Origin of the sequence: Caldimonas manganoxidans ATCC BAA-369, assembly GCF_000381125.1 — a bacterium.
GTDB lineage: Bacteria > Pseudomonadota > Gammaproteobacteria > Burkholderiales > Burkholderiaceae_C > Caldimonas > Caldimonas manganoxidans.
Genome location: NZ_KB905930.1, coordinates 113,609 through 170,753 on the forward strand (window position 1 = coordinate 113,609; position 57,145 = coordinate 170,753).

The following is a 57,145-nucleotide window of genomic DNA, read 5'->3' on the forward strand; positions in this document are numbered from 1 at the left end:
CGGCAGGGTAGATGTGTTCATCCATGAAGGCCAGCAGCTTCTCGCGCAGGGCCTGGGTTTTGGGGGTGTATGCGAAGTCCATGGTGTCTCCGTCGGTGGATGTCGATGCTCAGCCGCGCATGGCGAAGCGCCAGCCCATTTCGGCCAAGGGGCGAGCGCCCGCGGCGGCCTGCCGGGCTTGCGCGCTCGAAGCCGTGCCATCGACCACCCGCTTGGCGATGCCTTGCAGGATGGCGGCGATGCGGAACAGGTTGTAGGCCAGGTAGAAGTTCCAGTCGGCCATCACGGCGTCGGGGTCGGTGCGGCCGGTACGCTCGCAGTAGCGGCGCACGTAGTCTTTTTCGCTGGGCAGGCCCAAGGCCGCCAGATCCAGGCCGCCGATGCCTCGAAACGCCCCCGGCGGGATGTGCCAGGACATGCAGTGGTAACTGAAATCGGCCAGCGGATGGCCGATGGTGGACAGCTCCCAGTCCAGCACGGCCAGCACGCGGGGCTCGCTGGGATGGAAGATGAGGTTGTCCAGGCGGTAGTCGCCGTGCACGATCGACATCTGGGCGTCGTCGCGGGCGCTGTGCGGGATATGGGCCGGCAGCCATTCGATGAGCCGGTCCATCGCCTCGATCGGCTCGGTGATGGAGGCTTGATATTGCTTGGTCCAGCGAGCGATCTGACGCTCGAAGTAGTTGCCGGGCTTGCCGTAATCGGCCAAGCCGAGCCGTTGAAAGTCCACGCAGTGCAGCGCGGCGATCACGCGGTTCATCTCATCGTAGATGGCCCCCCGTTCGGCAGCGGACAGCGCCGGCAGCGATTGGTCCCAGAAGACACGGCCTTCCACGTACTCCATGATGTAGAAGGCCCGGCCGATGACGGATTCATCGTCGCACAGCACGTGCATGCGTGCCACGGGCACGTCGGTGCCATACAAGGCGCGCATCACGGTGAACTCGCGTTCGATCGCATGGGCCGAGGGCAGCAATTTGGCCACCGGCCCCGGTTTGGCGCGCATGACATAGTGGCGCGTGGGCGTGGTGAGTTTGTAGGTGGGATTCGACTGTCCCCCCTTGAACTGCTCGACGCTCAGGGGGCCGGAAAAGTCTGGCAGATGGGCGCGGAGGTAGGCTTCGAGGGCAGCGACGTCGAAACGATGCTGCTCGGCCACGGGTCGGGTTCCGGTGTTGGCTTCCATCAGGCGTTCCTGTCGAGGTCCGATTCGAGCCGGCCGCCAGATGGGGCTCGGCCGGCTGCTAGCGTTCGGCGATGGCCATCAGCTTTTCGCGCGACAGCACGATCAATCGCGTGGGCTCGATGCGAACGGCGCCCTCGCGTTCCAGGGCTTTGAGCTCTTGGTTGACCCGTTGCCGCGAGGCACCAAGCAGTTGGGCCAGATCCTCTTGGGCGAGCTGCAAGCCGATGCGAATCTCGTGCTCGCCCTGGGGGACGCCATAGGTGCGCACCAGCAGCAGGAGCTGCTTGGCCAGACGCGCGGCCAGCGGCAGGGTGTTGAGGTCTTCGACGATATTGAACATCAGGCGCAGGCGCCGACAGTTCAGTCGCAGCAAGGCGTCGTACAACTCCACATGCTGCGACAGCAGTTCCTTGAAGTCGGGCTTGCGCACCACGAGCAAGGTCGTGTCGCCATGCGCGTGGGCATCGTGCGTGCGTGGCAGTCCATCGAAGAGCGCGATGTCGCCGAACCATACACCGGGCTCCACATAGGTGAGGGTGACCTGCTTGCCCGACAGCGATACCGAACTCACGCGCACCGCTCCCTTGGCCACGCCAATCCATTCGCTGGCCGGTTCGCCGCGTGAGGACAGCAAGGTCCCATCGCTCAAGCGGCGCACCGAGGCGCGGGACAAGATGGCCTGGCGCAGAGCGGGAGAAAGCTTGGAGAACCAAGGGCCGGACTCGATGGTGTTGCGTTCGGCGATTGTAAGAATGGGGCTGTGCATGTTTTGTCGCTGACGTGACAGAACGGCGGTCGATGCTGCCCCTATTGTCCATGCACCGATGCCCGAGGAGACAAACCATGGTTGAGAGCCCCATGAAGACCCCATCGATCGACGACCTGCCCTCGCTCAGGGATCGCGTGAGTGAAGCCGAGTGGCGCACCCGCGTGGACCTGGCTGCGGCCTACCGCCTGGTGGCCCTGTTCGGCTGGGACGATCTCGTCTTTACTCATATCACGGCGCGCGTGCCGGGAGCCGACGATCAGTTCCTGATCAACCCTTATGGCTTGCTGTTCGAGGAGATCACGGCATCCAGCCTGGTGCGGGTCGATCTGTCTGGTCGCAAACTCGATGACACGCCGTCCGAGATCAACCCGGCAGGTTTCACCATCCACAGTGCCATTCACGCGGCCCGCCATGACGCGCATTGTGTGCTGCATACCCATTCCCTCAACGGGATTGCCGTCTCCGCTCAGAAGCAGGGGATATTGCCGCTGTCGCAACAGTCGATCTTCGTGCTCGGCAGTTTGGGCTATCACGACTACGAGGGCGTGGCCTTGCGCGAGGAGGAAAAGCCGCGGCTCGTGCGGGACTTGGGCGACAACACCTATTTGATGCTGCGCAACCACGGCCTCTTGACGGTCGGGCCGACGGTGGCCGACGCGTTCTTGGCGATGTACCTGTTCGAGACGGTGTGCACGATCCAGGTTCGTGCACTGGCCGGTGGGGGCGAATTGGTGACGGTCGATCCGCAGATCATTCGCACGTCGGCGCAGCAAGCGCGGCAAGTCACGCGGGGGCAGGGCGCCGGGGCGCTGGCTTGGCCCGGCTTGTTGCGGCGGCTGGATCGGCGCAACCCCGGTTATGCGCGCTGAGCGTCGGCGTCCAGACGCAGGTACTGAGCAAGCAGCTTTTCCATCGTGGTCAGTCGCTCGTCTGCGTGCAGCCAGCGCGTGGGGGCCAAATTGATGGCGCGCACGACCAGGTCGTCTTCCCCCACGTCCAGGATATTGATGCAGGCCGGGGCTTGCTCCAGGCGGCCCAGAAAGCAGCGTCGCCCCGCCAGGGCATACGACAGCAGCCCGCGGTTGACGGCACCGTGCAAGACCAACAGAGCTTGGTCCCAGCTTGGGTCGTCCAGGATGGCCTGGAAGGCGGGCAGGATGCGGTCGAGCATTTCGCCGACCGACTCGCCACCGAGAAAGCGTGCGGACTCGTCGGTCACGCCTTGAAAGGCGCCCAGGAAGGCGTCGCGCACGCGCTCGCGCGGGATGTCGGCCAAGCGGCCTGGGCGGATCTCTTGCAACGCCTCGTCGATGGCGATGGGCAGCTGCTGTCCGCCTGCTCGCAGGACACGCTCGGCCGTCTCCACGGTGCGCGGCAACCCGCTGGCCCAGACGCGATCGAAGCGCACGCCGGTTTGGCCAAACAGCGTGCCGGCCGCATCGGCCTGCATACGGCCTGCGGCATTGAGCGCCACGGTGTCTGGCGGCACCGGGGTGCCGTCGGGCAGGAAGTAGTCGACCGACCCATGGCGCATGAGATACAGGCGCCTGCGGCGGGGCAGGCGCGACGTCATGGCCGGCTCCAGACCGTCCATGCGCACGGCTCAGCCGAAGCGCGCAGGGCGCTTGTCGAAGAAGGCGGCAATGCCCTCTCGGGCGTTGGGGTGCAGCAGGTTGTCGACAAAGTTGTCCCGTTCGGCGTCGAGTTGCTGGGGCAGGGTGCGTGAGGGCCAGAGGTTCAGCAGTTCCTTGCTGCTGGCCAGTGCATTGGGCGCCATCTCGGCCAGGCGTCCTGCCAGGGCCAGAGCTTCGGACAATGCGCGGCCCTTGTCTGTCACCCGGTTGACAAGGCCCAGGCCATGCAGGCGTTCGGCCGTCACCGGCTCACACAGCCACAGCAGCTCGGTGACCATGGGCCGCGGCAGCATTTGCATCAAGTGCCAGGTTGCTCCGCCGTCCGGCGAGAGGCCGATGCGGTTGTAGGCCAAGGTGAAGCGGGCCTCGCGTGAGGCGACGATCAGGTCGCAGGCCAAGGCCAGGGAGCATCCGCCGCCGGCGGCCACGCCTTCGACGGCGGCGATCACCGGTTTGGGAAACGTGCGGATCGCCTCGATCCAGCGATGAAACCGTTCGAGTCGCGCGGTCTGAACCTCGGGGCCGAGCTGGGCATTGCGCTGCAACTGTTGCAGATTGCCCCCGGCGCAGAACGTCCCGGCTGCACCGGTGATCACGACGTTACGCACCTCGTCGGACGACTCGGCCACGTTCAGAGCCTCGACGCCAGCGGCGGTGATTTCCTCCGACAGCGCATTGCGTGTCTGCGGGTCGCTGAGGGTGAGCACCAAGGTGCGGTCGATGCGTTCGGTGAGAAGTTCGCTGGCCATGGGCGGTCTCGCACTGCGTCTGTAGATCGGTGGGATTCATTGTGCACGAGCCTGTCATGCAGCGTCTGGGCGGCTTGCGGGCCCAGGCAAGCCGTTGGAGAGCGATCCACGTCAGGCCAACCACGGCAAGCACCGGTGGGCAGCGGCGCACGGCCAATGTCGATGGCCATGGCCGGCATGCTAGAGTTTGTGCACTTGCGTGATGACCGCCGCATGCACGATCGCTCCATCCGTCACCGACGCCCCTTTTGGTATGCCTGGTGCTTGGCCCTGCTGGCCACGCACGGCGGTGTTCACGCCCTGGGCTTCGGGCAAGCCAGCCACCAGGTGGTGCTGGGGCAAGCGCTCGATTTCACGGCCGAGGTGCGTATCGAACCCGAGGAGGTGGCCGAAGCCGATTGTCTGCGCGCCGAGGTGTCGTTTGGGGAGGTGCGTCTGGGTGGCAGCCAGGTGCGCACGCAATGGGACTCGGCAAAGGATGCAGTCGGCTCGCCTTCGCGCCGCATCGTGCGAGTGAGCACGCAATCGCCGGTCAGCGAGCCCATCGTCACCGTGGACATCACGGTGGGCTGTAAGACCAGGTTGTCTCGGCAGTTCGTGGTTTTCGCCGATCCTCCGGCCGTGCAGTCCTCACCCCAGGCCGCTGCGGCACCGGCGGTCACTCGCCCATCGACGGGGCCGGCGACGGCAGCGCCGCCGGCGGCCGCCGCGCCGTCTTCGGTCGGCAGGATGTCGGCGCAGTCTTCCGCTGCGGCCGATGCCAGACCGCAAGGGCGCAGGTCTCGCGATCGGGCAGACGCGCGCGGAGCCTCGCGCTCCCGAAGTGCGCCTGCGGTGACCGCGCCAGCCCCGCGGTCGGCCGCGCGGTCGGCTCCAGCGCGGGGCGCTGCGGTCGAACAGCCGCGACTCAGGCTGGACCCGATCGATGCCGAGCTGTTCAGCACGCCCAAGTTGCAGCTGTCGACCGTCTTGGGTCAGGCCGATGCGGTCCGCGACGAAGACCGGCAAGCCGCCGCTGCATTGTGGCGGGCGCTGAGCACCACGCCGGAGCAGGCTGCGCAGGAAGCGCAGCGGCTGCGCCAGCTGGAGCAGAGTCTGGAGGCCTTGCGCCAGGAATCTGCGGCCACACGGCAGGCGCTGGAGGGCTTGCAAGCCAGCCTGCGGCAAGCGCAGGCCGAGCGGTATGCCAACCCTCTGGTGTATGCCTTGCTGGTGTTGTGCGTGGCGCTGGCCGCAGGGATGGTGTGGATGGCGCGACGACGCAGCCCAGCTCCTGGCGCTTGGTGGCGCCCTTCGGCCTTGGGCAGCCTGCAGGCCGATCCGGGGGGCGGTGCGTCGGTTGGTGCAGCGCTCGGTGAGCCGTCCAGCCGCGCGACGGCGGCCGTCGGGGAGGCGCCTCCTGGGGCCACACCGTCGCAGGCGATCACGAGCCCGCCCTTGGTGGTTGCCGAGCCGTCGGGGCCTGCGTCGCCACAGGCGGTCGTGCGTGAGCCGGCGGCCGCGGCGGTGGCGACGGCACCGGTGCCGCCGTCCGTGCATGGGGATGCCGACCCAGGGAAAGTGGCGGTGGAAGAACTCATCGACCTGGAGCAGCAGGCCGAGTTTTTCATCGTCCTTGGCCAGGACGAGTCGGCCATCGAGTTGCTGCGCGGCCACCTGCGCGAGCACCGCGATCCCAGTCCCATGCCTTACATGAAGCTGCTGGAAATCTACAAGCGTCGCGGTGAGCGCCAGGCCTATGACGAGGTTCGCGAGGAGTTCAACCGACGGTTCAATGCCTACGCCCCTGCTTGGGAGGAGGGCTTGGGGGCGGGGCGCTCGCTGGAAGAGTACCCGACGGTGATCGACCGGCTGCAAGCCCTGTGGGAAACGCCGGTCAGGGCGATCGAGGTTTTGCAGGCCTCCTTGCTTCGAGGCGACGCGGGTTCGAAAGGCTTCGATTTGCCGGCGTACCGCGAGTTGTTGATGCTCTACGGCATCGCACGCGAGCGTGTGCAACTCGAGTCCACCGGAGAGCTCGTGGACGTGCTGCTGCCTCTGGATGAGCCGCAAGAGCCCTACGGGAGCCGATTGGAGCCCAGCGCCAACGGACACACGGGGGGGCGCTCACCTGCCCAGGCCGCGCAGGAGGCGGCCGTCGACCTGCATCTGGACCTTGCAGAGGCGGCGGCGCCAGCGAGCGCAGACAGGGGCCAGGAGACGGACGCCCCGGCCGATTCACGGCTCATCGAGTTCGAGCCCATCGACGTTCCAGCGCCCGATCCTGAGGACCGGGGGCGTTCCGGCTGAGCCGCGCGGCAGGCGCCGCGGCTCTTTGGTGTTCACAGCTTGGCCAGCCGCTCCAGGGCTTGTTGCAGCGTGTCGTCGCGCTTGGCAAAGCAAAAGCGTGCGAGCTTGCGGTCCGTGCCATCATGGTAGAACACCGACAGCGGGATCGCCGCCACGCCCACCTCGGTGGTGAGCCAGCGACAAAAGGCGGGCTCCGCGAGGTCACTGACGGCGCTGTAGTCCACGCATTGGAAATAGCTGCCCTCGGAGGGCAACAACCGCAGGCGGGTTCCAGCCAGCCCATCGCGGAACAGATCGCGCTTGCGCTGGTAGAACGCGGGCAGTTCGAGGTAGGGGGCGGGGTCGGCCATGTAGGCGGCCAGCGCGTGCTGCATCGGGGTGTTCACGGTGAACACGTTGAACTGATGCACTTTGCGGAACTCGGCCATCAAAGGCGCTGGGGCGACCACGTAACCCACCTTCCAGCCGGTCACATGGTAGGTCTTGCCGAAGCTGGAGACGATGAAGCTGCGCTCGGCCAGGCCCGGGTGGCGCGCGACGCTTTCGTGTTGCCGCCCGTCGAACACCATGTGCTCGTAAACCTCGTCGCTGATGACCACGATCGGGGTTGGGCGCAGCAGCTCGGCCAGCGCCTGCATGTCCTCGGCCGCCCAGACCGTGGCGCTGGGATTGTGGGGGGTGTTGAGGATGAGCGCGCGTGTGCGTGGCGTGATGGCTGCGGCGATGCGCTCGATGTCGGGTCGGAAATCGCCGACCTGCCCGCAGCGACCCAAGGGGACGAAGACGGCTTTGCCGCCGGCCAGCTCGATGTTGGGCTCGTAGCTGTCATAACAGGGTTCGAGCACGATCACTTCGTCGCCCGGATGTACCACGGCCAGGATGGCCGTCAGGATGGCCTGCGTGGCGCCGGCCGTCACGGTGATTTCGCTGCCCGGATCGTACGTGCGACCGTAGAGGGTCTGGATCTTGGTGGCGATGGCCTCGCGCAGCGCAGGCACCCCAGCCATCGGCGGATACTGGTTGTGGCCGGCACGCATGGCGGCATTGACCGCATCGAGCAGCCGTGGGTCGCAATCAAAATCGGGGAATCCTTGGCCGAGATTGACGGCGCCATGCTCCTGAGCGAGGGCCGACATCACGGTGAAAATGGTGGTGCCGACTTTGGGCAGCCGACTCGTGAGTTGGGCAATGGCGTTCATGGGCGGGTTCAAAGCTCGTACGAACTGGACTCGCCGCCCATGGCCCGCATGATGAGGTTGCGGTTCAGGCGCTCGGAGATCAGCTCGGCAAAGGCATAGACGAAGTTGCGCAGGTAGGCCCCGCGCTTGAAGGCGATACGGGCGAGGTTGTGTCCAAAGAGATGGCCTGCTGGGCGCCACACCAAATCGCCCCCCGGGCTGTTGAACGTCGGGTCGTCACGCACGGCCATCTCGGCCACGATACCCACGCCCAGTCCCAGGCGGACGTAGGTTTTGATCACGTCGGAGTCGATCGCTTCCAGCACGATATTGGGCTTGAGCCGGCGCTGCGCGAAGGCCTGGTCGATCTTGGTGCGTCCGGTGAAGGATGGGTGATAGGAAATCAGCGGCTCGCTGGCCAAGTCGTCGAGCGACAGCCGCTGCGAAGCGGCCAGCCGGTGCTGCGATGGCAATACCACCACGTGCGTCCATTCATAGCAGGGCAGGGTCACCAGATCCTCGAAGTTGGCCAACGATTCGGTGGCCAGCCCCACTTCGGCGGTTTCCTCGAGCAGCATCTGTGCCACCTGTTCCGGCGTGCCTTGGTGCAAGCTGACGCTGACCTTGGGAAAGCGTTTGCGCAACTGGGCCACCGGCGTGGGCAGGACGTAGCGCGCCTGGGTGTGGGTGGTGGCAATCGACAGGGTCCCGGCGTCTTGCTTGGAGAACTCCTCACCGATGCGCTTGAGGTTGCCGACCTCGCGCATGATGATCTCGATGGATTTCAGCACGGCCTGCCCTGGCTCGGTGATGCGTTTCAGACGCTTGCCGTGCCGGGCAAAAATGTCCACACCGAGCTCCTCCTCCAGTTCGAGAATGGCCTTGGACACGCCGGGTTGGGAGGTGTAAAGCGCCTTGGCGGTCTCGGTGAGATTGAGATTGCGCCGAACGGCTTCCTGGACGAAGCGGAACTGGTGCAAGTTCATATTTCGAGACCGTATTTGGGAAGCTCGAATTATGACATTGAAGAATGAAGCTCGCCGAGCTCAGGGCTCGGAGGATTCGGCTGCCACGCGAGCCATCGTCTCGACCATGGCCGGGTGCTCACTGATGGCCGGCGCAAGGACCCATCGCACGTCTGGATGGCGCTGGCGCAATTGCTCGATGAGCTGCGGCAGGTCTTTGCGGACATGGCCTCCCGTGCCAAGGAACAGCGGCACCACGCGCACCGCGGTGCATCCCTGGGCTGCCAGCGCCTGACCGGCTTGAAGCAGGTCGGGGCTCATGAACTCGAGGTAAGCCAAGGCCACGGCGGCTTGCGGCTGCAGCTCGGCCAAGCGCGCACGCACGGCCTCGAACGGGCGAGCCCAAGCCGGGTCGCGTGCGCCATGAGCCAGTAACACAATGCCGGGCCGGGTCATGGTCGATCGTTCATCGATAGCGCACCAGCCAGTTGAAGGCCAGCAGCGACAACAAGAAGTACACCGCACTGGGGGTGGCCGCCGCCAGCCATGGCGTCCAGTCTTGCAGCAACCCGATGTGGGTGAAGACGTTATTGAGCAGGACGAAACTGATCCCCAGCATGATGCCGCCGAACACCTTGAGGCTGATACCGCCGGCGCGGCTGTGCAGATAGGCAAAGGGCAGGGCCAGCATCACCATCACCAGGCAGGCCAAGGGGTAGAGCACTTTCTTCCAGAACTGGATTTCGTAGCGTTGCGCGGCTTGCTCATTGTCGGTCAGGTGGGTCATGTAGCGAAACAGGTCCAACGCCGACATTTCGCTGGGCGGCCGTACGGCGGCCACCACCACGTTGCGCGTGAGCGTGCTGCGCCACTGAAGCCGGTCGAGCCGCTCCTCGATGACCTGCAAATCCCCCGAATCGGGCTCGGGCTGCCAGCGGCTGCGTTGCACGTCGGACATCGTCCAGACCCCTTCGTCATCGACGGTGGCCGACTGGGCCTGCAATTGCCCCACCAGGCGTCCCCGGGTGTCGAATTCGTACAGCCGCACCTGCCTAAGGCGCCCATCGGGGCCCGCGGCGGTGACTTGCACCGAGTAGCTGCGTTCACCCTCGGGGGTGAGCAGCCGGTCCTTCAACCATGTGCCGGCTTGGCCGTACACCGTTTGTCCGCGCGCCATCGTCCGCACTGCATGCGCTTGGCGGTCGCTGTAAGGGGCGAGGTAATCCCCCAGCACGAAGGTCAGGGCGGCGAACATCAGCCCGAGCCCCAGCAAAAGGCTCAGCGCACGCCGTGGGCCGAGGCCGCTGACGCGCAAGATGGTGTATTCCGAGGACTGTGCCATGCGGGCCATCGAATAGATGGTGCCAATCAGCACCGCAATCGGCATCAGCACATAAAGGTGGCCGGGCAAGAGCAGGGCGCAGTACCACAGGGCCTGGTGCAGTCGGTAGCCTCCGCGGCCCACCCGCTCCAGTTCATCGACCACGTCGATGAAATAAAACAGTGCGAGGAAGGCCACCGCGACGAAGGCAATCGATGTCAGGATGTCCTTGTAGAGCAGGCGGCGCACGGTCTTCATGCCCGGCCCTCCGATGCAGCGGCTGGACGCAGCCCGGGCAGCAAACCGCGCCACCCATGCTCGCGCCAGCGCAACAGGGCCAGCGCCAACACGGCCGCGCTGCCATGCACGGCCAGCAGCGCGGCCATCGGGCTCAAACGACCGATGGACACCCATGCCTGCGTGAGGTTGAGCAAGTTGTAATACACGACGAACGTCAACAACGCGAACATCAGATTCCAGCTCGTTCCTCGGCGAGGCGAGGTGGCCGACAGGCCCACGCCCAGCAGGATCAGATTGAAGGCCGTCAGCGGCAAACCCAAGCGCCAGGTCAGCTCGCCGAGATGGCGCGGCTGCGGGTCCAACCACAGTGACAGGCTCGAGCGGGCTCGCGGCGCCAGCACCGGTTCTTGCGGACGGACTTTGTCGTCTACCAGGATGCGATAGGTTTCGAATTGCGCGACCCGACGCTTGCCGGTGCGCAGGTCGTGGTCGGTTTGCTGTCCGGCCTCCAGCACGAGATAGCGATCCTCGCCGTCGAGCTCGATGCGCCCCTGGCTGGCGGTGGTCACGGTCTCGCGGCCTTCATCGCGCGTGAGGACGAACACGTTGCGTCCGACACGACCTTCGTCCGTGTTGCGTTCGATGAAAAACACCCGTCGACCATCGCTGGAGCTCTGGAACTGCCCTGGGGCGACCCGGGACAGATCCGAGCGACGTTCATAAAGTGCGCGCAGCTCCGAGATGCTCTGGTTGGCCCAGGGCCATACCAGCAGCGCCAGCACGGCGATGACGGCCAGCACCGGGGCGGCCAGTCTCAACACCGGTCGGGTGAAGCGGCTCAGCGGCACCCCACTGGCGAACCACACGGCCATTTCACTGTCTCGGTACATGCGTGACAGCGTGCTCACCGTGGCGACGAACAGCGACAGCGCGAGGATCGAAGGCAGGTAGCCCAACACCGTGTAGCCCAGCAGCAGCACCACGTGTTGCGGGGAGACGGCGCCACTGGCCGCTTGACCGAGGGTGCGGATCAACATCATCGTCAGCACGATGGTCAGCAGCACCACCAGGGTCGCGCCAAAACTGCGGCTCAGCTCTTTACGGACGGAGGAATCGAATAACATCGGCGCACCGAATGAATGGTCGCATTATGGACTTTCGAGCGCTTCCCTCCTCACCGGCCCTGTGGGCTGAAACCCCTTGCGACGCCATGGTGGTCGTCTTGAACGCGGCCTTGTCGTCGCAGGACTTGCCCGCCCCACTGGCCGGTCTGCTGGCCGATGCTTTGAAAACCCAAGATCTCGCCCTCAAGGCAGGCCGTAGCCTCTACCTGCACCGCCCAGCCGGACTGCGTGCGCCCCGTCTGGTGTTCACGGTGGCTGCCGATGGCTCGGCCAAGGCGTATCGCCACGCGCTGAGCGCAGCGATGCCAGCGCTCAAGCACAGCGCAGCGCGTCACCTGGCGGTGACCCTGCCGCCTCAGGCGAGCTGGTCGTGCGCACACGCACACGCCTTGGTCAGCGCGCTGGAGGAGGCCGTCTACGTCTATCGTCACACCAAACCCAGCGCTCCCCCGGCGCCTGCGGTGTCCAAGGTGAGCCTGCTGGTGGGCAAGGACGGGCTCAAGGCCGTGCAGCACGATTTGGCGCAGGCCCGTGCCATTGGCCTGGGGGTGGCCGTGGCGCGCGAATGGGCCAACCGACCCGGCAATCACTGCACGCCGACCCATCTGGCCGACGAGGCGCGTCGCTTGGGCCGGGCCCACGGACTGAAGGTCGAGGTGCTCGACCGCAAGGCGGTCGAAAAGCTGGGCATGGGGGCTTTCTTGGCCGTGGCCCAAGGCTCGGAGCAGCCCTTGCGGTTCATCGTGATGCGTTACGACGGGGGGCGTCGGGGCGAGCCCCCCCATGTGCTGGTGGGCAAGGGCATCACCTTCGATACCGGGGGCATCTCGATCAAGCCTGCCGCCGAGATGGACGAAATGAAGTTCGACATGAGTGGCGCAGCCAGCGTGCTGGGCACCATGCGCGCTCTGGCCGAGCTCAAGCCTCGAGTCAATGTCGTGGGGCTGATTCCGGCCTGCGAAAACATGCCCGACGGCCGCTCGGTCAAGCCCGGTGACGTGGTCACCAGCCTGTCGGGCCAGACGATCGAGATCCTCAACACCGATGCGGAAGGCCGCCTCATCCTGTGTGATGCGCTGACCTACGCGGAGCGCTTCAAGCCGGCCTCGGTGGTGGACATCGCCACCCTCACCGGTGCTTGCGTGATTGCCTTGGGGCACCACCACAGCGGCCTGTTCACGGCCGACGATGCATTGGCCGAGGCCTTGCAGACGGCCGGTCGAGAGGCTTTGGACACCTGCTGGCGCATGCCGCTGGACGAGGAATACGACGAGGCCCTCAAGAGCAACTTCGCCGACATGGCCAATGTCGGCGGTCGGGCCGGCGGGGCGATCACGGCGGCCATGTTTCTGCGGCGCTTTGCCGGGAAGTACCGGTGGGCCCATTTGGACATTGCCGGCACGGCCTGGAAGAGCGGAGCGGCCAAAGGGGCCACGGGCCGCCCGGTGGCTTTGCTGACGCGATATCTGCTGAACCAGGCGCGCTGAGCGCCGCGGGTGCCGTGACGGACATCGCCTTTCATTTCAACCTGTCCGACAAGCTGGCTTATGCCTGTCGGCTGCTGCGCAAGGCCATCCGTTCCGGGGTCCGTGTCGCCGTGGCGGGGCGCGAGGCCGAGGTGGCCGAGCTCGACCGGGCCTTGTGGGTGTTCGACTCGGTCGAATTCCTCCCCCATGTTCGATGGCCCTTGCCCGAGGGGCCGGTGGGCCGACGGCTGGCCGCTCACACCCCCGTGTGGCTGGCGCCCAATCCCAGCGATGTGCCTCACCGTGAGGTGTTGGTGAACCTGGGCGGTGGGGTGCCGGCCGCCTACGATACCTTCGCGCGCTTGATCGAGCTGGTCGGCCTCGAGGAGGAAGACCGCCGGGATGCCCGACGGCGCTGGATGCACTACCGGTCGTGTGGGCACGCCGTCGAGTCCATCGACGCGGGCCAACGCGCCAAGCAGCCCTGATCGCCACGCCGGTTCATGCCCCGGCTCGACCGCGCACCATCATGACGCGCCAGGGGTCGTTTCGAAGCGTGACGCAGACGCAACAGCAATCAGGGGCAATGCCAAGGCGATTTCAGCGCAAACTGTTATACATTGCTTTTTTTCAACCTCAGGCGCGCTGAGGTCGCGCCCGACTCAAGTTCACAGCTCATTTTTCAAGGACATCTATGAAGAAGCTGACTCTCTTGGCAACAGCGGTTGCCTTGGCTGGCCTGGCCGCATGTGGGAAGAAGGAGGAGGCGCCTGCAGCGGCTGCGCCCGCGGCGGCTCCCGTCAGTGAGGAGGTGGTTCGCTTGGGCCATGTGGGCCCGACCAGCGGTGCGATCGCGCACTTGGGCAAGGACAACGAGTTGGGCGCGCGTCTGGCGATCGACGAACTCAACGCCCAAGGGCTAGTCATCGGCGGCAAGAAGATCAAGTTCGAGCTGCTGGCCGAAGACGATGCCGCCGACCCCAAGCAGGGCACGGCAGCCGCCCAGAAGCTCGTCGACTCGGGCGTCAAGGGCGTGATCGGCCACCTCAACTCCGGCACCACCATTCCCGCCTCGAAGATCTACAGCGACGCGGGCATTCCCCAAATCTCGCCCTCGGCCACCAACCCCCGTTACACCCGCCAGGGCTTCAAGACCACCTTCCGTGTCGTGGCTGACGACGTTCACCTGGGTGGTACGCTGGGCCGTTATGCCGTCAATACCCTGAAAGGCAAGTCCATCGCGGTGATCGATGACCGTACCGCGTACGGCCAGGGCGTGGCCGACGAGTTCGAGAAGGGGGTCAAGGAAGCCGGCGGCAACGTCGTGGCGCGCGAGTTCACCCATGACAAGGCCACGGACTTCACCGCCATCTTGACCACCATCAAGGGCAAGAACCCCGACATCGTCTTCTACGGTGGCATGGACGCCGTGGCCGGCCCGATGCTGCGCCAGATGAAGTCGCTGGGCATCAACGCCAAGTTCATGGGCGGTGACGGCATCTGCACGGGCGAACTGCCCAAGCTGGCTGCCGGCAGCATGGCCGATGAGCAGGTCTACTGCGCCGAGGCCGGTGGTGTCGAAGGCGAGCAGAAGGCCGGTCTCGATGCGTTCAAGGAGAAATTCAAGCAGAAGTTTGGTGTGGACGTGCAGATCTACGCTCCGTACGTGTACGACGCCACCATGGTCATGGTCGAGGCCATGAAGAAGGCCGACTCGACCGATCCGGCCAAGTACCTGCCTGAGTTGGCCAAGATCGAGTACAAGGGCGTGACCGGCACCATCACCTTCGACGAAAAGGGCGACATCAAGAACGGTGCTCTGACTCTGTACACCTACAAGGGCGGTCAGCGCGAGCAGTTGGCCGTGATTCGCTGATCTCTGAGCCGCCGATCCTCTAAACGGGGGGCGTCCAGCAGGACGCCCCCTTCTTTTTTCTTGCCCCCTCCATTCATTGTTCTTGTCCTTCCCTCGCCGTTTTGCTTGGGCTGGGGCGCCTGGCGGCAAGGCCGACTTCTGCCGCCATGGGAGCAGCAGTGCTGCGATCGACGGGCCCATGAAACGCAAAACCCCGCAGAGCAAAGGCTACATGCGGGGTTCTGGCGGAGAGGGCGGGATTCGAACCCGCGGTGGGCTATTCACCCACACACGCTTTCCAGGCGTGCGACTTAAACCACTCATCCACCTCTCCGGGCTGTTCGTGGCGGCCCAACGGCCGAAGCCCAACATTGTAGCAAGTTTGATCCGACTTGCGTTGGCCTGCCGGGCTGGCTGCGGCCGGGTCAGCGGTTGGCGTTGGCCGTGCTCTTCATGAGCGTCATGGCCGTGCCGATCAAGGCCGAGACTTCGCTCATGTTGCCAGGCACGATCATCGTGTTGTTCTTCTGGGCCAGCTGGGCGTAGGCCTCCACGGCCTTCTCTGCGACCTTCAGGTTGACGGCCTCGGCGCCGCCGGGTTGTTGGATGGCCGCAGCGATCTTGCGGATCGCCTCGGCCGTGGCTTCGGCCACGGCGACGATGGCCGCTGCCTGCCCTTGGGCGATGTTGATTTCGGCTTGCCGCTGGCCTTCGGACTTGTGAATGAAGGCCTGACGCTCGCCTTCGGCGATGTTGATCTGTTCCTGCTTGCGCCCCTCGGAGGCAGCGATCAGGGCACGTTTCTCGCGCTCGGCCGTGATCTGAGCCTGCATGGCGCGCAGGATCTCGTTGGGCGGCGTCAGGTCCTTGATCTCATAGCGCAGCACCTTCACGCCCCAGTTCAGTGCAGCCTCGTCCAAGGCATTGACCACGGCGACGTTGATCGCCTCGCGTTCTTCGAACGTCTTGTCCAGTTCCATCTTGCCGATCACCGAACGCAGCGTGGTCTGGGCCAGCTGAGTGATGGCGATGATGTAGTTCGACGAGCCGTAGCTGGCGCGCATCGGGTCGGTGACCTGGAAGTACAGGATGCCGTCGACGGCCAGCTGGGTGTTGTCCTTGGTGATGCACACCTGGCTTGGCACATCCAGCGGGATTTCTTTGAGCGAATGCTTGTAGGCCACGCGGTCGATGAAGGGGACGAGGATGTTCAGGCCTGGGCTGAGCACGGCATGAAAGCGCCCCAGACGCTCGACCACCCAGGCGTGCTGCTGGGGCACGACTTTGATCGATTGGGCGATGAAGATCACCGCGATGAACAGCAAGACGATGGCGACGATTTCCATGGTTCCTCCAGAGCTGTCGTTGGATTCAGCGGTCGACGAGCAAGTGATGGCCCTCGACGGCGCGGATGGTGTAGATGCCAGGTTCGGGCGTGCCAGTGCCGGCGTAGCGAGCCGTCCAGAGGGTGCCGCGGTAATGCACTCGGGCCGTCTGATCCGGCCGCCATTGCTCAATGCTGACGCGCTCGCCGATGTCCAGCAGGTGATGCTCAGACTCGGCTTGGGCGTTGCGCCGTGGATGGCGGCCGCGCAGCCCGCGCCACAGGGCCACGGCGCCACCGCCGACGACGGCTGCGGCCACGAGCTGGCCGCTCCCGCCCAGGCCGGCGTGAGCGGCCACGGCCCCAGCGGCCAACCCCAGGGCCATCATCAGCAGATAAAACGTTCCGGTCAGCAGTTCGAAGACGACGGCCAGTCCGGCCAGCAACCACCACCAGGTGGCGTCTTGAAATCCCATGGCAGATGTCCTTTGGCTTGGATGACACGCGCTGGCAGTGTACGAGCTCGACTGCCGATGGTGGCCTCCCCGTCGTGGGGGTGTGGCAATGACAGGACAGCATGCCAGCCCCCTGGTCCAGGGTCAGGCGAAGGCCCTACACTTCGCGCTTTCCGTTTCCGATTTGCGCCCTGGGGGGGCTGCCATGCTGCGCTTTCACTTTCCCATCGTGATCATCGACGAGGATTTCCGCTCGGAGAACGCCTCGGGTCTGGGCATTCGGGCCTTGGCCGATGCGATCGTCAAGGAAGGCTTCGAGGTGCTGGGCGTCACCAGTTACGGTGACTTGTCTCAGTTTGCGCAGCAGCAAAGCCGCGCCAGTGCCTTCATCTTGTCGATCGATGACGAGGAGTTTGGCTCCGGGTCGAGCGAGGAAGTGGACGCGGCCCTGAAGAACCTGCGCGCCTTCGTCAGCGAGATCCGCTTCAAGAACGCCGAGATTCCCATCTACCTGTACGGCGAGACGCGCACCTCGCAGCACATTCCCAACGATGTGCTCAAGGAATTGCATGGTTTCATCCACATGTTCGAGGACACCCCGGAGTTCGTGGCGCGCCACATCATCCGCGAGGCCAAGAGTTACCTCGATTCGCTGGCGCCGCCGTTTTTCCGTGCTCTGGTGGGCTATGCCCAGGACGGCTCTTATTCATGGCATTGCCCGGGGCATTCTGGCGGGGTGGCCTTCTTGAAGAGCCCGATCGGACAGATGTTCCATCAGTTCTTCGGCGAGAACATGCTGCGCGCCGATGTATGCAACGCCGTGGAGGAGCTGGGGCAGCTGCTCGATCACACGGGGCCGGTGGCTGCTTCCGAGCGCAATGCGGCGCGCATCTTCAATGCCGACCATTGCTTCTTCGTGACCAATGGCACCTCCACCTCCAACAAGATGGTGTGGCACCACACGGTGGCGCCAGGCGATGTGGTGGTGGTGGACCGCAACTGCCACAAGTCCATCCTGCATGCCATCACGATGACTGGGGCTGTGCCGGTGTTCCTGACGCCCACGCGCAACCATTACGGCATCATCGGGCCCATTCCGCAAAGCGAGTTCACGCCCGAGGCCATCCAGAAAAAGATCGCCGCCAACCCGTTGCTCAAGGGGGTCGATCCAAAGAAGGTCAAGCCGCGCGTGTTGACGATCACGCAAAGCACCTATGACGGCGTGCTCTACAACACCGAGATCATCAAATCGATGCTCGATGGCTACATCGATACGCTGCACTTCGACGAAGCGTGGCTGCCGCATGCGGCCTTCCACGACTTCTATTCGGGCATGCACGCCATGGGCAAGCATCGGGCCCGCACGAAGGAATCTCTGGTGTTTGCCACCCAGTCCACGCACAAATTGTTGGCCGGTCTGTCGCAGGCCTCACAGATCCTCGTGCAGGATTCGCAGACCCGCAAACTCGACCGCGCGCTGTTCAACGAAGCCTATCTGATGCACAGCTCGACCTCGCCGCAGTACGCGATCATTGCCTCGTGCGACGTGGCCGCGGCGATGATGGAACCTCCTGGCGGCACGGCCCTGGTGGCCGAGAGCATCCTGGAGGCGCTGGACTTCCGTCGGGCCATGCGCAAGGTGGAGAAAGAGTTCGGCTCGGACTGGTGGTTCAAGGTGTGGGGGCCGGAGAAGCTGGCCGAGTCTGGCATTGGCCGGCGCGAGGACTGGATGATCAAGGGCTCGGCCAAGTGGCACGGTTTCGGCAAGTTGGCCGAAGGCTTCAACATGCTCGATCCGATCAAGGCCACCATCGTCACGCCGGGCTTGGATCTGAACGGCAAGTTCGCCAGGACCGGCATCCCGGCTTCGATCGTGACCAAGTATTTGGCCGAACATGGTGTGGTGGTCGAAAAGACGGGGCTGTACTCCTTCTTCATCATGTTCACGATCGGCATCACCAAGGGCCGCTGGAACACGCTGTTGACCGCCTTGCAGCAGTTCAAGGACGATTACGACAAAAACCAACCCATGTGGCGCATCCTGCCGGAGTTCTGCGCCCAACATCCTCGCTATGAGCGCATGGGACTGCGCGATCTCTGTCAAGGCATCCACGAGATGTATGCCAAGCGTGACATCGCGCGCCTGACCACCGAGATGTATTTGTCCGATCTGCAACCGGCGATGAAGCCCAGTGATGCCTATGCGCGCATCGCCCACCGCGAAACCGAGCGTGTGGAGATCGACAAGCTCGAAGGCCGTATCACGACATCTTTGCTCACGCCGTATCCGCCGGGCATTCCTCTGCTCATTCCGGGGGAGCGTTTCAACCGCAAGATTTGTGATTACTTGCGATTCACGCGTGAGTTCAATGCGGCCTTCCCGGGCTTCGACACCGACGTGCACGGGTTGGTCGAGGAGGAAGACGGCAACGGCGTTCGGCGCTATTACGTCGATTGTGTGCGCTGAACCCTCAGCGTCAAAGGACGTGAGAGATGAGCATGCCGGGCGGATGGTCGGTGCCGGGACTGCCGGCTTGCGCGGCCCTGGGCACGCTGCTGCCCGTGTCGCGGCGCACGGCCACGCCCACGGCGACCATGTCCACCACCAGCAGATGCAGGATGCGCGAGATCATCGCCAGGAAGGTGGCGCTGTCCTCGTTGTGGTCCACCGGAATGCAGACCGTGGCTTTTTTGGCCAGCGGTGACTTGCTGGCGGTGATGGCCAGCACCGCCGCTCCGCGGTCGCGCGCCAAGGTGGCTGCTCGTACCAGCTCGGGGGGCTGGCCCGAGCTGGAGATGAACACTGCCACGTCCTGCGGCCCCAGCAGCTCGGCGGCCATGGACTGCATCGAGGCATCGGTGTGCGCCACGGAAGGGATGCGGAAGCGAAAGAGCTTGTGCTGAGCGTCCAATGCCACCACGGCCGAGTTGCCCATCGCATAGAACTCCACGCGCTTGGCTTGGCGCAGCAGCTCGATGGCCTGGTCCACCGCTTCGACATTGAGGGACTCGCGGAACTGCACGATGGCCGAGATGGTGTTGTCCAGCACCTTGGCGCATAGATCAGGAGTGGCATCCTGCTGGCGCACCTGGGTGCGCTGCACGGGGATGTTGCCGGTCAGGCCGGAGGCGAGCTTGAGTTTGAAGTCGGCCAAGCCCTGAAAACCCAGCGAGCGGCAGAAGCGGATCACCGTGGGCTGGCTGACCTCGGCCATTTGAGCAATCACGGCGATGGGGTCGTTCAGTACGGTGCGCGGATTGTCCAGCACGAAGTCGGCCACTCGGCGCTCGGCCGGCGTCAGGCTCGGTCGGGCCGCGCGCACTCGCTCCATCAGCGGGTTGCCGCCTTCGTGGGCAGGCACATGCTCGGCCAGCAGCGAGGACACGCCATGGAACGCCGGGTTCTCGGCCGTGAGCACATAGGTGGGGATGCGGGCCACGTAAGCCGAGAAGCGCCCCTTGGCTTCGAAGCGCTGTCGGAAACCTGAACGAAGGAAGAACTCGCCCAGCCGCGGCACGATGCCCCCGCCGATGTAGATGCCGCCCGTGGCCCCCAGGGTGAGGGCCAGGTTCGAGGCCACCGTCCCCAGCATGTTGCAGAAGGTCTCCACGGTCTCGACGCACCACGGGCACAGGTTTTGGATCGCACGCCGGACGATGTCTGTGGTGCTCAAACGGGCCGGCAGGTCGCTGCGGCCCTCGGTGAGGGCTTGGTAGATGATCTCGATGCCCGGCCCCGAGACGAGCCGTTCCGCCGAGACGTGCGTCAGCGACCTCCAGGCATATTGCAGTACCTTGAGCTCACGCTCGTCGGCTGGCGAAAAGCTCACGTGGCCGCCTTCGGTGGCCAGCGTGGCCCAGCGGTCGCCCACGGGCACCAATCCGGAGACGCCCAGACCAGTGCCAGGGCCAAGCAGGCCGATCACGCCATTGGCCTGGGGTTCGCCACCGCCGACCTGGGCGCGCCCTTGCTCCCCCAGGCGCGGCAATGACATGGCCAGTGCGGTGAAATTGTTCACCACCAGCAGGGTCGACAAGCCCAGCGCGCGCTGCGCCCCGGCGATCGAGAAGGCCCAGTCCCGGTTGGTCATGCGCACCCAATCCCCTTCGATCGGGTTGGCGATGGCCACGGCCGCATGGCGGGGCTTCAGGCCGGCGGGCAGGCTGTCCAGGTAGGCTTGCACCACCTCGACGAATCCCGGGTAGTCTGCGCAAGGCAGCACCGTGACATAGTCGAAGCGGCCGGGCTGCTGCTCCAGGCAGAAGCGCGCATAGGTGGCGCCGATGTCGGCCAGCAGGCGCGGATCGGGGTAGGGCGGGGTGAAGCCCGGCATGTCAGGGGCTCCCGCAGCCACGAGCATGGGCGTGGTCAGGACCGAACCGGCGGCATGAGATGGGGACGAGGGCATGGCTTTCATTCTCCATGCGCACTGTACCCAAGATTGGGCGCCGGGCGCTCGGCCGGGCTGGTGGTGGGCGACGAAGTTTCATGCTGGGGCCTCGCTCAACGCCCGGCTGCGGCCGGATCGCGCTCCAGCAGCACGACCCGGCCGGCCTCCAGGCTCACCTGCCCGTTGCGGACGGCCACCGACTGGCCGGTGTAGGCGTCGCGCAGGCGCTCACCTTCGCGGAAGACCTGTCCCACCGGCAGGCTGACCGGACCGGGGGCGGCCAGGGCCACCACGACGCGGTCCCCGCTGGTGCGGTCGATGCGGCTGAAGACATAAGGCTCGGCCTGCAGTTGCTCATGCATGCCGCGGGCGATCGCCACATGACGGGCGCGGAACGTACCCAGCTTGCGCCAATGCTCCAGCAGCGCTGCGTCGATGCGGTCCCAGTTCATGAAGGAACGGGTGGCTTGTTGCGGGTCGGTACGTGGGCGGTATCCCTCCGGTCGCCCGGTCTCGTCGCCGTAGAAGATCTGCACGCCGCCGGGCACCAGCATCAGCGCGGTGCCAGCCTCGAACAGACGCTTGCGGCTGAAGAGTTCGGTGTCGTGCGAGGAGATGTAAGCAAGATTGCTGAACCCGGGCCGTCCGGCATAGACGCGTGCGTACTGCGCAAAGAGGGGTTCGGGCGCGCTGAAGCGGTGCCCCTGCTGCTGGAAGTTGAAATCGATCATCGCATCGAAGCCAGCGTCGTGCAATGCACTGCGCTCGGGCCCGTGGCCCCAGTATTCGCCCACCATCCAGAAGGGCTCGTCGTCGATCTTCTTGTCGGGGTTCTTGGCCTTCCATTCGGCCAAGGCCTGGGTGGCTTCGCGCTTGAGTTCTGCCCAGGCCTCGGGCTCGACATGCTTGACCGTGTCGGCTCGAAAGCCGTCGATGCCGTATTCGCGCACCCAGTCGGTCAACCAACGGATGAGATAGCCGCGCACCGTGGTGTTGGGCAGGTCCCGAGCACGCGTGTCTGGCTTGTGGCGCAGGAAGGTGGGCAGCTTGACGGCTTGTGGGCTTTCGGTGCGGAAGTCGGGCAGGTAGGCCAGTTGCATCGTGCGGTCGTCCCGTCCGCCGTCGAGGTAGCCGGGCAGTCCGGCGCGCACCCAGTCCCGCCCCCACCAGAGGCCGAATGCGAAGCTGTTGTAATCGATGAAGCTGTGGTAGTTGCGCAGGGTGGCTTGCTCGTGACCAGGCCACAGAACCTGTGGCACCAGCTCGGCGGCCGTACGCAGGTCCAGGTAGCCGGGATGGTTGAGCACCACGTCGAACAGCACGCGGATGCCCTGCGCATGTGCCGTGTCGACCATCTCGCGCAGTTCGTCTGCGGTGCCCATGTTGCGGTCGAGCACGGTGTAGTCCAGCGCGTAATAGCCGTGGTAGGCGTAATGCTTGAATTCTTTGTCGCCACCGACCACCCAGCCGCGGATCTGCTCATACGGGGCGGTGATCCATAGGGCATTGACTCCGAGCGCCTTGAAATAGCCTTCTTGGAGTTTGATCGTCAAACCTTTGAGATCGCCGCCGTGGAAAGTGGCGACGTCGTCCTTGGGCTGGGCTTCTCGCTGGCGCCCATAGCTGTGGTCATTGGCTGGGTTGCCGTTGAAGAAGCGGTCGGTGATGACGAAATAGACGATGGGGTTGTCGGCAAAGCGGCCGGGCACGGCGTGCGGGACGGTTTGCGCGCCTTCGGCGGGTGGGGCGGCCGGCGCAGGTGCGGGGGCCGATACCTGGGCAGACACGGATGCAGGCGTGTGGTTGGCCGTTCCACAAGCAAGCAGCATGGAGGCGAACAGCAAGGCCGGAAGCAGCGGTTTCATGGCAGCAGGCAAGACAGGCCCGCGCCGCTGCGGCGGCGCAGGTGGCATGGGGGGCGTGCCCCGCCAAGCGGGCTTACGTCGCGGCGGGGCCCGGTGTCAGCTCACTTGCAGGGCTTGGCCTCGCGGGCCTTTTTTGCATCGGCCAGCGAGGTGTAGATGGCGCGGTCGCCATTGTTCACCCAGATTTGCTTGTGAACCTTGCCATCGAAGGCCATGTCGCGGCCGCCTTGGTCCTTGGTATCACCCTTGTGGATGATGTAGTTCACCCGGCCATTGACGTAGTCGTCCAGCTTGGTGTGCCAGTACACGCCGAAATCGTCTTTGCCGGTGGGCATCATCGGCTTTTGCCATTCGATGCCGGGCAAGGGAATGCCTCCGTCCTTCCAGAGGTGCACACCCCATCCGTCATAGTTGTTGTCGCAACGGTTGTAATGGATGGACACGTAGCCAGGCGGCGGCGCCGATCCCTGAGCCAGGGTTGCGGTGCCGACCACGAGCGTGGCAGTGGCAAGGGCGGATTTCAAAAGGGAAGAGAAGCGCTTCATCGTCATGTCTCCTTGCTGGGGGTTGAGGCGCGGTTGGGGATGGGTCGTCACGGGCTCATCCTTTCAGTCCGCCGGCGGTCAAGCCGGAAACCATCCATTTCTGGGCGAGGATGAAGACCACGGTGATGGGCAAACCTGAGAGGATGGCGGCGGCGGCAAAATCGCCCCACAGGTAACGCTGTTCGTAGAGGAAGAGCTTGGAGCCCACGGCCAGTGTGAGCTGGTCTTGCTTCTGCAGCAGCACGGAGGCCACCGGATACTCGATGATCGCGTGGATGAAGGCCAGCAGGAAGACGACCAGCAGAATGGGAACGGCCATGGGCAGGAGCACCCATCGGAAGGCTTGCCAAGGCGAAGCACCGTCGACTTTGGCCGCCTCCTCGATCTCGCCGGGGATGGTGTCGAAATAGCCCTTGATCGTCCAGGTGAACAGGCCGATGCCCCCTGCATAGGCCAGCAGCAGCGACGCATGGCTGTCGATGCCGAACAGCGGGAAGACATGGCCAATGCGGTCGAAGACGGCGTAGAGGGCCACCAGTGCCAGCACCGCAGGGAACATCTGGATCAGCAGCAGGGCGCTGAGCGCCTGCGACTTCCCGCGGAACTTCATGCGAGCGAAGGCATAGGCCGCGGTGGTGGACAGCAGCAGGGTGATGATCCCCGACAGCGTGGCCACCTTCACCGAATTCCACAACCAGCGCAGCACGGGAAAGGGGGGCTCGACCAGGCGGCCGTCGGGCCCTTCGTAGGCGATGCCCAGTGCGAGCTTCCAGTGCTCCAGGCTGATTTGGTCGGGGATCAGGCTGCCGGCAGCGAAGTTGCCTGGCCGCAGCGAGATCGACAGGATCATCAGGAACGGAAAGATGATGACCGCAATGAGCGCGATCAGGAACACGTGCGCAGCCAGTACACGCCAGCGATGGGATTTGTCGAGAACGATGGCCATGGTCGGGAATGCTCCTCTGGAGGGCTTCAGCGGGCTTCTTCTTGGGTGATGCGGGTGGCTCGCAGGTTGAACCATGACAGCAGCGCCACCATCGTGAAGATCACCGTCGAGATGGCAGCGGCCAGGCCGAAGTTCTGGCCCGAGTCCTCGAAGGCGATGCGATAGGTGTACGACACCAAGATGTCGGTGGTGCCCGCAGGGATCTGCGTGTCGAGGAAGTCGGGCCGTCCGCCGGTCAGCAAATTGATCAGCACGAAATTGTTGAAGTTGAACGCGAAGGAGGCGATCAACAGCGGGCTGAGTGGTTTGATGATCAGTGGCAGCGTGATACGGAAGAAGTTGGTCAGTGGCCCGGCGCCTGCCACGGCCGAGGCTTCGTAGAGGTCCGACGGGATGGCCTTGAGCAGTCCCATGCACAACACCATCATGTACGGATAACCCAGCCAGGTGTTGACGATGAGCAGCATCACCTTGGCCAGAAAAGGGTCCGAGAACCAGGCGGGCTTGATGCCAAACAAGCCGTGCAAGATGAGGTTGATTTCGCCGAAGTTGTTGTTGAACAGGCCCTTGAACACCAGGATGGAGATGAAGCCCGGCACGGCGTAGGGCAAGAAGAGCAACGTCTGGTAGATGCCGCGGAAACGCAAGGCCTCCCAACTCAGCAGCACGGCCAGCACCATGCCCAACGAGGTCGCAAACAGCACGGTCAGCGCCGCGAAGACGACCGTCCAGATGAAGATGCGCACGAAGGGCTCGCGGAAGGCCTCGTCGGTGAAGATGCGCACATAGTGGGAGGCACCGATGTTCACCTGGAACCCCGGGGGTACGTTCTCGCCTGCTTCGGTTTGGTAGAAACCGACCTGGAAATTGGGGCGCAGCACCGAACCATCTCGTTGATTCGTCAGGCTGCCGTCGGCGTTGCGGACATAGAGTTTTCGCACCGGTGCGAACTGACGCAGGCTGCTCATGCGCACGGTCGTGCCATCGGGCATGGCGATGGTGAGGCTGCGCAGGCGGGGCTGTAGGCGAATGAGTTCGCGCAGTTCGACCGTGGCAAGCTGGGGCGGCTGCTGCGCGGCGGGTGCCGCGGCCACGGAGCTCGGCCACGCATCCTCGAGGTCGATGGCAGGCGTGAGGAAGACCTCGCCTGAGTCTGGCGCTTGCAAGCGGAGGATGTGGCGCTGACCATCGCTCAGCAGTGCAAAGTCGTAAGTGCGTCCTTCGGCTTGGTAGGTTTCATCCAGCAGGTAGGCCGTGGCACGCTCGAAACTGAGCAGGTTGCGCGAGCTGTAGTTGGTGAAGCTGATGGCCACCGTATACAACATCGGAAAGACCACGAAAATGATCACCGCGGCCAAGCCGGGAAAGAGATAGCGCCAGGCGTACAGGCGCTGCGAGGTGTAGACCCACGCCGCCAGGGCGATGACCACCAGCAAGGTGCCGGCCAGCAGCATTTCGCCGGCAGCGTAGACGAGGGTGACGAGGTAAAGCGCTCCCAGGGCCAGCACGAAGCCGGTCATCCGGGGAGCCCAACGCTGCAGGACGGAAGTCTGAGTCATACGGAATGCTTGGGTGGTCCGGCTTGGAGGCCGAACCACCAGGGTGCAACTCTTGCGGGCCTTGGGTCAGGTCACTTGGCGGTGATGCGCTTGGCCGCAGCGTCCAAGGCTTCCTTGGGGCTTTGGCGTCCTTCGGTCATGTTCTGTAGTGCCGAAGCCATCGAGGACCAAAAGCGCCCCATCTCCGGGATGTTGGGCATGGGAGCGCCGTCTTGCGCGCTGGCCATCGTGGCCTGGATGTTGGGGTCGCTCTTGAGCTGGTTGAAGAAGGATTTGGACGCCGGCGTGCCCAGCGGCACATCGTCGTTGATGGTCTTGAGGCCTGCCACGCTGAGCATGTGGTTTTCGATGAACTCGATGGCAAGTTCACGGTTCGGTGAGGCCTTGTTGATCATGGCCCCCATCACGCCGACGAAGGGCGCCGCCTTCTTGCCGGCCACGGTGGGGATCTTGGCCACGCCGAAGTTGATTTTGGACTTCCTCAGGTTGTCCCAGGCCCAGGGTCCATTGATCATCATCGCGACCTTGCCCTGGTTGACGGCGGCTTCCATGTCGGCATAGCCGGCGCCCTTGGGCATCACGCCGTCTTTGATCATCTTGACGATCAGCTCGGCACCTTTGAGAGCCCCGGCGTTGTTGACTCCGGTGTCGGTCGGATCATAGGTGCCGTCGGCCTTTTGTTTGAAGGCATACCCACCGTTGGCTGCCAGCAGCGGCCAAGTGAAGTAGGTGTTGTTGTAGTCCCAGAGAATGGCTTTCTTGCCTTGAGCCGAGAGTTTCTTGTCTAGCGCGATCACTTCTTCGAAGCTCTTGGGTGGAGTCGGCACCAGATCCTTGTTGTAGATGAGGGCCACTGCTTCGATCGAGATCGGGTAGCCCCAGGTGCGGCCGCCGATATTGAAGGCCTTCCATGCCAATGGGTCGATGTCTTCGACGATCTTCTTGGATGGGGTGACGGGCTGCAGCAGGCCGCCTTGGATCCACTCTCCCACGCGGTCGTGGGCCCAGATCCAGATGTCCGGGCCTTTGCCTGCGGCGGCGGCCTGCTGGAATTTGCCCGGGGCATCTTCCGGATGCTCGACCGTCACTTTCACACCGGTCTTCTTCTCGAATTCATCGCCGACTTTCTGCAGTCCGTTGTAGCCTTTGTCGCCGTTGATCCAGATCAGCAGTTTGCCGGGCTCGACGGCAAGAGCCGGCGCAGTGAAGCCGGCCGACAAGGCCAGCGCAGTGGCCGCGGCCACCAGCTTGATGCGTTGACGTTGAATGTTCATGGCTTGCTCCTTTGGTTTCGGCCTGTTCGGGCGCTTGGGGTCGTGCAGTGACACGGTTGGGGAAAAGGGGCTCGGTCATCCTGCGCGGGGCAGGGCATGACCGTGGGGATCGAAAACGTGGCAGCGTTGGGGCGGTACGCCGAGGTGGGCGATGTCGCCGATGCCCAACGGGGTGTCCGGCGATGCGCGCACCACCACGGGTGCTGAAGCGCCGGGAAGGTCCACATACAAGTAGGTGACGTCGCCGAGATGCTCGGCGGCTTGCACGATGCCGGGCAGTTGGTTGCTCGTGTCGAGGCCATCGGTGGCGAGGTGTTCGGGACGCACGCCCACGGTCACCGGTGTACCGGCGGCCACACCGGTGGCATCGACGGCCGCGCGGATGGTGCGTCCATCGCCCAGCCGCAACAGCGCTTCGGTGGCCGCGGCCGACTCCAGGGTGGCGGAAATGAAGTTCATCTTGGGCGAGCCGATGAAGCCGGCCACGAAGAGGTTGGCTGGCCGGTGGTACAGCTCCATCGGTGTGCCGACCTGTTCGATGCGTCCGGCATGGAACACCACGATGCGATGAGCGAGGGTCATGGCCTCGACCTGGTCGTGCGTGACATACACCATGGTGGTCTTGAGTTCACGGTGCAGTCGGGCCAACTCGACCCGCATTTGCACCCGCAGCGCGGCGTCCAGGTTGGACAAGGGTTCGTCGAAGAGGAAGACGCCTGGCTTGCGCACGATGGCTCGGCCGATGGCCACCCGTTGCCGCTGCCCGCCGGACAGTGCCTTGGGCTTGCGGTCCAGCAGATGCTCGATTTGCAGGATCTGCGCGGCTCGCCGAACGGCGGCTTCCTGCTCGTGCTTCTTCACCCCCGCCAGGCGCAGCCCGAAGGCCATGTTTTCCGCCACAGTCATGTGGGGATACAAGGCATAGCTCTGGAAAACCATCGCAATGCCTCGCTTGGCCGGGGGCACTTCGTTGACCAGCCGTCCGTCGATGTACAGCTCGCCGCTGGTGATGTCTTCCAGTCCGGCGATACAGCGCAGCAGCGTGGACTTTCCGCAGCCCGAGGGGCCGACGAAGACGATGAACTCACCGTCGTGGATGTCCAGATCGATGCCGTGCAGCGTCTCGATCTGGCCGTAGGATTTGCGCAGCGCCTTGAGTTGGAGATGGGCCATGGTTGGATTCGATTCAGGCGTCGGACATCACACCATCTTGCCGAAGTAGGCACCGTAGGCGGGCAAGGTGAAACGCTGAGCCTGGCGATGCGCGCCGGCAAAGCCATGACCGTCGAGTGCCACGCTGGCCGGTGCCTGCGGCAGCTCGAAGCTCACGGGTTCCGATCCCAAGTTGAACAATGCCAGGACCGCATCGCCTGGCTGGTCGGCGGCCGGGGTGCGCGCCAGTGCGAGCACCGGTTCGGGGGCATCGAAGAAGCGAATGTCGCCGCCAATCAGCGCTGGCTGTGCCTTGCGCCAGGCCATGAATCGGCGCAGCGCCTGCAAGGGCGAGGCGGGGTCGGCCTCGCTGAGGTCCACTGCTCGAGAGAGATGCTCGGGCGGCACCGGCAACCAGGGTTCCACCGTGGCATCACCACTGAAGCCCCCATGCGGCCGCGTGCTCGACCAGGGCATGGGCGTGCGGCAACCATCGCGGCCCTTGAATTCGGGCCAGAAGGCCTTGCCGTAAGGATCTTGCAGCTTCTCGAACGGGATATCGGCTTCGGTCAGGGCCAGTTCATCGCCTTGCCACCAGCACACGCTGCCTCGCAGGCTCATCAGCATGGCCCCGGCCACTTTGATGAAATCGGTCGAAGCGCCTGGCCCTCCCCAGCGCGTCATCACACGGGCCACATCGTGGTTGCCGAAGGACCAGCAGGCCCAGCCGTCCTTCATCTGGGCTTCCAGCTCCTCGACCTGTTGACGGATGTACGCAGCACTGCGCTCGGACGTCAGCAGGTTGAAGCTGTAGGCCATGTGCAACTTGTCGCCATTGGCCGTGTAGGCGGCCATGGTCTTGAGCGAATCATCGTCGCCGACCTCACCCACGCTGGCTGCGCCATACTCGTCCAGCAGCGCACGCACACGCTGCAGGAAGACCAAGTTCTCCGGCTGCGTCTTGTCGTACAGGTGGCGCTGCATCCCATACGGATTGGTCTCCATGACCGTCTTGGTGTCGCGTTGTGTCGCTGGCGGGTTGTCGCGCAAATGCCGATCGTGGAAATGGAAGTTGCAGGCATCGAAGCGGAATCCGTCCACCCCGCGTTCCAGCCAGAAGCGGATGTCCTCCAGCACCTGCTGTTGCACCGCCGGGTGGTGGAAATTCAGGTCCGGCTGGCTGGCCAGAAAGTTGTGCAAGTAGTACTGGCGACGACGCGGGTCCCACTGCCAGGCCGATCCACCAAAGACGCTGAGCCAATTGTTCGGAGGCGTGCCATCGGGCTTGGGGTCGGCCCAGACGTACCAATCGGCCCGGGGGTTGTCGCGGCTGCGGCGGCTTTCGACGAACCAGGGGTGTTGGTCGGAGGTGTGCGACAGCACCTGATCGATCATCACCTTCAGTCCCAATTCGTGCGCACGCTGGACCAAGCGATCGAAATCGGCCAAGGTGCCAAACATCGGGTCGACATCGCGGTAGTCGGCGATGTCGTAGCCGAAGTCTTTCATCGGGGAGCGGAAGAACGGCGATATCCAAATCGCATCCACCCCCAGGCGGGCCACATAGGGCAGGTGCTCAATGATGCCGGGCAAGTCCCCGATGCCATCGCCGTTGCTGTCGGCGAAGCTGCGAGGGTAGATCTGATAGATGATGGCGCCGCGCCACCAGTCCGTGGCGCGTGCAGGTGTGGTCGAGACGAAGGTCACGTCGGAAAGTCCGTCAGTTTGCGGTTGGTTTTGGCACCCCTGGTGCAAGGCGATGGACACGGCATGTCGATGCCCATCGCTTTGCAGGCGGCGCTGCGCCGCCCATGCGCTCATGCCGCCGTGCCGTCACGAGCCGGCACGGCGTTGCGCATCACCACCAGGTCTCGGCCTGCACGCCATAGGTCAGGCCAGACTTCTTGTCGGCAAACACGTTGTTCGAGTTCGCGTTGACGCCACTGCGAGCCGCCTCGTTCCAGGTGGCGTAGGTCACGAAACCGCGCAACACCGGACGCGACCAGAACCCGCGCGACAGGGACAGCTGCGGCGCGATGGTCAGCTTGGTGAGCGTGGCCCATTTCGCGTTGGTTTGGCTGTCGTCCTTGGCGCGGTCCACGCCCAGCTCCACCGCCAGCGAGAAGTTGTCGCTGAAGTTGTATTGCGGACGCACGCCGAAGCTCATCCATTGGCGTTGCTCCAGATCCCAGGGGGCCTTCTTCAGGTTGTCCCAGATGAACGTGCCCATGCCGGACCAGTTGCTGCCTGCAGGCGCGATGTAGATCTGCTCGACCAGGCGAATCGACTCTCCCTTGGTGTCGTTGTTGCCGCCGGCGTAGGCCGGGATCCAGTTCATGCCGGCGCCATTGCCCCGGCCGTACTGCAGCGCAAGCTTGTTGAATCCGCCGAGGACGCCGCCCTGAAAGTGCTGAGCCGTCAATAGGTAACCCGTTTTCTCGTCACTGGCGATGGCGTTGCTGCCACGGATGATTTGGGCGGCCAGTTCGAGCTTGCCGTTGGGATTGACGCCGATGTCGTAGAAGCGGAATTCATAGCGCTTGGCGGCATTCACGCCCACGCCACCACCGAACACGAAGCTGCCCGGCGCGCCGTCCAAGCCCGAGTTGCCACCGTTTTGGTGGTAGGCGAACGCAAATTTGGCCGGCCCCACCTCGACGTCTTCGATGCCGGCGCCGGGGCCGGTGTTGGCCCAGTAGTAGTAGTCGTTGATGTGCACGTCGTGGCGGTTGTAGAAGCGCTTGCCCACCCAGACCTTGGCGTCCTGCAGTGCACCGTCGGGAAAGAAGCCGCCGGCGATGACGTAGTTCTCGCGACTGGCGATGTCGAAGCTCTTGCTGTCGCTCGAAGGATTGGGGTCGATCACGCTTTCATAGTCTTGCGCTCCCTTCTCGCGCAGTGCCAGGCGCAGGTTGTACTTCGCCCAAGCCCCGTCGGACTTGCCAAAGGGCACCGATACCGCCGCTTCGCCGTAGTTGTCGCATTCATTGCCCAGTCGGTACTTGGCCTGCGCGGGCCAACCGAGGCGGAAACATTGCAGGTTGCCGCCTTCGCTGGTGCCGCCGACCTGAGTGCGCACATAACCGTGGAACTCGATGCCTTGCGCCCACGTGGCCGGCGCGGCGAAAGCGCCGGCCACGGCTGCCGCGGCAGCCAGCAGCTTGAATTTGTGATGCATGGTGGAACTCCTCATGAGTGATGGCTGGGGGTCATGCTGCGCACGGCCGAGGCCGCTTCGCAGCGGTTGGGGAAACCGGGTGTGGCTGCGAAAAAGAGGCGACGCCGGGTCGGGCGTCGCGAACTCGCTCGCGCTGAAGACCGCGGAGCCATCACGGCCGCTGGGCGGGGTGCCGCCGAGAAGCTCGCGTCCGTCATGGCAGGTTGTAGGATCACTACAGATAGGCGTGTAGTTTGATAACGAATCGGATGTTAGAAACAAAACTACTCTTTCTGAACCCGGGATAACCCTGTACGACTACACGCCTACATGACCTGGCGGCGCAATCATCGCTGCGGCCGCGAGTGGATGGATCGGGCGTGGACAGGGCGTTCGAACTCGTCTAGCATCTAGATGTAGTTTGCCTACATCCGGGGCATGCTTTTGCCAAGCGCCCGGATGCCATTCATCGAGGAAGACGACACTGTGGATCCAACCTACCCCCGCCTGGTCGGGGACATTGGCGGGACGAACGCCCGCCTGGCCTGGGTGGCAGCCCCTGGCCGCTTGCCCGAACGTGTGAAGACCTATGCCTGTGCTGCCTATGAGTCGCTGGAGTCCGTGATCCGGGCGTATTTGGCGGATGAGGGGCTGGGCGTCCCGCCTTGGTGTGCGATTGGTATCGCCAATCCGGTGACCGGCGACTGGGTTCAGATGACCAATCACCACTGGGCCTTCTCCATTGGCGCCTTGCGCGATGGCTTGGGGCTGCAGCGCTTGCTGGTGCTCAATGATTTCACGGCGTTGGCCATGTCGCTGCCTTCGCTGTCGGGCGACGATCTGCGCCTGGTGGGGGGGGGGCGCGCCGTCGAGGGAGAGCCCAGGGCCTTGGTGGGGCCGGGGACGGGCTTGGGCGTCTCGGGGTTGCTCTCATGGGGGGGCGGGCGCTTGGTGCCGGTCCATGGCGAAGGGGGGCACGTGACCTTGGCGGCGGCCGACGAAGAGGAAGAGGCGGTGCTGCGCGTTTTGCGGCGGCGCTTCGGGCATGCTTCTGCCGAGCGCGCCTTGTCGGGGCCGGGCTTGGTGCATCTTTACGATGCCGTATGCCAGCTACGTGGCATCGCGCCGGCAGCCCTGAGCCCGGCGGAGGTGTCGCAGGCAGGCTTGAGCGCACAGGACCCCGCCTGCGAACAGGCTCTGGCGTTGTTCTGTAGCTTCCTGGGCACGGTGGCTGGCAATCTTGCGCTCACCTTGGGCGCGCGTGGGGGGGTGTACATCGGCGGCGGCATCGTGCCGCGTCTGGGCGCATGGTTCGATCGGTCTGCTTTCCGGCGGCGTTTCGAGGACAAGGGTCGATTCAAGTCTTATCTGGCCGAGATTCCGACCTACGTCGTGCAAGCCGCTCATCCCGCTTTGCTGGGGGCGGCGCGGGCTTTGGATGAACTGAGTTGAAGGGGGTACGGATGGGCCGGGTGAGCCAGGAACATCGACATTCCCGGGCGGTGGCTCGGGGGCGACATCGGGTCGCGGCAACCATGGTGCTGCTGGCCCTGGCGGCAGGATGGGGTCCCGGCGGATGGGCGCCAGCCGTGGCGGCCGACGCTTCGGTGGCCCCGCGAGCGCGGGAATGGCGCATCAATGAGCTGACGTACATTCGCTTGGCCGCACGGGAGGCGGGCCACGAGGCGCCCAATGCTCATCCGGCTATCGTGACCCCGGAGCTGGTGCGGCGCGCGCTGGCCAGCGTCACCACGGTCGTGCGAGATCGTGCGGAGGCGTTGTTCAGCCAGGACGAGCTGGAGGACTGGGTCGGCGTCTTGGTGCAGGCGTTTGCCGCAGCAACGCCTGGCCAGGACGTGGAGCTGCTTAGCACGGCGCGACGTCACGGAAACTTCTTGAGCACGCCATATGGTGTGACGGCCCGCTTGTTCATCGACGATCAAGGCTTGAACTTGATCGTGCACGATGCGCGCCTGGATTTTTTCCACGCTTACCGCGCCACGAAGGTGCTGCCGCGGTTCGAGCATGGTTCGCGCACGCAAGCGGGGCCTTCGACCGTGGCCAGCGCGCAAGCTCGGGTCAAGCGGGCCGATTGGTTGGTGTTTCCGTTGCAGCCGGTGGTTGCGGCGCCTGCGCCGGCGGCAGCGCCGGCCCTCGGTCCGGGCTCGGCGGTGTCACCCGCGCCTGCTTGGCGCGATGAGCGGTTTTACGAGGAGCAGGAGCAGCGCTTGCGCGGACTGCAGCGCTTGCGTGATCAGGGGCTGATCACGGATGAGGAATTCCAGCGCAAGCGCCAGGAGGTCTTGCAATTGCTGTGAGGCCGCCCGAGACCCCGGCGGCGACGGTCGCCGCCGGGCGTCGTCCGGCCACTGGCGCGACGCTCAGGCTTCGAGCGCTCCGGGCTGAAGACCGCCCATGACGCGACTGAATCCTGCATCGACATAGGTGATCTCGGCGGTCACGCCCGAGGCGAGATCGGACAGCAAGAAAGCCGCCACATTGCCCACGTCTTCGATCGTGACATTGCGCCGCAGGGGGGCATTGGACTCGACGATGTCCAGGATCTTGCTGAAGCCTTTGATGCCCGAGGCAGCCAAGGTCTTGATCGGGCCGGCGGAGATGCCATTGACGCGGATGCCGCGGGCGCCGAGCTGGGCGGCAAGATAGCGTACGCTGGCTTCCAGCGAGGCTTTGGCCAGCCCCATCGTGTTGTAATTCGGCACGGCGCGCACGGCGCCCAGGTAGGTCAGGGTCAGCAGTGCGGCCTTGGGGCTGAGGCGCGGCAGCGCAGCCTTGGCCATGGCCGGGAAGCTGTAGGCCGAAATGTCGTGCGCGATGCGAAACGCTTCGCGTGACAGGCCGTCGAGGAACTCGCCCGCGATGGCCTCGCGTGGGGCAAAGCCGATCGAATGGACGAACCCATCGAAGCTTGGCCACGCCTGGCCGAGTCGGTCGAACAGGGATTGGATCTGGGCATCGTCGCCCACGTCGCATTCGAACACCAGGTCGGAATCAAACTCCCGGGCAAACTCGGTGATACGGTCCTTGAAGCGTTCGCCCACATAGCTGAACGCCAATTCGGCGCCTTCGCGACGGCAGGCCTGCGCAATGCCATAGGCAATCGATCGGTTGGACAGCAGGCCGGTGATCAAAAAGCGCTTGCCGGCGAGAAATCCCATGTTGTCTCCGCGAGGGTCAAAGAAGGAAGATTTTGGCATGCGCGCTGTCCGGGGCGCCAGATGCGCCGGCCCGCGGTGCCGGCATGCCGACGCAACGAACGGGCCCAGGACTTGCTTGGTCTTGTGGGGCGCGGTAGAATCCTGCTTTCGCTAAGTCATTGTGAGCCATTGTAAATAATGGGCGGAGATATCCAGCCCATTTTTTTTGCTTGGCCTCGTTTGCGTCGCGTTGCATGGCGAAGTGCGTGCCGAGGTGCGTGTCGATGCGGGGCTGGGGTGGCTGGTTGCGGTGGCTTGTTGCGCTTGTGGGCTGTGGGCGCCTCGCGGGTGGTCGGCGCGCGTGCAAGTTGCGGATGGTGTTGCTGCGGGAGTGTTGGGTACGCGATGGGTTGGCAGGCCTTGGTTGAGAACACGGTGACGGGGTTGGGGTACGACTTCGTCGAGTGCGAGCGCAGCCCGGGAGGGCTGCTGCGCGTGTTCATCGACCGCGTGGCTGGCGATCCGCGGGGCGCCTTCATCACCGTGGACGATTGCGAGCGGGTGACGCGCCAGCTCCAGTACGTGCTGGAAGTGGAAAACGTCGACTATCGACGCCTGGAGGTGTCGTCTCCTGGTCTGGATCGGCCGTTGCGCAAGGAGGCCGATTACCACCGCTTTGTCGGCCAGGAAGTGGAGATCACTCTCAAGCAGGCTTTCCAGGGGCGGAAGAAGTACCGTGGCGTGTTGGAGCCGCTGGACTCGGGGTGGCGCCTGGTGTTGCGCGAGGGCCTCCAGGAGCAGGCATTGGATTTTTCTCTGGACGAGGTGCGTGAAGCCCGCCTGGTGCCCGTGATCGACTTCAAGGGTCGGCGCAAGGGGCAAGCTGGGGCTGCGCCCACGGACGATGCACAAGAAGACGGAGGTCAGGAATCATGAACCGCGAGCTGTTGATGTTGGTGGACGCGATCTCGCGTGAGAAGAACGTGGAACGCGATGTCGTGTTCAGCGCAGTCGAGGCCGCCTTGGCATCCGCCACCAAGAAGCTCTACGAGGGCGAGGTCGATATCCGTGTGGTGATCGACCGTCAGACCGGTGAGTACGAGACTTTCCGTCGCTGGCACGTCGTGCCGGACGAGGCTGGGCTGCAGCAGCCCGATGCGGAAATCCTGCTGTTCGAGGCGCGTGAACAGATTCCCGATATCGAAGTCGGCGACTATATCGAAGAGCCGGTCGAGTCCGTGCCGATCGGCCGAATCGGCGCGCAAGCGGCCAAGCAGGTCATCTTGCAAAAAATCCGCGATGCCGAGCGGGAGCAATTGCTCAACGACTTTCTGGCTCGCGGCGACAAGATCTTCGTGGGGACCGTCAAGCGGATGGACAAAGGCGACCTGATCGTCGAGTCTGGTCGTGTCGAGGGGCGCCTCAAGCGCAGCGAGATGATCCCCAAGGAGAACTTGCGCACCGGAGACCGTGTGCGTGCGGTGATTTTGGAGGTCGATCCGAGCTTGCGGGGGCCTCAGATCATCCTGTCGCGCAGCTCGCCGCAGTTCATGATCGAGCTGTTCCGCCAAGAGGTGCCAGAAATCGAGCAGGGCCTGCTGGAGATCAAGAGCTGCGCCCGCGACCCTGGCTCGCGGGCCAAGATCGCGGTGCTGTCGCACGACAAGCGGGTCGATCCGATCGGCACCTGTGTGGGCGTGCGCGGCTCGCGGGTGAATGCCGTGACCAACGAGCTTGCCGGCGAGCGTGTGGACATCGTGCTGTGGTCCGAGGACCCAGCACAGTTCGTGATTGGTGCGCTGGCCCCGGCCAATGTCGTGTCCATCGTGGTGGACGAGGAACGCCACGCGATGGATGTCGTGGTGGACGAGGAGAACCTGGCGATCGCCATTGGCCGCGGAGGGCAGAATGTGCGCCTGGCCTCGGAATTGACCGGCTGGCGCATCAACATCATGACCGCCGAGGAGTCCAAGGCGAAGCAGGCCGAGGAAACCAGCGCGATCCGTCGCTTGTTCGTCGAGAAGCTCGATGTCGACGAGGAGGTGGCCGACATCCTCATCGAGGAAGGGTTCACCAGTCTCGAAGAGGTGGCCTATGTGCCGCTGCAGGAGATGCTCGAGATCGAGGCATTCGACGAGGACACCGTCAACGAGCTGCGCACGCGCGCCAAAGATGCGTTGTTGACGATGGAAATTGCCCGTGAGGAGAAGGTCGAAGAGGTGTCGCAGGACCTGCGCGATCTCGAAGGGCTGAACGCGGATTTGATTGCCAAGCTGGCCGACGCCGGCATCCACACCCGCGATGATCTCGCCGACTTGGCGGTCGATGAGCTGATCGAGATGACCGGTGTCGACGAGGCACAGGCCAAAGCGCTCATCATGAAGGCTCGAGAACACTGGTTCACGGCCTGAAGGCTGCACCGAGGTTCCGCCCGTCCAGCCCAAGCAAGTTCGTCAAGGATCACACACAATGGCCGTTACCACAGTCGCACAGTTCGCCTCCGAGCTGAACCGCCCCGCCGCGACGCTGCTGGAGCAGTTGAAGTCCGCCGGGGTGGCGAAAGCCTCGCCGGAAGACTTGCTGACCGAGTCCGACAAGGAGCGTTTGCTGGAGTACCTGCGCATGGCGCACGGAACCGCCGGCACCGAGCGCAAGAAGATCACGATCACGAAGAAGTCCACCACCGAGATCAAGCAGGCCGATGCTTCGGGCAAGGCGCGCACGATCCAAGTGGAGGTGCGCAAGAAGCGCGTGTTCGTCAAGCGTGACGAAAGCGCTTCGCCGGTCGAAGAGGTCGCCGCGCCCAAGCCCGTCGTCGACGAGGCCGAGCTGCGCCGCCGCGAGGAAGAGGCCAACCGTCAAGCCGAACTCTTGCGCCGTCAAGAAGAGGAGTTGGCCGAAAAGCGCCGCCAGCGCGAGGAACAGGAGCGGCGTCAGCGCGAGGAGGCCGAGGCCCGTGCGCGCGAGCAGGCCGAGCGTGAGGCGGCCGAGAAGGCCCGTGCCGAACAGGCGGCCCGTGCCGAGCAGGCGCGTCGCGCCGAGCTGGCCGCTGCCCAAGGGCCGGCCCAAGCGCCTGCGGCCGCACCGGCTCAGGCACCGGCACCGGCGCCGGCACCGGCTCAGGCGGCCGCCGAGCCGCCCAAGTCCGCCGTGCGGGTGGTCAAGGCCGTCGATGTCGAGGCCGAAGAAAAGCAACGCCTGGCCGAGCTGGAGCGTAAACGCAAGGCCGCTGAAGCCGAGGCGGCTGCGATTCGGGCCATGATGGCCGCTCCCAAGCGCGGCGTGATGACGGCCAAGAAGCCCGAGGAAGACAAACCCAAGGCCGAAGCGGGCAAGGAAGGCATCAAAGGCACCATTCACAAACCCAAAACATCGGCGTCTGCCGCTGCGGCGCCAGCCTCGCCCAGCAGCGCACCCAAGCCGGGCGACAAGAAGTCGGTCAAATCCGAGAAGCTTTCGTCCAGCTGGGCCGACGACGCGGCCAAGAAGCGCACGCTCAAGACGCGCGGCGACACGGCGGCCACCACTCGGGGTGGCTGGCGGGCACCTGCCAAGGGCGGCGCGCGCCGGGGAGACCGTGGCGAGACGGCCACGACCTTCGTGGCACCGACCGAGCCGCAGGTCTACGAGGTGCATGTGCCAGAAACCATCACCGTGGCCGAGCTGGCCCACAAGATGTCGGTCAAGGCCTCCGAAGTGATCAAACAGCTGATGAAGCTGGGGCAGATGGTCACGATCAATCAGCAGCTCGACCAGGAAACCGCGATGATCGTGGTCGAGGAAATGGGGCACAAGGCCTTCGCCGCCAAGCTCGACGACCCGGAGGCTTTCCTCGAGGAAAGCCAAACCGCACATCAAGCCGAGCTGGTGACGCGCGCCCCGGTGGTGACCGTGATGGGCCACGTCGACCATGGCAAGACCTCCTTGCTGGACTACATCCGTCGATCACGGGTGGCCGCAGGCGAAGCCGGTGGAATCACGCAGCACATCGGCGCCTACCATGTGGACACGCCTCGTGGCACGATCACTTTCCTGGACACGCCTGGTCACGAGGCGTTCACGGCCATGCGGGCACGTGGTGCCAAGGCCACGGACATCGTGATCCTGGTGGTGGCTGCCGACGACGGTGTGATGCCGCAAACTCGCGAAGCCATCCATCACGCCAAAGCCGCGGGTGTGCCTATCGTCGTGGCGGTCAACAAGATCGACAAGCCCGATGCCAATCCCGAACGTGTGAAGCAGGAGCTCGTGGCCGAGGAAGTCGTGCCCGAGGAGTATGGCGGCGATGCCCCGTTCTGTCTGGTGTCGGCCAAGACGGGGGAGGGGATCGACAACCTGCTGGAGAACGTGCTGCTGCAAGCCGAAGTGCTCGAACTCAAGGCCCCCGTGGATGCGCCGGCCAAAGGCTTGGTCATTGAGGCGAAGCTGGACAAAGGCCGTGGTCCGGTGGCCACGGTGCTGGTGCAGTCGGGCACGCTCAAGCGCGGCGATGTGGTGCTGGCAGGAGCCAGTTACGGCCGCGTAAGGGCCATGATCGATGAGAACGGCAAACCCACTCAGCAAGCGGGACCGTCCATTCCGGTCGAGATTCAGGGTCTGACCGAAGTGCCCCAGGCCGGCGACGAGTTCATGGTGCTGGCCGACGAGCGTCGTGCTCGCGAGATCGCTACTTTCCGCCAGGGCAAGTATCGAGACGTCAAGCTGGCCAAGCAGCAAGCCGCCAAGCTCGAGAACATGTTCGAGCAAATGGGGCAAGGTGATGTGAAGACCTTGCCACTGATCATCAAGGCCGACGTGCAGGGTTCACAGGAGGCGCTGGCCTCTTCGCTGCTGAAGCTGTCCACCGACGAGGTCAAGGTGCAAATCGTGCACGCGGCCGTGGGTGGCATCAGCGAAAGCGACGTCAACCTTGCGCTGGCATCCAAAGCGGTCATCATCGGCTTCAATACCCGCGCCGATGCGGGCGCGCGCAAGCTGGCCGAGCACAATGGGGTGGACATCCGCTACTACAACATCATCTATGACGCGGTCGACGAAGTGAAAGCGGCCATGTCGGGCCTGCTTGCGCCGGAGCAGAAGGAAGAGATCATCGGCACGGCCGAGGTCCGCCAAGTGTTCCGCATCTCCAAGGTGGGAACGATTGCCGGATGCATGGTGCTGTCCGGTGTGGTCCGCCGCAATGCCCGCTTGCGTCTGCTGCGTGACAACGTCGTCATCTACACCGGCGAACTGGAGTCGCTCAAACGCTTCAAGGATGATGTGCGCGAGGTCAAGGAAGGCTTCGAGTGTGGTCTGAGCATCAAAAACTACAACGACGTCCAGGAAGGTGACCACCTCGAATTTTTCGAGATCAAGGAAGTGGCACGCACGCTGTAAAGGCGGAGGCGCTCTCGCGCTCAGGCCCCGCCGATCGAAAGATGGGCGGGGTTTGTGTTTCTGGCAGCAACCGGAGTCCCACCATGCGACACAAGCGATCCATTCCCAACCGTGCCCACCGGGTGGCCGATCAGATTCAACGCGACCTGGCCGAACTCATTCGCGAGCTGAAAGATCCTCGCATTGGGATGGTCACCCTCAACGCAGTGGAAGTCACGCCGGACTATGCCCATGCGAAGGTCTACTTCTCGCTACTGGTCGGCGATCCCGAGGAAACCCAGGCTGCCTTGAACGAAGCCGCCGGCTATCTGCGCAATGGGCTGTTCAAGCGCTTGCAGATTCACACCGTGCCCACCTTGCATTTCATTTTCGATCGCACGACCGAACGGGCTGCCGATTTGAATGCGCTGATCGCGCAGGCCAACGCCACCCGCGCCAAGGACTGAACTCGTCATGCCTGCAGCCGTCACCGTTGCGCCAGCGCGCCATCGCATCGAGCGCCGTGCGCTGCACGGCGTGTTGCTGCTCGACAAGCCCCGCGGACTGAGCAGCAATGATGCCTTGCAGAAAGTCAAACGGTTGTTGCAGGCCCAAAAGGCCGGTCACACCGGGACTTTGGATCCCCTGGCCACCGGCCTGTTGCCCTTGTGTTTCGGTGCGGCCACCAAGTTCTCTCAGGTCAGTCTCGAAGCCGACAAGGCCTATCGTGCAGTGCTGCAATTGGGGCGGCGCACGACCACGGGCGATGCCGAAGGCGCCGTGATCGATGAGCGCCCCGTCTCGCTGACGCAGGCTCAGGTGGAGGCTGCGCTGGCCCGTTTCACCGGCGAAGTCGAGCAGATCCCCCCGATGCACTCGGCCCTCAAGCGCGAGGGACGGCCGCTGTACGAATATGCCCGTGCCGGCGTGGAGGTGGAGCGTCAAGCCCGGCGCGTGAAGATCCATCGCCTCGATCTCGTGGCCTGGCGGGATGATCGGCTGGAGATCGATGTCCTGTGCAGCAAGGGCACCTATGTGCGCACGCTGGCCGAGGATCTTGGCCAAGCGCTGGGCTGTGGCGCCCATTTGCTGGACCTGCGTCGCACGGCCAGCGGCCCGTTGTCCGTCGGGCAGGCCGTCACACTCGAGAGGCTGGAGCAGATGGCGCCAGCCGAGCGAGATGCGCAGATCCTGAGCCCAGACGTGCTGCTCGCCCATTGGCCGGCCGTGCATCTGGCCGCTGACGAGGCTGGACGCTTCCTGAGCGGGATGCGTCGACGGCTGAACCATCCCGATGCGCAGGCCGTTCGCGTGTACGGTCCGCAAGCGGGGGCCTTTCTCGGCAGCGCCCGGATCCGTGCCGGCGAACTCATTCCCATGCGGCTATTGAGCCCGCCCGAGGTGCAGGCCTTGCTCGCGCTTGCCTCCCATTCATTCTGATTGCACTGTCCAGATCGCCTCATCCGGGGCGCCATCGTCCATTCATCATGACCAAGCCCATCCGCAACATTGCCATCATTGCGCACGTCGACCACGGTAAGACCACGCTGGTGGACCAACTGCTGCGTCAATCCGGAACCTTCCGCGAGAACCAGCAGGTCGGCGAACGGGTGATGGACAGCAACGACCTGGAGCGCGAGCGTGGCATCACCATCCTGGCCAAGAACTGCGCCGTCAGCTGGCGCGGGACGCACATCAACATCGTCGATACGCCTGGGCATGCCGACTTCGGTGGTGAAGTCGAGCGTGCGCTGTCGATGGTCGATGGTGTCGTGTTGCTGATCGACGCGCAGGAAGGCCCGATGCCGCAGACCCGCTTCGTCACGAAGAAAGCGCTAGCGTTGGGTCTCAAGCCCATCGTGGTCGTCAACAAGGTCGACAAGCCCGGGGCGCGTCCCGACTATGTCATCAACGCGGCCTTCGATCTGTTCGACAAACTGGGCGCAACCGAGGAACAGCTCGATTTCCCCGTGGTGTATGCCTCGGGTCTGAATGGTTGGGCTTCGCTCACCGAAGGCGAGCCCGGCACCCGCTGGGGGGAGGACATGAGCCCGCTGTTCGAGACGATCTTGCAGCATGTGCCTGTCCATCAAGGGGATCCGCAGGCGCCTTTGCAGCTGCAAATTTCTTCGCTGGACTATTCCACCTACGTGGGCCGCATCGGTGTGGGACGGATCAACTCCGGCACGCTGCGCCCCGGGATGGATGTGCTGGTGATGGAGGGGCCGGAGGGCCGGTCCTACCGAGGACGCATCAACCAAGTTCTGAAGTTCGAAGGACTCGAGCGTCGGCAGGTCGAGTCTGCGGGACCTGGCGACATCGTGCTGATCAATGGCATCGATGAGATTGGCATCGGTGTGACCGTCACGTCGATCGAGCAGCCGCGGCCACTGCCCATGCTCAAGGTCGACGAGCCGACACTGACGATGAATTTCTGCGTCAACACCTCGCCGCTGGCCGGACGCGAGGGCAAGTTCGTCACGAGTCGCCAGATTTGGGACCGGCTACAGAAGGAGCTGCAATCCAACGTGGCCCTGCGTGTGCGTGAAACCGGCGAGGATGGCGTCTTCGAAGTGTCTGGGCGAGGCGAATTGCATCTGACCATCCTGTTGGAGAACATGCGTCGTGAAGGGTACGAGCTCGCCGTCTCCAAGCCCCGTGTGGTGTTTCGCGAGATCAATGGCCAGCGTTGTGAGCCCATGGAGTTCGTCACGGCCGACGTGGAGGAGCAGCACCAAGGCGGTGTGATGCAGGCTCTGGGCTTGCGCAAAGGTGAACTGGTCAACATGGAGCCCGATGGCATGGGGCGTGTGCGTCTGGAGTACCGCATTCCCGCCCGTAGTCTCATCGGCTTCCAAAACGAATTTCTCAACCTCACCCGCGGCACCGGTCTGTTGAGCAACATCTTCGACGGCTATGAGCCTTACAAAGGCGAGATCGAGGGGCGCAAGAACGGCGTGCTGGTCAGCCAAGAGGATGGTGAGATCGTCACCTATGCGCTGGGCAAGCTCGATGACCGCGGGCGGATGTTCGTCAAGCCAGGTGATCCCGTGTATGAGGGGATGATCGTCGGCATCCACAGCCGCGAAAACGACCTCGTCGTCAACGCAGTGCGCACCAAGCAGCTCACCAACTTCCGCGCTTCGGGCAAGGATGATGCGATCAAACTCACCCCACCGATCGAGCTGACGCTGGAGTATGCGGTGGAGTTCATCGAGGACGACGAACTCGTCGAGATCACGCCCAAGTCGATTCGGCTGCGCAAGCGTTTCCTGAAGGAGCACGAGCGCAAGCGTGCACAGCGCGAGGCAGCCTGAATGGGCGCTGCCATCCACGAGGAGATCCTCGCATGACGCATGGACGCGCCATCGCTTTGATGGTGCTCGTGACGCTGATGTGGAGCATTGCTGGGGTGCTCACCCGGCATCTCGAGGCCGCACGTACCTTCGAAGTGACCTTTTGGCGCAGCTTCTTCAATGCGGCCTTCATGGCCGTGGCCCTGCTGCTGTGGAAGGGTCGAGGGCTGTGGGAAGAGCTGCGCCACGGTGCTTGGCCACTGTGGGTGTCGGGCGTGATGTGGTCGGTCATGTACACCTGCTTCATGGTGGCGCTGACGCTGACCACCGTGGCCAATGTGCTGGTGACGATGGCCCTGGGCCCCCTGATGACCGCGCTGCTGGCGCGCCTGACGCTTCGCCACCGCTTGCCTGCCCACACCTGGGGCGCCATCGTCGTGGCTGGTGCCGGGATCGCGTGGATGTATGGGCGCGAATGGGCCGTGGCCGAGCTGCGTCACCTGGTCGGCACCCTCGTGGCCCTGGGCGTGCCGCTGGCGGCGGCCATCAACTGGACGGTGATCCAGCATACCACCCAGCAACCCAACGATGCCCGGCGTCGAGACATGCTGCCAGCGGTGCTGATCGGTGCCGTGATCTCTGCGGCCGTGACACTGCCGCTGGCCTGGCCCTTTCAGGCCCGTGCCCATGACCTGGGACTGCTGGCGACGCTGGGGGTGTTCCAGTTGGCAGTGCCTTGCCTGATCGCGGTGCAACTGGCGCGTGTGCTGCCCGCGCCGGAAGTGGCATTGCTGGCCCTGCTGGAGGTGATCTTCGGCGTGGCTTGGGCTTGGCTGGGTGCCAACGAGGTGCCGTCCCCCCATGCCTTGCAGGGCGGCATGCTGGTGCTGGGGGCCCTGGTGTTCAACGAGGCCGTGGGGCTGCGTCGCACTGCCCGGGTGTCCACCGTGCCGCTTTCCGAGATTTCTCTCACACGACAAGGAGACCAACGATGGCACTGACCCTTCCCGCCCTCAGTGGTGAGGGCCTGGTTCTGGCCGAGCGCCGCGGCAGTCTGGGCCTGATCACGCTGAACCGCCCTCAATCGCTCAACGCCTTGTCCTTGTCGATGATCCGCGACCTCACCGCCTGGCTGCTGGCCTGGCGTGAGGATCCCGTGGTGCAAGCGGTGCTGGTTCGCGGCGCTACACAGGACGGCAAAGGCGTGGCATTTTGTGCCGGCGGAGACATTCGCTTCTTCCACCAGGCCGCACTGGCGGGCGATCCGCGGCTGGAGGATTTCTTCACCGAGGAGTACCGCCTCAACCACTTGATCCATGCATACCCCAAGCCTTACATCGCTTTGATGGATGGCATCGTGATGGGCGGGGGCATGGGAATCAGCCAAGGCGCGGCGCTGCGCATCGTGACCGAGCGCACGAAGATGGCCATGCCCGAGACCAACATCGGTCTCTTTCCCGATGTGGGCGGGGGGTGGTTCCTCTCGCGCTGCCCGGGGCGGGTGGGTGAGTTTCTGGCATTGACTGGCCAGGTCATCGGGGCGGGTGATGCGATCGCCTGGGGCTTGGCCGACGGATATCTGCCCAGTGTGGCCATGGACGAACTGGTCGAGGCCTTGTCCGTCGACGCCGATGCCGTGAGTTTGATGGCACTGGCCCGATCCCGCTTGCACCCAGCTCCCGAGCCGATGCTGCGGCCGCACCTCACGACCATCGATCGCTGCTTCGCTGGTGAGGACGTGCCCGCCATCTTGGCGGCGCTGGCCCAGCAGTCCGACAGCGACTGGCCGGCACAGATCGCTGCGACCTTGCGCAAGCGCTCACCCCTGATGCTGGCCGTCACGCTCGAACAGATTCGTCGCGCCCGCCGCATGACGCTGGCCGAGGACCTGCACATGGAACGCGATCTGGTGCGCCATTGCTTTCATTTGCGCCCAGGTGCAGCCAGCGAGACCGTGGAGGGCATTCGTGCGCTGGCCGTGGACAAGGACCATGCACCACGCTGGAATCCAGCGCGCATCGAGGACGTCACCCCCGAGATGGTGCAGGCCTTCTTCGTCAGCCCCTGGCCAGCCCATGCCCACCCCCTGAACGGGTTGTACTGAACGATCGCGCGACCGACGGTCGCGTGCTACGCTCAGTGTCGAATCGAAGCCCGAGCCGCAGTGCGTATGCAAGCCCCTGCCAAATACTTGCTGCTCATCGAGCAGGGTGGCGTCATGGTCGCGCGCCTGTTCGACGGTGAGCGTCGCCATGTGCTCGACTTCGACGCCGGCTCCGAGGAGGTGGCCGTCATGACCGCCGGCCTGCAGCCCCATGTCGGTGCCCAGGGCAAGGAGTGGGATGCGGCCTTGGCGGGTCACAACGAACGAGAGCGCTCGACGGCCCAGGTGTACGTGCTCGACCTTTGAGCATCCCTGGCACGGGCACGGACTCAGCCTGGCTGAGAAAATCATGCTTTTTCACTGTCTGCGCGCGTGACCCAAATCCTCAACGACTGCCATCCCTGGCGAGTGTCCGTGGCCCCCATGATGGATTGGACGGATCGGCACTGCCGCTACTTCCATCGGCTCATCACCCGGCACACTCGCCTCTACACCGAGATGGTGACCACCGGGGCCTTGCTGCATGGGGACCAGGCCCGACACCTGGACTACAACGCCGAAGAGCATCCGGTGGCGCTTCAACTGGGCGGCAGCGAGCCCGAGGACTTGGCCGCCTGCGCCCGGCTCGCGCAACGCTGGGGCTATGACGAGGTGAATCTGAACTGCGGTTGCCCCAGTGAGCGAGTGCAGCGGGGCGCCTTCGGGGCCTGTTTGATGAAGGAAGCCGGCTTGGTCGCCGACGCGGTCAAGGCCATGCGCGACGCGGTGGATTTGCCGGTGACCGTCAAACACCGCATCGGCGTGGACCGGCACGAGAGCTACGACTTCGTGCGTGACTTCGTCGGCACGGTCAGCGAAGCCGGCTGTGAGGTCTTCATCGTCCATGCCCGCAATGCCTGGTTGCAGGGGCTCAGCCCGAAAGAGAATCGCGACATCCCGCCGCTGCGCTACGAAATGGTGCATCGCCTCAAGCGCGACTTCCCCCAGTTGACCATCGTCATCAACGGCGGCTTGAAGGACGACGATGCCATGGCGCAGCAGCTTGAACATGTCGATGGGGTGATGATCGGTCGCCAGGCCTACCACAACCCCTATGCCATGGCCTGCTGGGATGCGCGCTTTGCTGGACGGGCCGAGCCGGCGCCCGAGCGACGAGCCATCGAGGCCGACATGGTGGCGTACTGCGAGCGGATGCAGATTCGACACAATGTGCCTTGGCCGCACATCGTTCGGCACATGCTGGGTCTATACAACGGCGTGCCCGGTGCGCGTCGGTGGCGGCAGGTGTGGTCCGACCACCGGCTGCGGCATCGGCCGCCCGCCGAGGTCATGGCCCTGGCCCGTCAAGCGATGGAGCAGGCAGCCGCCCGTCAAGCCGAAGGGGTGGCCATCGCGTGAGATGGGGCGGCGGCCTCAGGTGGCCGGCGCCAGCCGGCGCGCTGGCCAGGTGGCCAGCACCACGCCGGACAGGGCCAAACCGAAGGCCCAGGCATGCAAGGCGGTGAAACGCTCGCCCAAAGCCAAGACCCCGACCAAGCCCGCGCTGATGGGCAGGAAGACGGTGAAGATGCCGGCCGATGCGGCAGGAACATGGCGCAGGCCCGTCATCCAAAGCCACACGGTGATCATGCTGGCAGCCAGCGAATAGAACACCAACAAGCCCCAATGGCCGAGGGAGACTGCACCGAAATCGAACTGCCAGGCTGCCACCAGCCCAAAGGGCGTGACCAAGGCCCAGCCCCACAGATTCACCAGTGCACTGATGCGCTGGGCCGAGACATGGCCCGTAAGCTTCTTGCCGATCACCACGTACAGCGCTTCACAGCAGACCGCGGCAAACAGCAAGGCATTGCCCAACAGGGCGCGCAGTCCTCCCGTGTGCGAATCAGCGCCGCTGGCCTTGGCCACCGACAACACGACGATACCGCCTACGGCCAGCGCGATGGCGATTTGCACCCTGAGGGAGATGCGCTCACCCAGCAGCCACCACGACAGCACGGCCACCACGGCCGGGATGGAGGCCATGATCACGCCAGCAGCCAGCGCCGAGGTGAGTGACACACCGAACAGCATGCACACCGAAAACAGGAAGTTGCCGAAGAAAGACTCCCAGAACAGCAAGCGGCGGTCGGTGGCCGACAGCGGCTGCTGGCCGGGACGGCGGCACACCCAACCGGCCATGGCCACTGCGGCGATGCCAAAGCGCAGCCAAGCCAGCAGCATGACCGGGAAGACGAGCACCAGAATCTTGGACAGCGCGACATAGCTGCCGACCAAGGCCATGCTCAGGGCCAGGCTGGCGTAAGCCGCCATGGGGACGGCCGAACTCAAGTGATCGCCCTCGCGTGTGTGCCGCGCCGACCGCATGCCAGGGGCATCAGCGCACCCTCCGCAGGGCCGTGGCCACGGCCTGGACGATCTGATCGATCTGCGCTCGGTCGATGATCAGCGGCGGGGATAGCGCGATCGTATCGCCCGTGGTGCGGATCAGCACGCCTTGCTCCCAACAATCGAGGAACACATCGAACGCCCGTTTGGCCGGCTCCTCGGGACGAGGCGCCAGCTCGATGCCGCCCACCAGCCCGATGTTGCGCACATCGATCACATGTGGCAGGCCCCGCAGCGAATGCACCGCGTCGGCGAAGTAAGACTCCAGCTCGCCAGCCCGTGTGAGCAGGCCTTCTTCGGCATACGTGTCCAAGGTGCCCAAGGCCGCGGCGCAGGCCAGCGGGTGGGCCGAGTAGGTGTAGCCGTGGAAGAACTCGATCAAATGTTCGGGCCCCTGCATGAAGGCGTCATGGATCTCCTGTTTGACGAAGACCGCCCCCATCGGGACACAGCCATTGGTGATGCCTTTGGCCACCGTCATCAGATCTGGGGTGACGCCAAAGGTCTGTGCGGCAAAGGGCTGGCCCGTGCGCCCAAAGCCGGTGATGACCTCGTCGAAGATCAGCAAAATGCCATGCTTGTCGCAGATCTCGCGCAGGCGCTGCAGGTAGCCCTGCGGCGGGATCAGCACCCCGGTGGAGCCGGCCACCGGCTCGACGATCACCGCGGCAATCGTCGAGGCGTCGTGCAAGGCCACCAGGCGTTCCAAATCGTCGGCCAGCTCTGCGCCATAGGCTGGCTGACCGCGCGAAAAAGCATTGCGCGTCGGGTCATGCGTGTGGCGGAGGTGATCCACCCCGCTCAGCAAGCTGCCGAACATTTTGCGGTTGGCCACCATGCCGCCCACCGAGATGCCGCCAAAGTTCACGCCGTGATACGCCCGCTCACGACCGATCAGCCGCGTGCGCTGCCCTTCACCGCGCACACGGTGGTAGGCAATGGCCATCTTCAGCGCCGTTTCCACCGACTCCGAGCCCGAGTTCGTATAAAAGACTTTGTTCAGGCCGGGGGGAGTGAGCTGCACCAGCCGCTCGGCCAGCTCGAAGGCCTTCGGATGGCCCATCTGGAACGGCGGCGCATAGTCGAGTTCGCCGGCTTGCTGCTGAATCGCCTGGACGATCTTCGGTCGAGCATGTCCGGCGTTGACGCACCACAGCCCGGCCACCCCGTCGAGCACCTGCCGCCCCTCTGGCGTCCAGAAATACATGCCTTCGGCCCGAGCCAGCAGCCTGGGGGCTTTCTTGAATTGGCGGTTGGCCGTGAAAGGCATCCAGTAAGCATCGAGCTGGGGTTGCATGGGCGGTCTCCTCGGTGGCGCGCAGGTCCTCTAGTCTATGAAGCCCTTGGCGCAATGTGTATGCGACTCGCGGGGGCGCAAACCGGTCTGACGCAATATCATGCGGTCATCACAGTCAGTTTTCGTAGAAGATGCCTCCACCCGACGCGCCTGTGCAACTCGATGCCATCGACCGGCAGATTTTGAGGATGCTTCAGAACGATGGCCGCATGTCCAATCAAGAGCTGGCCGAACGGGTGCATCTATCGCCTTCGGCCTGCTTGCGCCGCGTGCGGCGTCTCGAAGAGGAAGGGGTGATCGCCCGCTACGTGGCGCTGCTCCACCCGCGGGCCGTGGGGCAGCCGGGAATCTCGTTCACCATCGTGAACTTGGAAAGCATCACACCGCAAACCCGCCAGGCTTTCGAAGCGGCCGTGCGGGCCGAGGCCGCCATTCTGGACTGCTATTACGTCGCCGGCAGTCACGACTATCTGGTCCGCTTCGCCTATCGCGATGCCTCGGATCTCGAATCCTTCCATGAAACCGTGTTGTCGCGACTGCCGGGCGTCGTGCGATTGAATTCCATGTTGGTGCTGCGCACGGTCAAGCACACCACCGCCTTGCAGATCTGAACCCCCTGGGCAGCATGAACGAACCTGTGAGCACCCTGTACCAGCCCAGCGGGCTGGAACATGTCTTCGTCTACGGGACCCTGCGTCGTGGCGGGGCCAATGACATCACCCGCTTGGATCCACCGGGACGCTTCGTGGGGCCGGCATCGGTCAGGGGGTGGCTGTACAGCCTAGGGCGCTACCCCGGCTTGCTGCTGGACGAGCGAGGGCCGGCAGTGGCCGGGGAGGTCTATCACCTCGATCCGAAGCTCGAGCGCGTGCTCGATGGCATCGAGGAAGTCTATCCGCAACAACGCGACGAATACCTCAAGCGGCGGGTGACGGTGGAGGTGGCCGGGCGGATGCTGGATTGCCTGGTCTATGAAATCCACCCGCGCTATGTGCAGGGCCGTGCGGTGCTGAGCCCGCCGGATTGGCTGCAGCATGCGCCTGCGGCGGGATGAGGGCGCTTGCTGCGACGCAGTGCCTGGCCCAAGATCGGCGCAGACCGTATTCCACATCGCGCAAATTGGTTTTCTCAATATGAGATGCCGCACTGCTGCAGCGCCGCATAATTTTTCATTGTGGTAAATATTTTTTTGTATTGCGAAATTAAAAACGTAAGTCTTTGATTCTCAAAGAAAAAATTTTTAGTCTTATATAAGACATAAGTCTTGGCGAGGCGGCGGCGGCTCCGTATCCTTGAGTTCATTCCAACCCCTTGTCTTTTTCAGTCAGAACGGAGCCTGCCATGAGCAACCTGACCCGCGAACAACAAGCCGCTGCCCTGGAGAAGGACTGGGCTGAGAACCCCCGTTGGAAGGGGATCAAGCGCAGCTATTCCGCCGCTGATGTGGTGCGTTTGCGCGGCTCGATCCAGATCGAGCACACGCTGGCCAAGCGCGGCGCTGAAAAGCTGTGGAACCTGGTCAACACCGAGCCCTTCGTCAACGCGCTGGGCGCCTTGACCGGCAACCAAGCCATGCAGCAAGTCAAGGCCGGCCTGAAGGCGATCTATCTGTCGGGCTGGCAAGTGGCTGGCGACGCCAACTTGGCCGGGGAGATGTACCCCGACCAGTCCTTGTACCCGGCCAACTCCGTGCCGGCCGTGGTGCGTCGCATCAACAACACCCTCTTGCGTGCCGACCAGATTCAATGGTCCGAAGGCAAGAACGACATCGACTTTTTCGCGCCCATCGTGGCCGATGCCGAAGCGGGCTTCGGCGGCGTGCTCAATGCTTTCGAACTGATGAAGGCCATGATCGATGCGGGCGCCGCCGGTGTGCACTTCGAGGACCAACTGGCCTCGGTGAAGAAGTGTGGCCACATGGGCGGCAAGGTGCTGGTGCCCACGCGCGAAGCCATTTCCAAACTGGTGGCTGCGCGTCTGGCGGCTGACGTGATGGGCACGCCCACGGTGCTGATCGCCCGTACCGATGCCGAGGCTGCCGATCTGATCACCAGCGACATCGACGACAACGACAAGCCGTTCTGCACCGGCGAGCGTACCGTCGAGGGCTTCTTCCGCACCAAGCCGGGTCTGGAGCAAGCGGTGTCCCGCGGATTGGCCTACGCGCCCTATGCCGACATGATCTGGTGCGAAACCGGCAAGCCGGACCTGGTGTACGCCAAAAAGTTCGCCGAGGCCATTCACAAACAGTTCCCGGGCAAGCTGCTGGCTTACAACTGCTCTCCCTCGTTCAACTGGAAGAAGAATCTGGACGACGCCACCATCGCCAAGTTCCAGCGCGAGCTCGGCGCCATGGGCTACAAGTTCCAGTTCATCACGCTGGCGGGCTTCCACAGCCTGAACTACTCGATGTTCGAGCTGGCGTATGGCTACGCCCGCAACCAGATGAGCGCCTTCGTCGAATTGCAGGAGAAGGAGTTCGCCGCCGCCGAGAAGGGCTTCACGGCCGTGAAGCACCAGCGCGAGGTCGGCACCGGCTACTTCGATGCCGTGACCACCACGATCGAGCGCGAGGCCTCCACCGCTGCGCTCAAGGGGTCGACCGAAGACGAGCAGTTCTTCGACCACAAGCACGGCTGAAATTCGCATCGATCGCCGGCCGACATGGCCGGTGGCTGAACAAGCTCCCGCATCCTGGTGGATGCTCTTGGCCCGCGGGCTGCTCGGCCTGCGGGCTCTTTTTTTGGTCTTGCGGTACAATCGAACACAATTCCCATTAGCAAGAGCGAGAAAGGCGCGACAGGTTATGACACCGCGAACTTCGACCGTGACTACCCCGGAGGTCTAGTCGGTCGGCCGCGGCGATCCTGAGTCTTCGTTCTTCCTGGATGAAAAGCGCGGCGCCCCCGCGCTTTTTTTGTGACTGGAGATCCCATGGTTAGTGTTCAACTTCCTGACGGTTCGCGCCGTGAGTTCCCCGCGCCGGTCTCGGTGGCCGAGGTGGCGGCCTCGATCGGTCCTGGTCTGGCCAAGGCGGCGCTGGCTGGGCGCATCGGGCGTGGTGAGCAGGCCCGCCTGGTGGACACCAGTTTCGTGATCGACGGTCAGGACGTGCCGCTGGCCATCGTGACCGACAAGGACGCCGACGGCCTGGACATCCTGCGCCACTCCACGGCCCATTTGTTGGCCTATGCCGTCAAGGAGCTGTTCCCTGACGCCCAAGTCACCATCGGCCCGACGATCGAGAATGGCTTTTATTACGACTTCGCCTACAAGCGTCCCTTCACGCCCGAGGACTTGGAAGCCATCGAGCGGAAGATGGCCGAGTTGGCCAAGAAGAACGAGCCAGTGCTGCGCAAGGTCGTGCCGCGCGATGAGGCGGTGGCTTATTTCAAGAGCCTGGGCGAGCACTACAAGGCGCAGATCATCGAAAGCATTCCGCCTGGTGAGGAGGTGTCGCTCTACAGCGAGGGCAATTTCACCGACTTGTGTCGCGGGCCGCACGTGCCCAGCACTGGCAAGCTCAAGTATTTCAAGTTGACGAAAGTGGCGGGCGCCTATTGGCGGGGCGATCACCGCAATGAGCAGCTGCAGCGCATCTACGGGACCGCTTGGGCCACGAAAGAGGAGCTCGATCAGTATCTGCGCATGCTCGAGGAGGCTGAAAAGCGCGACCATCGCCGACTTGGCCGCGAACTCGACCTGTTCCACCTGGACGAACATGCGCCTGGGCTGGTGTTCTGGCATCCCAAAGGCTGGGCCTTGTGGCAGCAGGTCGAGCAGTACATGCGAGCGGTGTACCGTGACAACGGCTACCAGGAAGTCAAGGGCCCGCAGATCCTGGACCGCACGCTCTGGGAGAAAACCGGTCACTGGGACAAGTACCGGGACAATATGTTCACGACCGAGAGTGAAAAGCGGGACTACGCGCTCAAGCCCATGAACTGTCCGGGCCACCTGCTGATCTTCAAGCAGGGTATCAAGAGCTATCGGGATTTGCCGCTGCGCTACGGAGAATTCGGTCAGTGCCATCGCAACGAGCCCTCCGGTGGCCTGCACGGGATCATGCGGGTGCGTGGATTCACGCAAGACGACGGCCACATCTTCTGCACCGAGGATCAAATCCTCGATGAATGCGTGGCCTATACGGCCTTGCTGCAAAAGGTCTACAAAGACTTCGGCTTCGAGCACATCATCTACAAAGTGGCCACGCGCCCCGAGGCGCGTATCGGCTCGGACGAGTCTTGGGACAAGGCCGAGCATGCGCTGATGGAAAGCCTGCGCCGCTCCGGCTGCGACTTCGAGATCGCTGAGGGCGACGGAGCGTTCTACGGCCCGAAAATCGAATACACGCTCAAGGATGCGCTGGGGCGGCAGTGGCAGTGCGGCACGATTCAGGTGGACTTTTCGATGCCGCAGCGCTTGGAAGCCGAGTACGTGGCCGAGGATGGCTCGCGTCGCACGCCCGTGATGCTGCACCGGGCCATCGTGGGCAGCCTGGAGCGCTTCATCGGCATCTTGATCGAGCAGCACGCCGGGGCGCTGCCGGTGTGGTTGGCCCCGGTGCAGGTGGTGGTGGCCAACATCACCGATGCCCAGGCCGACTATGCCCGGGAAGTGGCCAAAACGCTGCAAAAACAAGGACTTAGAATCGCAACCGATTTGCGTAACGAAAAGATCACGTATAAAATCCGGGAGCATTCTTTGCAGAAGGTTCCGTACATCCTCGTCGTGGGCGACAAGGAGAAAGCGTCCGGAGCCGTTGCGGTGCGCGCCCGAGGCAATCAGGATCTCGGTGTGATGGTCCTCGATGCCTTCATTCAGAAGATCACGAGCGACATTGCCCAGAAGCTGTGACGCTTGGAGCGGGCTTGTGCCTGCTCCCTGCGGCCGCCGGGTGCGTGTGTGTTTGTCATTGGGGCCTGGCCCCTGGAGATTCGAGCCATCGCTACTTATCTTGACCGTCGCATCCCGAATGCGGAGCGCAAGCATCGCCTGAACCGTGAGATCACCGCGCCAGAGGTGCGCCTCAACGGGCCCAACAACGAGCCGCTGGGCATCGTGAGCCTCGCCGAGGCTTTGCGCATGGCCGCCGAAGCTGATGTCGATCTGGTCGAGATCGCGGCCACGGCCAATCCGCCTGTGTGCCGCTTGATGGATTACGGCAAGTTCAAGTACCAGGAGCAGAAGAAGGCGCACGAGGCCAAGCAGAAGCAGCACGTCATCGACATCAAGGAAGTCAAGTTCCGCCCTGGGACCGACGAGGGTGACTATCAAATCAAGTTGCGCAACCTGCGTCGATTCCTCGAAGATGGTGACAAGGGCAAGGTGACGCTGCGGTTCCGTGGTCGCGAAATCACACACCAAGAGATCGGGATGCGCCTGCTCGAGCGCGTGCGCGACGATCTGGCCGATGTGAGCGTGGTGGAGAACATGCCCAAGTTGGAGGGGCGCCAGATGGTCATGATCCTGGCGCCGAAGAAGAAAAAGTGATCACCTTCGGGTGATCGGCAGCCCGGCGGCGGTGGGTCGCCACGCCGGGGCAGTGGCCCGGGGCCGACAAGTCCGCGAAAGGTTCGCGGCGCCTCACGGGCACCCAGTAGAAGGAGCAGTCATGCCCAAAATGAAGACCAAGAAGAGCGCGGCCAAGCGGTTTCGCGTTCGTCCCGGTGGCACCGTCAAGCGTGGTCAGGCGTTCAAGCGCCACATCCTCACCAAGAAGTCGACCACTCGCAAGCGCCAACTGCGCGGTGCGGTCAATGTGCACGACAGCAACATGGGTCACATCGCTCGGATGATGCCCTTTGCGGGTCTGTGATCGTTTGGGTTGAAGGAGAAAGCACATGCCTCGCGTCAAACGTGGTGTCACCGCACGCGCCCGTCACAAGAAAGTTCTGGCTCTGGCCAAAGGCTTCCGGGGTCGCCGCAAGAATGTTTTCCGCGTCGCCAAGCAGGCGGTGATGAAGGCTGGGCAATATGCCTACCGTGACCGTCGTGCCAAGAAGCGTGAATTCCGTCAGCTCTGGATTGCCCGTATCAATGCAGCGGTGCGTGAGCGTGGTCTGACTTACAGCAAGTTCATGAACGGCATCAAGAAGGCGGCCATCGAGATCGACCGCAAGGTGTTGGCCGATTTGGCCGTGCACGATCCGGCGGCTTTTGGCAGCATCGTCGACAAGGTGAAGGCTCAACTCGCTGCTTGATTGCCATGATGGGCCCGCCAGTCGGCGGGTCCGACATTGCAGCTTCCCGGCTTCCCGGCCGGGCAGCCGGAAAGGCCGACACCGGGTTCGGCCTTTTTTTATTGCCGCAGGGTTTGCCTGGCGAGCCCCGCACCGCAACCTGACGTCATCCACGCATGAACGAGCTCGAACAACTGGTCCACAGCGCCCGTGCGGATTTCGACGCGGCCACGACCCCCGCCGACCTGGAAAATGCCAAGGCCCGTTACCTGGGCAAGTCCGGCCGCCTGACGGACTTGCTCAAGGGCTTGGCCGCCTTGCCGCCCGAGGAGAAGAAAACCCGTGGTGCGGCCATCAACGAGGCCAAGCAGCAAGTCGAAGCCTTGCTCAATGCGCGGCGGCAGGCCTTGGCCGATGCCGAGCTGGAGCGTCAGTTGCGCGCCGAGGCGCTGGACGTGAGCCTGCCGGGACGTCGGCGCGGTGTGGCCGGCTTGCATCCCGTGACCCGGGCCATGGAGCGTATCGAGGCCATCTTCGGTTCCATGGGGTTCGAGGTGGCCGATGGACCGGAGATCGAATCGGACTGGTTCAACTTCACGGCGCTGAACACGCCGCAGGACCATCCGGCCCGCTCGATGCACGACACGTTCTATGTCGAAGGGGGGCATTTGCTGCGCACCCACACCAGCCCGATGCAAATCCGGCATGCGGTGCAGCATGTCAAGCGCCATGAGGCGCGGCTTGCGTCGGGGCTTCCGATGCCGGATATCCGTGTCATTGCGCCAGGGCGAACGTATCGCGTGGACAGCGATGCAACCCATTCGCCGATGTTTCACCAGGTCGAGGGTCTGTGGGTTGGCCAAAACGTGAGCTTCAAGGACCTGAAGGCGGTTTACGTCAACTTCTTGCAGGAGTTCTTCGAGACCACGGACATCCGCATTCGGTTCAGGCCCAGTTACTTTCCGTTCACCGAGCCCAGTGCCGAGATTGACATGATGTTCGGCAGCGGGCCTTTGAAAGGCCGCTGGTTGGAGGTGTCCGGGTCGGGGCAGGTGCATCCGCAAGTGATTCGCAACATGGGTCTGGATCCCGAGCGCTACATCGGCTTTGCCTTCGGCTCGGGCATCGACCGTTTGGCCATGTTGCGCTACGGCGTGAACGACCTGCGCCTGTTCTTCGAGGGCGATCTGCGCTTTCTGTCGCAGTTTCGCTGATCTGTCCCCCCTAAGACTCTGTCTGCAAGGAAGACGACGTGCAATTTCCCGAGTCCTGGTTGCGCGAGTTCTGTGACCCGCCGCTGAGCACCGAAGCCCTGGCCGAACTGCTGACGATGGCCGGTCTGGAAGTGGAGGAGCTGCGTCCCGTGGCCCCGCCGTTTTCATCGGTGGTCGTGGCCCGAGTGCTGGAGGTGGAGCGGCACCCCAACGCCGATCGACTGAATGTGTGCCGCGTCGATGCCGGCACGGGGCAAACACTGCAAATCGTGTGCGGTGCGCCCAATGTGCGCGCGGGGCTGAAGGTGCCCTGTGCGCTGGTGGGGGCGCAGCTGCCGCCGGCGCAAGACGGGGGCGAACCCGTGCGCATCAAACTTGGCCAACTCCGAGGAGTGGAAAGCCAGGGCATGCTGTGCTCGGCGCGCGAACTCAAGCTCTCCGACGATCACGAGGGCTTGCTGGTGCTGGATGAGGACGCACCGGTGGGGCGCGACCTGCGCGAGGTGTTGTCGCTGGACGACACGCTGTTCACGCTCAAGCTCACGCCCAACCTGGCGCATTGTCTGAGTGTTTATGGCATTGCACGGGAGGTGTCGGCGCTGACCGGTGCGCCGTTGAAACAACCGGTTTTCCCGCCGGTGAGTGTGAGTCATGCCGACAGGCTGCCGGTGCGCATCGAGGCACCAGACTTGTGCGGGCGGTTTTCC

Annotated in this window: 51 protein-coding genes and 1 tRNA gene (2 of these 52 cut by a window edge); 27 read left to right on the forward strand and 25 right to left on the reverse strand. The window is 64.1% G+C overall.

What is annotated here, in order from left to right:
* The 3 genes in view from F615_RS0101555 to F615_RS0101565 are tightly spaced (at most 58 nt apart) and all read right to left on the reverse strand, a layout consistent with a single transcriptional unit that may run on beyond the window.
* Window positions 1–82, reverse strand: partial view of an acyl-CoA dehydrogenase family protein gene (locus tag F615_RS0101555; RefSeq protein ID WP_019559413.1) — the 5' end (the start) only. 1,136 nt of this gene lie to the left of the window's left edge; 82 of the gene's 1,218 nt are visible here — the first part of the coding sequence; it begins with the start codon at window positions 80–82; its stop codon lies beyond the left edge, outside the window.
* Between the two features lie 27 nt (window positions 83–109).
* Window positions 110–1,186 carry a phosphotransferase family protein gene (locus F615_RS0101560; RefSeq protein ID WP_019559414.1) on the reverse strand — a complete coding sequence of 359 codons (1,077 nt, stop codon included), beginning with the start codon at window positions 1,184–1,186 and terminating at the stop codon, window positions 110–112.
* A gap of 58 nt (window positions 1,187–1,244) precedes the next feature.
* Window positions 1,245–1,952, reverse strand: coding sequence for a Crp/Fnr family transcriptional regulator (locus F615_RS0101565; protein WP_019559415.1), 708 nt, complete (start codon window positions 1,950–1,952; stop codon window positions 1,245–1,247).
* Between the two features lie 92 nt (window positions 1,953–2,044).
* On the opposite strand from F615_RS0101565, the gene F615_RS0101570 reads away from it, so the two are divergent.
* Entirely contained in the window at window positions 2,045–2,824 is a 780-nt protein-coding gene (locus tag F615_RS0101570; protein ID WP_019559416.1) for a class II aldolase/adducin family protein, read from the forward strand.
* Here the strand turns inward: F615_RS0101570 and F615_RS0101575 are convergent.
* Together F615_RS0101575 and F615_RS0101580 are read right to left on the reverse strand one after the other, a co-directional pair.
* Window positions 2,812–3,528, reverse strand: coding sequence for a histidine phosphatase family protein (locus F615_RS0101575; protein ID WP_026329933.1), 717 nt, complete (start codon window positions 3,526–3,528; stop codon window positions 2,812–2,814). The genes F615_RS0101570 and F615_RS0101575 overlap by 13 nt on opposite strands.
* 30 nt (window positions 3,529–3,558) lie before the next feature.
* On the reverse strand, window positions 3,559–4,338 hold the full coding sequence (locus tag F615_RS0101580) for an oxepin-CoA hydrolase, alternative type (RefSeq protein WP_019559418.1): 780 nt from the start codon (window positions 4,336–4,338) through the stop codon (window positions 3,559–3,561).
* 213 nt (window positions 4,339–4,551) lie between these two features.
* Between F615_RS0101580 and F615_RS0101585 the strand changes: the two genes are divergently transcribed.
* Entirely contained in the window at window positions 4,552–6,627 is a 2,076-nt protein-coding gene (locus F615_RS0101585) for a type IV pilus assembly protein FimV (protein ID WP_156824504.1), read from the forward strand.
* Between the two features lie 32 nt (window positions 6,628–6,659).
* On the opposite strand, the gene F615_RS0101590 is transcribed toward F615_RS0101585, so the two are convergent.
* From F615_RS0101590 to lptF, 5 genes are read right to left on the reverse strand one after another with little or no spacing between them, the layout of a single operon-like run.
* Window positions 6,660–7,826, reverse strand: coding sequence for a pyridoxal phosphate-dependent aminotransferase (locus F615_RS0101590; RefSeq protein WP_019559420.1), 1,167 nt, complete (start codon window positions 7,824–7,826; stop codon window positions 6,660–6,662).
* Window positions 7,827–7,834: 8 nt separating this feature from the next.
* Entirely contained in the window at window positions 7,835–8,791 is a 957-nt protein-coding gene (locus F615_RS0101595) for a CysB family HTH-type transcriptional regulator (protein WP_019559421.1), read from the reverse strand.
* A gap of 60 nt (window positions 8,792–8,851) precedes the next feature.
* Entirely contained in the window at window positions 8,852–9,226 is a 375-nt protein-coding gene (locus F615_RS0101600) for a sirohydrochlorin chelatase (protein WP_019559422.1), read from the reverse strand.
* 10 nt (window positions 9,227–9,236) lie between these two features.
* The gene (gene lptG / locus F615_RS0101605) at window positions 9,237–10,349 is read right to left on the reverse strand and encodes an LPS export ABC transporter permease LptG (protein ID WP_019559423.1); all 1,113 of its coding nucleotides are present in this window, start codon (window positions 10,347–10,349) and stop codon (window positions 9,237–9,239) included.
* Complete coding sequence (gene lptF, locus F615_RS0101610; RefSeq protein WP_019559424.1) at window positions 10,346–11,455, reverse strand: LPS export ABC transporter permease LptF; 1,110 nt, start codon at window positions 11,453–11,455, stop codon at window positions 10,346–10,348. Before lptF ends, lptG begins: the two co-directional genes overlap by 4 nt.
* A 26-nt stretch (window positions 11,456–11,481) precedes the next feature.
* Here lptF and F615_RS0101615 point away from each other — a divergent pair, with 26 nt between their 5' ends.
* From F615_RS0101615 to F615_RS0101625, 3 genes are all read left to right on the forward strand, one after another.
* Window positions 11,482–12,942 (forward strand): leucyl aminopeptidase, encoded by a 1,461-nt coding sequence (locus tag F615_RS0101615; protein ID WP_026329934.1) that lies wholly within the window; start codon window positions 11,482–11,484, stop codon window positions 12,940–12,942.
* Between the two features lie 14 nt (window positions 12,943–12,956).
* Window positions 12,957–13,409, forward strand: coding sequence for a DNA polymerase III subunit chi (locus F615_RS0101620; protein ID WP_019559426.1), 453 nt, complete (start codon window positions 12,957–12,959; stop codon window positions 13,407–13,409).
* A 206-nt stretch (window positions 13,410–13,615) separates the two neighbouring features.
* Entirely contained in the window at window positions 13,616–14,797 is a 1,182-nt protein-coding gene (locus F615_RS0101625; RefSeq protein WP_033370852.1) for a branched-chain amino acid ABC transporter substrate-binding protein, read from the forward strand.
* 222 nt (window positions 14,798–15,019) lie between these two features.
* On the opposite strand, the gene F615_RS0101630 is transcribed toward F615_RS0101625, so the two are convergent.
* The 3 genes from F615_RS0101630 to F615_RS0101640 all read right to left on the reverse strand — a co-directional run bounded on the left by F615_RS0101630 (window position 15,020) and on the right by F615_RS0101640 (window position 16,576).
* Window positions 15,020–15,110: transfer RNA gene (locus tag F615_RS0101630), tRNA-Ser, on the reverse strand.
* Between the two features lie 91 nt (window positions 15,111–15,201).
* A complete protein-coding gene (locus tag F615_RS0101635) occupies window positions 15,202–16,122 on the reverse strand; it encodes an SPFH domain-containing protein (RefSeq protein WP_019559428.1) in 921 nt (306 codons plus the stop codon).
* 25 nt (window positions 16,123–16,147) lie between these two features.
* The gene (locus F615_RS0101640) at window positions 16,148–16,576 is read right to left on the reverse strand and encodes an NfeD family protein (protein WP_019559429.1); all 429 of its coding nucleotides are present in this window, start codon (window positions 16,574–16,576) and stop codon (window positions 16,148–16,150) included.
* A gap of 184 nt (window positions 16,577–16,760) precedes the next feature.
* Between F615_RS0101640 and F615_RS0101645 the strand changes: the two genes are divergently transcribed.
* The gene (locus tag F615_RS0101645) at window positions 16,761–19,022 is read left to right on the forward strand and encodes an arginine/lysine/ornithine decarboxylase (protein WP_019559430.1); all 2,262 of its coding nucleotides are present in this window, start codon (window positions 16,761–16,763) and stop codon (window positions 19,020–19,022) included.
* Window positions 19,023–19,032: 10 nt separating this feature from the next.
* Here F615_RS0101645 and F615_RS0101650 read toward each other — a convergent pair whose 3' ends face one another.
* From F615_RS0101650 to F615_RS0101690, 9 genes are all read right to left on the reverse strand, one after another.
* Complete coding sequence (locus F615_RS0101650; protein ID WP_310731996.1) at window positions 19,033–20,964, reverse strand: glucokinase; 1,932 nt, start codon at window positions 20,962–20,964, stop codon at window positions 19,033–19,035.
* Window positions 20,965–21,059: 95 nt separating this feature from the next.
* Complete coding sequence (locus tag F615_RS0101655) at window positions 21,060–22,811, reverse strand: alpha-amylase family glycosyl hydrolase (RefSeq protein WP_019559432.1); 1,752 nt, start codon at window positions 22,809–22,811, stop codon at window positions 21,060–21,062.
* Between the two features lie 101 nt (window positions 22,812–22,912).
* Window positions 22,913–23,407: a pullulanase-associated domain-containing protein gene (locus F615_RS0101660; RefSeq protein WP_156824505.1), complete on the reverse strand. Its 495-nt coding sequence runs from the start codon at window positions 23,405–23,407 to the stop codon at window positions 22,913–22,915.
* Between the two features lie 4 nt (window positions 23,408–23,411).
* Complete coding sequence (gene malG / locus F615_RS0101665; RefSeq protein WP_019559434.1) at window positions 23,412–24,302, reverse strand: maltose ABC transporter permease MalG; 891 nt, start codon at window positions 24,300–24,302, stop codon at window positions 23,412–23,414.
* A 26-nt stretch (window positions 24,303–24,328) separates the two neighbouring features.
* Window positions 24,329–25,861: a maltose ABC transporter permease MalF gene (malF, locus tag F615_RS0101670; RefSeq protein ID WP_033370854.1), complete on the reverse strand. Its 1,533-nt coding sequence runs from the start codon at window positions 25,859–25,861 to the stop codon at window positions 24,329–24,331.
* Window positions 25,862–25,932: 71 nt separating this feature from the next.
* On the reverse strand, window positions 25,933–27,135 hold the full coding sequence (malE, locus tag F615_RS0101675) for a maltose/maltodextrin ABC transporter substrate-binding protein MalE (protein ID WP_019559436.1): 1,203 nt from the start codon (window positions 27,133–27,135) through the stop codon (window positions 25,933–25,935).
* Between the two features lie 75 nt (window positions 27,136–27,210).
* Entirely contained in the window at window positions 27,211–28,308 is a 1,098-nt protein-coding gene (locus F615_RS0101680; protein WP_019559437.1) for an ABC transporter ATP-binding protein, read from the reverse strand.
* A 27-nt stretch (window positions 28,309–28,335) separates the two neighbouring features.
* Window positions 28,336–30,108 carry an alpha-glucosidase gene (locus F615_RS0101685; RefSeq protein WP_019559438.1) on the reverse strand — a complete coding sequence of 591 codons (1,773 nt, stop codon included), beginning with the start codon at window positions 30,106–30,108 and terminating at the stop codon, window positions 28,336–28,338.
* Between the two features lie 37 nt (window positions 30,109–30,145).
* Window positions 30,146–31,465 carry a maltoporin gene (locus F615_RS0101690; protein WP_019559439.1) on the reverse strand — a complete coding sequence of 440 codons (1,320 nt, stop codon included), beginning with the start codon at window positions 31,463–31,465 and terminating at the stop codon, window positions 30,146–30,148.
* 438 nt (window positions 31,466–31,903) lie between these two features.
* Between F615_RS0101690 and F615_RS0101695 the strand changes: the two genes are divergently transcribed.
* A complete protein-coding gene (locus F615_RS0101695) occupies window positions 31,904–32,896 on the forward strand; it encodes a glucokinase (protein WP_019559440.1) in 993 nt (330 codons plus the stop codon).
* Window positions 32,897–32,979: 83 nt separating this feature from the next.
* Window positions 32,980–33,762, forward strand: coding sequence for an SHOCT domain-containing protein (locus F615_RS17540; RefSeq protein WP_019559441.1), 783 nt, complete (start codon window positions 32,980–32,982; stop codon window positions 33,760–33,762).
* Window positions 33,763–33,825: 63 nt separating this feature from the next.
* On the opposite strand, the gene fabI is transcribed toward F615_RS17540, so the two are convergent.
* On the reverse strand, window positions 33,826–34,623 hold the full coding sequence (gene fabI, locus F615_RS0101705) for an enoyl-ACP reductase FabI (RefSeq protein ID WP_019559442.1): 798 nt from the start codon (window positions 34,621–34,623) through the stop codon (window positions 33,826–33,828).
* A 384-nt stretch (window positions 34,624–35,007) separates the two neighbouring features.
* Between fabI and rimP the strand changes: the two genes are divergently transcribed.
* The 10 genes from rimP to dusA all read left to right on the forward strand — a co-directional run bounded on the left by rimP (window position 35,008) and on the right by dusA (window position 46,755).
* Complete coding sequence (gene rimP, locus F615_RS0101710; RefSeq protein ID WP_019559443.1) at window positions 35,008–35,538, forward strand: ribosome maturation factor RimP; 531 nt, start codon at window positions 35,008–35,010, stop codon at window positions 35,536–35,538.
* A complete protein-coding gene (gene nusA, locus F615_RS0101715) occupies window positions 35,535–37,013 on the forward strand; it encodes a transcription termination factor NusA (RefSeq protein WP_019559444.1) in 1,479 nt (492 codons plus the stop codon). Before rimP ends, nusA begins: the two co-directional genes overlap by 4 nt.
* A 58-nt stretch (window positions 37,014–37,071) precedes the next feature.
* Entirely contained in the window at window positions 37,072–39,978 is a 2,907-nt protein-coding gene (gene infB / locus F615_RS0101720) for a translation initiation factor IF-2 (RefSeq protein ID WP_019559445.1), read from the forward strand.
* A gap of 83 nt (window positions 39,979–40,061) precedes the next feature.
* A complete protein-coding gene (rbfA, locus tag F615_RS0101725; protein ID WP_019559446.1) occupies window positions 40,062–40,424 on the forward strand; it encodes a 30S ribosome-binding factor RbfA in 363 nt (120 codons plus the stop codon).
* A 7-nt stretch (window positions 40,425–40,431) separates the two neighbouring features.
* Complete coding sequence (gene truB, locus F615_RS0101730; protein WP_019559447.1) at window positions 40,432–41,397, forward strand: tRNA pseudouridine(55) synthase TruB; 966 nt, start codon at window positions 40,432–40,434, stop codon at window positions 41,395–41,397.
* A 47-nt stretch (window positions 41,398–41,444) separates the two neighbouring features.
* Window positions 41,445–43,274 carry a translational GTPase TypA gene (gene typA, locus F615_RS0101735; protein ID WP_019559448.1) on the forward strand — a complete coding sequence of 610 codons (1,830 nt, stop codon included), beginning with the start codon at window positions 41,445–41,447 and terminating at the stop codon, window positions 43,272–43,274.
* Between the two features lie 32 nt (window positions 43,275–43,306).
* Window positions 43,307–44,254, forward strand: coding sequence for a DMT family transporter (locus tag F615_RS17545; RefSeq protein ID WP_019559449.1), 948 nt, complete (start codon window positions 43,307–43,309; stop codon window positions 44,252–44,254).
* Window positions 44,245–45,357 (forward strand): enoyl-CoA hydratase/isomerase family protein, encoded by a 1,113-nt coding sequence (locus tag F615_RS0101745; RefSeq protein WP_019559450.1) that lies wholly within the window; start codon window positions 44,245–44,247, stop codon window positions 45,355–45,357. The genes F615_RS17545 and F615_RS0101745 overlap by 10 nt, the downstream gene beginning before the upstream one ends.
* A gap of 66 nt (window positions 45,358–45,423) precedes the next feature.
* Window positions 45,424–45,663, forward strand: coding sequence for a hypothetical protein (locus tag F615_RS0101750; RefSeq protein WP_019559451.1), 240 nt, complete (start codon window positions 45,424–45,426; stop codon window positions 45,661–45,663).
* Window positions 45,664–45,780: 117 nt separating this feature from the next.
* Window positions 45,781–46,755 carry a tRNA dihydrouridine(20/20a) synthase DusA gene (gene dusA, locus F615_RS17550; protein WP_051090164.1) on the forward strand — a complete coding sequence of 325 codons (975 nt, stop codon included), beginning with the start codon at window positions 45,781–45,783 and terminating at the stop codon, window positions 46,753–46,755.
* Between the two features lie 15 nt (window positions 46,756–46,770).
* Here dusA and F615_RS0101760 read toward each other — a convergent pair whose 3' ends face one another.
* Complete coding sequence (locus F615_RS0101760) at window positions 46,771–47,670, reverse strand: DMT family transporter (protein ID WP_019559453.1); 900 nt, start codon at window positions 47,668–47,670, stop codon at window positions 46,771–46,773.
* Between the two features lie 64 nt (window positions 47,671–47,734).
* Window positions 47,735–49,042, reverse strand: coding sequence for an omega-aminotransferase AptA (gene aptA, locus F615_RS0101765; protein WP_019559454.1), 1,308 nt, complete (start codon window positions 49,040–49,042; stop codon window positions 47,735–47,737).
* A gap of 131 nt (window positions 49,043–49,173) precedes the next feature.
* Here aptA and F615_RS0101770 point away from each other — a divergent pair, with 131 nt between their 5' ends.
* The 9 genes from F615_RS0101770 to pheT all read left to right on the forward strand — a co-directional run.
* Window positions 49,174–49,653, forward strand: a complete 480-nt coding sequence (locus F615_RS0101770; protein ID WP_019559455.1) for an Lrp/AsnC family transcriptional regulator — start codon at window positions 49,174–49,176, stop codon at window positions 49,651–49,653.
* Between the two features lie 14 nt (window positions 49,654–49,667).
* Window positions 49,668–50,096, forward strand: a complete 429-nt coding sequence (locus tag F615_RS0101775) for a gamma-glutamylcyclotransferase family protein (RefSeq protein ID WP_026329941.1) — start codon at window positions 49,668–49,670, stop codon at window positions 50,094–50,096.
* Between the two features lie 296 nt (window positions 50,097–50,392).
* The gene (gene aceA / locus F615_RS0101780) at window positions 50,393–51,682 is read left to right on the forward strand and encodes an isocitrate lyase (protein ID WP_026329942.1); all 1,290 of its coding nucleotides are present in this window, start codon (window positions 50,393–50,395) and stop codon (window positions 51,680–51,682) included.
* Between the two features lie 294 nt (window positions 51,683–51,976).
* Window positions 51,977–53,899 (forward strand): threonine--tRNA ligase, encoded by a 1,923-nt coding sequence (gene thrS, locus F615_RS0101785; protein ID WP_026329943.1) that lies wholly within the window; start codon window positions 51,977–51,979, stop codon window positions 53,897–53,899.
* 78 nt (window positions 53,900–53,977) lie between these two features.
* Window positions 53,978–54,535 carry a translation initiation factor IF-3 gene (gene infC, locus F615_RS0101790; RefSeq protein WP_083932366.1) on the forward strand — a complete coding sequence of 186 codons (558 nt, stop codon included), beginning with the start codon at window positions 53,978–53,980 and terminating at the stop codon, window positions 54,533–54,535.
* 121 nt (window positions 54,536–54,656) lie between these two features.
* Window positions 54,657–54,860 (forward strand): 50S ribosomal protein L35, encoded by a 204-nt coding sequence (rpmI, locus tag F615_RS0101795; protein WP_019559460.1) that lies wholly within the window; start codon window positions 54,657–54,659, stop codon window positions 54,858–54,860.
* Window positions 54,861–54,885: 25 nt separating this feature from the next.
* Window positions 54,886–55,245 carry a 50S ribosomal protein L20 gene (gene rplT, locus F615_RS0101800; protein ID WP_019559461.1) on the forward strand — a complete coding sequence of 120 codons (360 nt, stop codon included), beginning with the start codon at window positions 54,886–54,888 and terminating at the stop codon, window positions 55,243–55,245.
* A 155-nt stretch (window positions 55,246–55,400) separates the two neighbouring features.
* Window positions 55,401–56,438 carry a phenylalanine--tRNA ligase subunit alpha gene (gene pheS / locus F615_RS0101805; protein WP_019559462.1) on the forward strand — a complete coding sequence of 346 codons (1,038 nt, stop codon included), beginning with the start codon at window positions 55,401–55,403 and terminating at the stop codon, window positions 56,436–56,438.
* A gap of 38 nt (window positions 56,439–56,476) precedes the next feature.
* A protein-coding gene (gene pheT, locus F615_RS0101810; protein ID WP_019559463.1) for a phenylalanine--tRNA ligase subunit beta crosses the window boundary here: on the forward strand, window positions 56,477–57,145 show its 5' end (the start). The gene runs 1,752 nt beyond the window's last position; the window shows 669 of its 2,421 coding nt (coding positions 1–669); it begins with the start codon at window positions 56,477–56,479; its stop codon lies beyond the right edge, outside the window.

Coding starts and splice junctions, on each gene's coding strand:
- F615_RS0101560 (WP_019559414.1), bottom strand. CDS start 1,186: ATGGAAGCCAACACCGGAACCCGACCCGTGGCCGAGCAGCATCGTTTC.
- F615_RS0101565 (WP_019559415.1), bottom strand. CDS start 1,952: ATGCACAGCCCCATTCTTACAATCGCCGAACGCAACACCATCGAGTCC.
- F615_RS0101570 (WP_019559416.1), top strand. CDS start 2,045: ATGAAGACCCCATCGATCGACGACCTGCCCTCGCTCAGGGATCGCGTG.
- F615_RS0101575 (WP_026329933.1), bottom strand. CDS start 3,528: ATGACGTCGCGCCTGCCCCGCCGCAGGCGCCTGTATCTCATGCGCCAT.
- F615_RS0101580 (WP_019559418.1), bottom strand. CDS start 4,338: ATGGCCAGCGAACTTCTCACCGAACGCATCGACCGCACCTTGGTGCTC.
- F615_RS0101585 (WP_156824504.1), top strand. CDS start 4,552: ATGCACGATCGCTCCATCCGTCACCGACGCCCCTTTTGGTATGCCTGG.
- F615_RS0101590 (WP_019559420.1), bottom strand. CDS start 7,826: ATGAACGCCATTGCCCAACTCACGAGTCGGCTGCCCAAAGTCGGCACC.
- F615_RS0101595 (WP_019559421.1), bottom strand. CDS start 8,791: ATGAACTTGCACCAGTTCCGCTTCGTCCAGGAAGCCGTTCGGCGCAAT.
- F615_RS0101600 (WP_019559422.1), bottom strand. CDS start 9,226: ATGACCCGGCCCGGCATTGTGTTACTGGCTCATGGCGCACGCGACCCG.
- lptG (WP_019559423.1), bottom strand. CDS start 10,349: ATGAAGACCGTGCGCCGCCTGCTCTACAAGGACATCCTGACATCGATT.
- lptF (WP_019559424.1), bottom strand. CDS start 11,455: ATGTTATTCGATTCCTCCGTCCGTAAAGAGCTGAGCCGCAGTTTTGGC.
- F615_RS0101615 (WP_026329934.1), top strand. CDS start 11,482: ATGGACTTTCGAGCGCTTCCCTCCTCACCGGCCCTGTGGGCTGAAACC.
- F615_RS0101625 (WP_033370852.1), top strand. CDS start 13,616: ATGAAGAAGCTGACTCTCTTGGCAACAGCGGTTGCCTTGGCTGGCCTG.
- F615_RS0101635 (WP_019559428.1), bottom strand. CDS start 16,122: ATGGAAATCGTCGCCATCGTCTTGCTGTTCATCGCGGTGATCTTCATC.
- F615_RS0101640 (WP_019559429.1), bottom strand. CDS start 16,576: ATGGGATTTCAAGACGCCACCTGGTGGTGGTTGCTGGCCGGACTGGCC.
- F615_RS0101645 (WP_019559430.1), top strand. CDS start 16,761: ATGCTGCGCTTTCACTTTCCCATCGTGATCATCGACGAGGATTTCCGC.
- F615_RS0101650 (WP_310731996.1), bottom strand. CDS start 20,964: ATGCCCTCGTCCCCATCTCATGCCGCCGGTTCGGTCCTGACCACGCCC.
- F615_RS0101655 (WP_019559432.1), bottom strand. CDS start 22,811: ATGAAACCGCTGCTTCCGGCCTTGCTGTTCGCCTCCATGCTGCTTGCT.
- malG (WP_019559434.1), bottom strand. CDS start 24,302: ATGGCCATCGTTCTCGACAAATCCCATCGCTGGCGTGTACTGGCTGCG.
- malF (WP_033370854.1), bottom strand. CDS start 25,861: ATGACTCAGACTTCCGTCCTGCAGCGTTGGGCTCCCCGGATGACCGGC.
- malE (WP_019559436.1), bottom strand. CDS start 27,135: ATGAACATTCAACGTCAACGCATCAAGCTGGTGGCCGCGGCCACTGCG.
- F615_RS0101680 (WP_019559437.1), bottom strand. CDS start 28,308: ATGGCCCATCTCCAACTCAAGGCGCTGCGCAAATCCTACGGCCAGATC.
- F615_RS0101685 (WP_019559438.1), bottom strand. CDS start 30,108: ATGAGCGCATGGGCGGCGCAGCGCCGCCTGCAAAGCGATGGGCATCGA.
- F615_RS0101690 (WP_019559439.1), bottom strand. CDS start 31,465: ATGCATCACAAATTCAAGCTGCTGGCTGCCGCGGCAGCCGTGGCCGGC.
- F615_RS0101695 (WP_019559440.1), top strand. CDS start 31,904: ATGCCATTCATCGAGGAAGACGACACTGTGGATCCAACCTACCCCCGC.
- F615_RS17540 (WP_019559441.1), top strand. CDS start 32,980: ATGGTGCTGCTGGCCCTGGCGGCAGGATGGGGTCCCGGCGGATGGGCG.
- fabI (WP_019559442.1), bottom strand. CDS start 34,623: ATGGGATTTCTCGCCGGCAAGCGCTTTTTGATCACCGGCCTGCTGTCC.
- rimP (WP_019559443.1), top strand. CDS start 35,008: ATGGGTTGGCAGGCCTTGGTTGAGAACACGGTGACGGGGTTGGGGTAC.
- nusA (WP_019559444.1), top strand. CDS start 35,535: ATGAACCGCGAGCTGTTGATGTTGGTGGACGCGATCTCGCGTGAGAAG.
- infB (WP_019559445.1), top strand. CDS start 37,072: ATGGCCGTTACCACAGTCGCACAGTTCGCCTCCGAGCTGAACCGCCCC.
- rbfA (WP_019559446.1), top strand. CDS start 40,062: ATGCGACACAAGCGATCCATTCCCAACCGTGCCCACCGGGTGGCCGAT.
- truB (WP_019559447.1), top strand. CDS start 40,432: ATGCCTGCAGCCGTCACCGTTGCGCCAGCGCGCCATCGCATCGAGCGC.
- typA (WP_019559448.1), top strand. CDS start 41,445: ATGACCAAGCCCATCCGCAACATTGCCATCATTGCGCACGTCGACCAC.
- F615_RS17545 (WP_019559449.1), top strand. CDS start 43,307: ATGACGCATGGACGCGCCATCGCTTTGATGGTGCTCGTGACGCTGATG.
- F615_RS0101745 (WP_019559450.1), top strand. CDS start 44,245: ATGGCACTGACCCTTCCCGCCCTCAGTGGTGAGGGCCTGGTTCTGGCC.
- F615_RS0101750 (WP_019559451.1), top strand. CDS start 45,424: ATGCAAGCCCCTGCCAAATACTTGCTGCTCATCGAGCAGGGTGGCGTC.
- dusA (WP_051090164.1), top strand. CDS start 45,781: ATGATGGATTGGACGGATCGGCACTGCCGCTACTTCCATCGGCTCATC.
- F615_RS0101760 (WP_019559453.1), bottom strand. CDS start 47,670: ATGGCGGCTTACGCCAGCCTGGCCCTGAGCATGGCCTTGGTCGGCAGC.
- aptA (WP_019559454.1), bottom strand. CDS start 49,042: ATGCAACCCCAGCTCGATGCTTACTGGATGCCTTTCACGGCCAACCGC.
- F615_RS0101770 (WP_019559455.1), top strand. CDS start 49,174: ATGCCTCCACCCGACGCGCCTGTGCAACTCGATGCCATCGACCGGCAG.
- F615_RS0101775 (WP_026329941.1), top strand. CDS start 49,668: ATGAACGAACCTGTGAGCACCCTGTACCAGCCCAGCGGGCTGGAACAT.
- thrS (WP_026329943.1), top strand. CDS start 51,977: ATGGTTAGTGTTCAACTTCCTGACGGTTCGCGCCGTGAGTTCCCCGCG.
- rpmI (WP_019559460.1), top strand. CDS start 54,657: ATGCCCAAAATGAAGACCAAGAAGAGCGCGGCCAAGCGGTTTCGCGTT.
- rplT (WP_019559461.1), top strand. CDS start 54,886: ATGCCTCGCGTCAAACGTGGTGTCACCGCACGCGCCCGTCACAAGAAA.
- pheS (WP_019559462.1), top strand. CDS start 55,401: ATGAACGAGCTCGAACAACTGGTCCACAGCGCCCGTGCGGATTTCGAC.